The sequence below is a fragment of the Leptotrichia hongkongensis genome, assembly GCF_041538065.1.
Classification (GTDB): domain Bacteria; phylum Fusobacteriota; class Fusobacteriia; order Fusobacteriales; family Leptotrichiaceae; genus Leptotrichia; species Leptotrichia hongkongensis.
On sequence record NZ_JBGORW010000005.1, the window covers coordinates 115,344 to 173,014 of the forward strand.

The 57,671-nt window shown below is 28.3% G+C and carries 57 protein-coding genes, 1 pseudogene and 1 riboswitch (2 of these 59 cut by a window edge); of the genes and pseudogenes, 44 read left to right on the plus strand and 14 right to left on the minus strand.

The window, feature by feature from the left end; all coding sequences use genetic code 11:
- On the minus strand, nt 1–85 hold the start of the coding sequence (locus ACEG17_RS05215; protein ID WP_372582838.1) for a proline--tRNA ligase. The gene continues 1,628 nt to the left of window position 1, outside the view; only the first 85 of its 1,713 coding nucleotides appear in the window; the start codon lies at nt 83–85; its stop codon lies beyond the left edge, outside the window.
- Between the two features lie 457 nt (nt 86–542).
- Here ACEG17_RS05215 and ACEG17_RS05220 point away from each other — a divergent pair, with 457 nt between their 5' ends.
- The 4 genes from ACEG17_RS05220 (at nt 543) to ACEG17_RS05235 (ending at nt 2,917) form a co-directional block, all read left to right on the plus strand.
- Complete coding sequence (locus ACEG17_RS05220; protein WP_147005168.1) at nt 543–974, plus strand: hypothetical protein; 432 nt, start codon at nt 543–545, stop codon at nt 972–974.
- A 170-nt stretch (nt 975–1,144) separates the two neighbouring features.
- Nucleotides 1,145–1,645 (plus strand): Cys-tRNA(Pro) deacylase, encoded by a 501-nt coding sequence (gene ybaK, locus ACEG17_RS05225; RefSeq protein ID WP_372582839.1) that lies wholly within the window; start codon nt 1,145–1,147, stop codon nt 1,643–1,645.
- A gap of 49 nt (nt 1,646–1,694) precedes the next feature.
- Nucleotides 1,695–2,492 carry an enhanced serine sensitivity protein SseB gene (locus tag ACEG17_RS05230; RefSeq protein ID WP_372582840.1) on the plus strand — a complete coding sequence of 266 codons (798 nt, stop codon included), beginning with the start codon at nt 1,695–1,697 and terminating at the stop codon, nt 2,490–2,492.
- 29 nt (nt 2,493–2,521) lie between these two features.
- The gene (locus ACEG17_RS05235; protein WP_372582841.1) at nt 2,522–2,917 is read left to right on the plus strand and encodes a hypothetical protein; all 396 of its coding nucleotides are present in this window, start codon (nt 2,522–2,524) and stop codon (nt 2,915–2,917) included.
- Here ACEG17_RS05235 and ACEG17_RS05240 read toward each other — a convergent pair.
- From ACEG17_RS05240 to ACEG17_RS05275, 8 genes and pseudogenes are all read right to left on the minus strand, one after another.
- The gene (locus tag ACEG17_RS05240) at nt 2,894–3,217 is read right to left on the minus strand and encodes a hypothetical protein (protein ID WP_372582842.1); all 324 of its coding nucleotides are present in this window, start codon (nt 3,215–3,217) and stop codon (nt 2,894–2,896) included. The two genes, ACEG17_RS05235 and ACEG17_RS05240, sit on opposite strands and share 24 nt — an antisense overlap.
- Before the next feature lie 73 nt (nt 3,218–3,290).
- A complete protein-coding gene (locus tag ACEG17_RS05245; RefSeq protein ID WP_372582843.1) occupies nt 3,291–4,403 on the minus strand; it encodes an NADH-dependent flavin oxidoreductase in 1,113 nt (370 codons plus the stop codon).
- Nucleotides 4,404–4,539: 136 nt separating this feature from the next.
- Nucleotides 4,540–4,815, minus strand: coding sequence for an Abi family protein (locus ACEG17_RS05250; RefSeq protein ID WP_372582892.1), 276 nt, complete (start codon nt 4,813–4,815; stop codon nt 4,540–4,542).
- A pseudogene (locus ACEG17_RS05255) lies at nt 4,816–5,409 on the minus strand (Abi family protein); the annotation flags it as partial.
- Nucleotides 5,410–5,536: 127 nt separating this feature from the next.
- Nucleotides 5,537–6,124, minus strand: a complete 588-nt coding sequence (locus tag ACEG17_RS05260) for a YcjF family protein (protein ID WP_372582844.1) — start codon at nt 6,122–6,124, stop codon at nt 5,537–5,539.
- Nucleotides 6,125–6,154: 30 nt separating this feature from the next.
- Entirely contained in the window at nt 6,155–7,495 is a 1,341-nt protein-coding gene (locus tag ACEG17_RS05265; RefSeq protein ID WP_372582845.1) for a hypothetical protein, read from the minus strand.
- A complete protein-coding gene (locus ACEG17_RS05270; RefSeq protein WP_372582846.1) occupies nt 7,488–8,186 on the minus strand; it encodes a hypothetical protein in 699 nt (232 codons plus the stop codon). Before ACEG17_RS05270 ends, ACEG17_RS05265 begins: the two co-directional genes overlap by 8 nt.
- Nucleotides 8,187–8,198: 12 nt before the next feature.
- Nucleotides 8,199–9,116: a metallophosphoesterase family protein gene (locus ACEG17_RS05275; protein WP_372582847.1), complete on the minus strand. Its 918-nt coding sequence runs from the start codon at nt 9,114–9,116 to the stop codon at nt 8,199–8,201.
- 415 nt (nt 9,117–9,531) lie between these two features.
- On the opposite strand from ACEG17_RS05275, the gene ACEG17_RS05280 reads away from it, so the two are divergent.
- The gene (locus tag ACEG17_RS05280) at nt 9,532–10,248 is read left to right on the plus strand and encodes a YjjG family noncanonical pyrimidine nucleotidase (RefSeq protein ID WP_372582848.1); all 717 of its coding nucleotides are present in this window, start codon (nt 9,532–9,534) and stop codon (nt 10,246–10,248) included.
- 478 nt (nt 10,249–10,726) lie between these two features.
- On the opposite strand, the gene ACEG17_RS05285 is transcribed toward ACEG17_RS05280, so the two are convergent.
- On the minus strand, nt 10,727–11,509 hold the full coding sequence (locus ACEG17_RS05285) for an MBL fold metallo-hydrolase (RefSeq protein WP_372582849.1): 783 nt from the start codon (nt 11,507–11,509) through the stop codon (nt 10,727–10,729).
- Between the two features lie 137 nt (nt 11,510–11,646).
- Between ACEG17_RS05285 and ACEG17_RS05290 the strand changes: the two genes are divergently transcribed.
- The 37 genes from ACEG17_RS05290 to ACEG17_RS05470 all read left to right on the plus strand — a co-directional run bounded on the left by ACEG17_RS05290 (nt 11,647) and on the right by ACEG17_RS05470 (nt 48,154).
- The gene (locus ACEG17_RS05290; RefSeq protein ID WP_372582850.1) at nt 11,647–12,060 is read left to right on the plus strand and encodes an Lrp/AsnC family transcriptional regulator; all 414 of its coding nucleotides are present in this window, start codon (nt 11,647–11,649) and stop codon (nt 12,058–12,060) included.
- A 269-nt stretch (nt 12,061–12,329) separates the two neighbouring features.
- Nucleotides 12,330–14,645 (plus strand): patatin-like phospholipase family protein, encoded by a 2,316-nt coding sequence (locus ACEG17_RS05295; protein ID WP_372582851.1) that lies wholly within the window; start codon nt 12,330–12,332, stop codon nt 14,643–14,645.
- Between the two features lie 109 nt (nt 14,646–14,754).
- Nucleotides 14,755–15,120: a Rid family detoxifying hydrolase gene (locus tag ACEG17_RS05300; protein ID WP_372582852.1), complete on the plus strand. Its 366-nt coding sequence runs from the start codon at nt 14,755–14,757 to the stop codon at nt 15,118–15,120.
- 467 nt (nt 15,121–15,587) lie between these two features.
- Nucleotides 15,588–16,475, plus strand: coding sequence for an Imm49 family immunity protein (locus ACEG17_RS05305; RefSeq protein WP_372582853.1), 888 nt, complete (start codon nt 15,588–15,590; stop codon nt 16,473–16,475).
- A gap of 202 nt (nt 16,476–16,677) precedes the next feature.
- Nucleotides 16,678–18,288 (plus strand): cardiolipin synthase, encoded by a 1,611-nt coding sequence (gene cls / locus ACEG17_RS05310; RefSeq protein WP_372582854.1) that lies wholly within the window; start codon nt 16,678–16,680, stop codon nt 18,286–18,288.
- A gap of 29 nt (nt 18,289–18,317) precedes the next feature.
- Nucleotides 18,318–19,391 (plus strand): tRNA pseudouridine(55) synthase TruB, encoded by a 1,074-nt coding sequence (gene truB, locus ACEG17_RS05315; protein WP_372582855.1) that lies wholly within the window; start codon nt 18,318–18,320, stop codon nt 19,389–19,391.
- 32 nt (nt 19,392–19,423) lie between these two features.
- On the plus strand, nt 19,424–21,022 hold the full coding sequence (locus ACEG17_RS05320) for a hypothetical protein (RefSeq protein ID WP_372582856.1): 1,599 nt from the start codon (nt 19,424–19,426) through the stop codon (nt 21,020–21,022).
- 118 nt (nt 21,023–21,140) lie between these two features.
- Entirely contained in the window at nt 21,141–21,710 is a 570-nt protein-coding gene (gene ruvC, locus ACEG17_RS05325) for a crossover junction endodeoxyribonuclease RuvC (protein WP_372582857.1), read from the plus strand.
- Between the two features lie 49 nt (nt 21,711–21,759).
- The gene (locus tag ACEG17_RS05330) at nt 21,760–22,221 is read left to right on the plus strand and encodes a tRNA (cytidine(34)-2'-O)-methyltransferase (protein WP_372582858.1); all 462 of its coding nucleotides are present in this window, start codon (nt 21,760–21,762) and stop codon (nt 22,219–22,221) included.
- A 23-nt stretch (nt 22,222–22,244) separates the two neighbouring features.
- Complete coding sequence (thyA, locus tag ACEG17_RS05335; protein ID WP_372582859.1) at nt 22,245–23,114, plus strand: thymidylate synthase; 870 nt, start codon at nt 22,245–22,247, stop codon at nt 23,112–23,114.
- Nucleotides 23,115–23,230: 116 nt separating this feature from the next.
- The gene (locus tag ACEG17_RS05340; RefSeq protein ID WP_372582860.1) at nt 23,231–23,752 is read left to right on the plus strand and encodes a dihydrofolate reductase; all 522 of its coding nucleotides are present in this window, start codon (nt 23,231–23,233) and stop codon (nt 23,750–23,752) included.
- A 30-nt stretch (nt 23,753–23,782) separates the two neighbouring features.
- Entirely contained in the window at nt 23,783–24,343 is a 561-nt protein-coding gene (locus tag ACEG17_RS05345) for a TetR/AcrR family transcriptional regulator (RefSeq protein ID WP_372582861.1), read from the plus strand.
- Nucleotides 24,344–24,458: 115 nt separating this feature from the next.
- Nucleotides 24,459–25,133: a lysophospholipid acyltransferase family protein gene (locus ACEG17_RS05350; RefSeq protein WP_147005193.1), complete on the plus strand. Its 675-nt coding sequence runs from the start codon at nt 24,459–24,461 to the stop codon at nt 25,131–25,133.
- A gap of 52 nt (nt 25,134–25,185) precedes the next feature.
- Nucleotides 25,186–27,087: a methionine--tRNA ligase gene (gene metG, locus ACEG17_RS05355; protein WP_372582862.1), complete on the plus strand. Its 1,902-nt coding sequence runs from the start codon at nt 25,186–25,188 to the stop codon at nt 27,085–27,087.
- Between the two features lie 90 nt (nt 27,088–27,177).
- Nucleotides 27,178–28,566, plus strand: a complete 1,389-nt coding sequence (locus ACEG17_RS05360) for an SEL1-like repeat protein (RefSeq protein ID WP_372582863.1) — start codon at nt 27,178–27,180, stop codon at nt 28,564–28,566.
- A 24-nt stretch (nt 28,567–28,590) separates the two neighbouring features.
- Complete coding sequence (locus ACEG17_RS05365) at nt 28,591–29,118, plus strand: DUF5105 domain-containing protein (RefSeq protein WP_372582864.1); 528 nt, start codon at nt 28,591–28,593, stop codon at nt 29,116–29,118.
- A gap of 97 nt (nt 29,119–29,215) precedes the next feature.
- Complete coding sequence (locus tag ACEG17_RS05370; RefSeq protein WP_299573195.1) at nt 29,216–29,710, plus strand: TlpA family protein disulfide reductase; 495 nt, start codon at nt 29,216–29,218, stop codon at nt 29,708–29,710.
- Between the two features lie 135 nt (nt 29,711–29,845).
- Complete coding sequence (rpsO, locus tag ACEG17_RS05375; RefSeq protein WP_021743041.1) at nt 29,846–30,109, plus strand: 30S ribosomal protein S15; 264 nt, start codon at nt 29,846–29,848, stop codon at nt 30,107–30,109.
- A 75-nt stretch (nt 30,110–30,184) separates the two neighbouring features.
- Nucleotides 30,185–31,048: a lysophospholipid acyltransferase family protein gene (locus ACEG17_RS05380; protein WP_372582865.1), complete on the plus strand. Its 864-nt coding sequence runs from the start codon at nt 30,185–30,187 to the stop codon at nt 31,046–31,048.
- Nucleotides 31,049–31,137: 89 nt separating this feature from the next.
- Nucleotides 31,138–31,539: a hypothetical protein gene (locus ACEG17_RS05385; protein ID WP_299573197.1), complete on the plus strand. Its 402-nt coding sequence runs from the start codon at nt 31,138–31,140 to the stop codon at nt 31,537–31,539.
- A 12-nt stretch (nt 31,540–31,551) separates the two neighbouring features.
- Nucleotides 31,552–33,126, plus strand: a complete 1,575-nt coding sequence (gene rny / locus ACEG17_RS05390; RefSeq protein ID WP_372582866.1) for a ribonuclease Y — start codon at nt 31,552–31,554, stop codon at nt 33,124–33,126.
- A 202-nt stretch (nt 33,127–33,328) separates the two neighbouring features.
- Nucleotides 33,329–34,108 (plus strand): TIGR00282 family metallophosphoesterase, encoded by a 780-nt coding sequence (locus ACEG17_RS05395; protein WP_372582867.1) that lies wholly within the window; start codon nt 33,329–33,331, stop codon nt 34,106–34,108.
- A 17-nt stretch (nt 34,109–34,125) separates the two neighbouring features.
- The gene (prmA, locus tag ACEG17_RS05400) at nt 34,126–35,049 is read left to right on the plus strand and encodes a 50S ribosomal protein L11 methyltransferase (protein WP_372582868.1); all 924 of its coding nucleotides are present in this window, start codon (nt 34,126–34,128) and stop codon (nt 35,047–35,049) included.
- Between the two features lie 139 nt (nt 35,050–35,188).
- On the plus strand, nt 35,189–35,839 hold the full coding sequence (gene cmk / locus ACEG17_RS05405; RefSeq protein WP_372582869.1) for a (d)CMP kinase: 651 nt from the start codon (nt 35,189–35,191) through the stop codon (nt 35,837–35,839).
- 203 nt (nt 35,840–36,042) lie between these two features.
- Nucleotides 36,043–36,324 carry an HU family DNA-binding protein gene (locus tag ACEG17_RS05410; protein WP_299573202.1) on the plus strand — a complete coding sequence of 94 codons (282 nt, stop codon included), beginning with the start codon at nt 36,043–36,045 and terminating at the stop codon, nt 36,322–36,324.
- A gap of 96 nt (nt 36,325–36,420) precedes the next feature.
- Entirely contained in the window at nt 36,421–37,659 is a 1,239-nt protein-coding gene (locus ACEG17_RS05415) for a 3-deoxy-D-manno-octulosonic acid transferase (protein WP_372582870.1), read from the plus strand.
- A gap of 69 nt (nt 37,660–37,728) precedes the next feature.
- On the plus strand, nt 37,729–38,559 hold the full coding sequence (gene trmB / locus ACEG17_RS05420; RefSeq protein WP_372582871.1) for a tRNA (guanosine(46)-N7)-methyltransferase TrmB: 831 nt from the start codon (nt 37,729–37,731) through the stop codon (nt 38,557–38,559).
- 82 nt (nt 38,560–38,641) lie between these two features.
- The gene (locus ACEG17_RS05425) at nt 38,642–40,186 is read left to right on the plus strand and encodes a methyltransferase regulatory domain-containing protein (RefSeq protein ID WP_372582872.1); all 1,545 of its coding nucleotides are present in this window, start codon (nt 38,642–38,644) and stop codon (nt 40,184–40,186) included.
- A 446-nt stretch (nt 40,187–40,632) separates the two neighbouring features.
- Complete coding sequence (locus ACEG17_RS05430; RefSeq protein ID WP_372582873.1) at nt 40,633–41,697, plus strand: mechanosensitive ion channel family protein; 1,065 nt, start codon at nt 40,633–40,635, stop codon at nt 41,695–41,697.
- Between the two features lie 84 nt (nt 41,698–41,781).
- Entirely contained in the window at nt 41,782–42,426 is a 645-nt protein-coding gene (locus ACEG17_RS05435) for an MBL fold metallo-hydrolase (RefSeq protein ID WP_372582874.1), read from the plus strand.
- Nucleotides 42,427–42,454: 28 nt separating this feature from the next.
- Complete coding sequence (dtd, locus tag ACEG17_RS05440; protein WP_372582875.1) at nt 42,455–42,895, plus strand: D-aminoacyl-tRNA deacylase; 441 nt, start codon at nt 42,455–42,457, stop codon at nt 42,893–42,895.
- An 18-nt stretch (nt 42,896–42,913) separates the two neighbouring features.
- Nucleotides 42,914–43,735: a C40 family peptidase gene (locus tag ACEG17_RS05445; protein ID WP_147005206.1), complete on the plus strand. Its 822-nt coding sequence runs from the start codon at nt 42,914–42,916 to the stop codon at nt 43,733–43,735.
- Between the two features lie 179 nt (nt 43,736–43,914).
- On the plus strand, nt 43,915–44,913 hold the full coding sequence (locus ACEG17_RS05450; RefSeq protein WP_372582876.1) for an aspartate-semialdehyde dehydrogenase: 999 nt from the start codon (nt 43,915–43,917) through the stop codon (nt 44,911–44,913).
- A 6-nt stretch (nt 44,914–44,919) separates the two neighbouring features.
- Complete coding sequence (locus ACEG17_RS05455; protein WP_372582877.1) at nt 44,920–45,072, plus strand: hypothetical protein; 153 nt, start codon at nt 44,920–44,922, stop codon at nt 45,070–45,072.
- Nucleotides 45,012–46,484: an ABC transporter substrate-binding protein/permease gene (locus ACEG17_RS05460; RefSeq protein ID WP_372582878.1), complete on the plus strand. Its 1,473-nt coding sequence runs from the start codon at nt 45,012–45,014 to the stop codon at nt 46,482–46,484. The genes ACEG17_RS05455 and ACEG17_RS05460 overlap by 61 nt, the downstream gene beginning before the upstream one ends.
- Nucleotides 46,484–47,224: an amino acid ABC transporter ATP-binding protein gene (locus ACEG17_RS05465; RefSeq protein ID WP_299573557.1), complete on the plus strand. Its 741-nt coding sequence runs from the start codon at nt 46,484–46,486 to the stop codon at nt 47,222–47,224. Before ACEG17_RS05460 ends, ACEG17_RS05465 begins: the two co-directional genes overlap by 1 nt.
- A gap of 135 nt (nt 47,225–47,359) precedes the next feature.
- The gene (locus ACEG17_RS05470; protein ID WP_372582879.1) at nt 47,360–48,154 is read left to right on the plus strand and encodes a viral A-type inclusion protein; all 795 of its coding nucleotides are present in this window, start codon (nt 47,360–47,362) and stop codon (nt 48,152–48,154) included.
- 431 nt (nt 48,155–48,585) lie between these two features.
- Here the strand turns inward: ACEG17_RS05470 and ACEG17_RS05475 are convergent, their stop codons facing one another.
- The 4 genes from ACEG17_RS05475 to ribH form a co-directional block, all read right to left on the minus strand.
- Nucleotides 48,586–49,806 carry a bifunctional 3,4-dihydroxy-2-butanone-4-phosphate synthase/GTP cyclohydrolase II gene (locus ACEG17_RS05475; protein ID WP_372582880.1) on the minus strand — a complete coding sequence of 407 codons (1,221 nt, stop codon included), beginning with the start codon at nt 49,804–49,806 and terminating at the stop codon, nt 48,586–48,588.
- Nucleotides 49,807–49,840: 34 nt separating this feature from the next.
- Nucleotides 49,841–50,518 (minus strand): riboflavin synthase, encoded by a 678-nt coding sequence (locus ACEG17_RS05480; RefSeq protein WP_372582881.1) that lies wholly within the window; start codon nt 50,516–50,518, stop codon nt 49,841–49,843.
- Nucleotides 50,519–50,613: 95 nt separating this feature from the next.
- Entirely contained in the window at nt 50,614–51,729 is a 1,116-nt protein-coding gene (gene ribD / locus ACEG17_RS05485) for a bifunctional diaminohydroxyphosphoribosylaminopyrimidine deaminase/5-amino-6-(5-phosphoribosylamino)uracil reductase RibD (protein WP_372582882.1), read from the minus strand.
- Between the two features lie 87 nt (nt 51,730–51,816).
- Complete coding sequence (gene ribH / locus ACEG17_RS05490) at nt 51,817–52,281, minus strand: 6,7-dimethyl-8-ribityllumazine synthase (protein WP_372582883.1); 465 nt, start codon at nt 52,279–52,281, stop codon at nt 51,817–51,819.
- A gap of 190 nt (nt 52,282–52,471) precedes the next feature.
- Nucleotides 52,472–52,609, minus strand: a riboswitch (FMN riboswitch).
- A gap of 219 nt (nt 52,610–52,828) precedes the next feature.
- On the opposite strand from ribH, the gene ACEG17_RS05495 reads away from it, so the two are divergent.
- Both ACEG17_RS05495 and ACEG17_RS05500 read left to right on the plus strand, forming a co-directional pair.
- Nucleotides 52,829–54,136: a leucine-rich repeat domain-containing protein gene (locus ACEG17_RS05495; RefSeq protein WP_372582884.1), complete on the plus strand. Its 1,308-nt coding sequence runs from the start codon at nt 52,829–52,831 to the stop codon at nt 54,134–54,136.
- 128 nt (nt 54,137–54,264) lie between these two features.
- Nucleotides 54,265–57,671 carry the 5' portion of a DUF4280 domain-containing protein gene (locus tag ACEG17_RS05500; RefSeq protein ID WP_372582885.1) on the plus strand. 706 nt of this gene lie beyond the right edge of the window, so only the first 3,407 of its 4,113 coding nucleotides appear in the window; it begins with the start codon at nt 54,265–54,267; its stop codon lies beyond the right edge, outside the window.

Below are 57,671 nucleotides of genomic sequence, written 5' to 3' on the forward strand. Positions count from 1 at the left end.
ATCTAAGCATAAGCTGGTGGCTCACAATTTGAGCCTCTTTTGGTGCTTCCTTATATGTTTTTAAAAATGCTCTTGATAATCTCATATTTTCTCCTTCTATATTTAATTTTTATTGTATTGTAATGCTTATATTGTATATTTTTTTTGAATTTTTAGCAATAGTTTTTTAAAAAATAATATTATGAAAAAATAAATTTATAATTTAAAATGAATTTACTATAAAAAGATTTGTAATTCGATATGCTAAAGCGAGTTTGAAACAAAAAATTTCTAACGATTTGAAATTAGTAATATATAATTTTTTAGTTAATATGAAGAATAATACGGAAATAGAGCAGATATTTATTGATTATATAGTTTATAAAGAAGATAGGGATGACCCTGTTTTGGAATTAATTAATTCTTATTGGAAATAGAAAAATTATTAATAAAATATAAGTTTGAATATTTGGAAATTTATATAATATGTGGTATAATTATCTTAGAAGAGCAGTAGAATTATTTTAAATTTATAAAAAATTAGAAAAAAGGAGAGATTTACAATGAAAAAACTAATTTTGTTGGGATTATTGGCATTTTCAGCTTTTGGAATAGCAGAACCTTATAGAGATGAAAGAGGAGTGCTTTTTATGAGCGAGAAGGAATGGACAGAATTTTACAATAAAGATGGACAGGAAGTAGCTGCTTGTGTGCCAATAGGATCTATAATTATGGAAGAAAGCTACATAAAAGATGGTAAGAAAATGACACATACTTTAGCAGAAGTTCAGCAAGGAATTAAACAATTTAATGAAATGCTAGGTGAAGCTGGACTTCGTGATATTAATGGTGGAAAAGATAAAATTCACGAGTTCTACTACGCAGCAGTATGTAAAAGACCTACACAAAAACAATATGATTTGGTAGGTTCTCCAACATTCAAAAAAACAATGGAGAGAATTTTTGAAACTCACAAAGTTATAGAAGACAAATAAAAATTTTTAAATCTAATTAACATAAAAGGGCAATAGTTTATATTTTTGCTCTTTTATTTTTGTTTAAATTTTTCTCTTTTTATCATAAGGATAGATTTTTTTTAATTGACTGAAAAAAATTAATTTGATATACTAAAAATAACAAAAATCGAGTATGGGGGCAATGAAATATGAAACATAAGAAAGAAAAAATTGCAAAAACAAATGCATTAAGACAGCTTGATAAACAGAAGATTCCATATATTATTCACACTTATGAGTGGAGCGAGGATAAAAGTGGAGGGCTTGGTGTTGCTGAAAAGTTGCCTGAACTAGCGGATAGAGTTTTTAAGACAATTGTTTTGAAGGGGAAAAGTAAAAATTTGTATGTGTGTGTAATTCATGGAGAGGCACATTTGGATTTGAAAAAGGTGGCAAAGGCCTGCAAAGAGAAAAATATTGATTTATTGCCACTTTTAGAACTGGAGAAAGAAACAGGATATATTCGTGGAGGATGTTCTCCTGTGGGAATGAAGAAACTGTTTAGGACTTTTTTTGACAAGGAAGTTGAAAAATTTGATAAAATAATGGTTTCGGCTGGAAGAAGAGGACTGCAGATGGAAGTAGAAACAGAAAAACTGATTGAAGTTGTGAAGGGGAATGTTGTGGATTTGACGATGGAAGAGATTTAAGCTATAATGGGTATAATATAAAATATTGAAACGAAGGAGTTGAAAAATTATGGTTGATGTAAATAAGCCATTGGAAAATCCTGTGTTAAAAGAATTGTTTAGTAGAATAGGAAAAAATCAGAAAAGTGATTTAGAATTACAAAATAAAATTTTAGATGAAATTATAATGAGAGCTTATTTTTTAAGTTATGTATTTTTGGATAAACCTATTGAAACTGATGAAACTGGAAAAGGAACTGTTAAAGAAGATTCAAATATATCTTTCTATATGATTTCTTCATCTGATGGAAAACAATTTTATCCAGCATTTACTGACTGGGAAGAATTGAATAAGTGGAATATTGGCATTGATAAAATACAGACACTTATTTTGTCTTTTGATGATTATGCAGAAATGGTATTATTAAATCCAGATATAGAAGGTTTTGTTATTAATCCATTTACTACATCATTTACCTTTACAAGAGAACAACTTAAAATTTTGAAAAAGGAAAAGGAAGAAAGACTTAAGGTCGTTGAAACAAAAGTAGAAAAGGACACGCCTGTAATGATTGGAGAAGCGAAAGAATATCCTGAAGATATGCTTGAAGCATTAAAAAGTGCTTGTAAATTAGATAAAAATATTAAAAGAACATGGTTAATGCTCATGTATAAAGAGGGACAGGAGAGTTATCTATTAGTTGTTGACAGTACGGGAAATGAAAAAGAAAGTATAGAATTTATAGGAAGAAAAGTAACTCCATACTTGAATGGAAAATATATTGATATGTTTTCATATAAAGATAGTTTTGCAAAAGATGTTGTTAAAGATAAAAAGCCATTTTATGAAAAGAGAAATTCGATATAATAAAAAATAGGAAAAAGAAGAAAATAACTATGCCAAAGCAGTTTCAGGATTTTTTAAAGAGTATTGGATTATCAATTGAAAATATTCTTGAACAAACGGGAATACCAAATATATCATCGAAAGAGGAAATTCAGCTTTCTAATGAGGAATATTATTTATTTTTGAAAAAAATTGATGAAGTTATTACTGATGAGCAAATTTCAGCAATTAGCAATATTGATAACTTGAACGTATTTATTCCGTCGTTTTTTGGGGCACTTTCTTCAAAAAATGGACAGGAAAAACAGTATCGCAGTATCAAAAAGAAAAAGAAAAAGAATAAATATAAAATACGCCATAAATTTGGCGTATTTTTTTGCAAAATTATAAATTGTATTGATTTTTTTCAAAAAGATTATGCTCTAATTTTTATCAATCCATTCTAGTTCAAATTCATAATCATATAGCTCCATTTGTAAATCTGCTGCTTGATCACATAGATCTTTAAAATAAGGACTTTCTACTTCTAATTCTTCATCATACATTTCTTTTTCGATTTCATGGATTTCTTTTTTTAATTTTCGTATTTTCTCTTTTAATTGGTGTTTCTTTATCTGTTTTTCTTTTTCCTGCTCGTTTTCATTTAAATCTTCAAGTTTTCTATTTAATTTTGAAATATTAGCATTTTTTTTGTTAATATTCCCAAAGAGAATATATAAAATTATGATTATAGCTATTAAAATCATTACTACTCCTAATAAAGTAGCATTTTTTATTTCAGTTCACTTATTATAAATAATTTTACATAAAACTGTATTGTTATTTTTTATTTTTTATTGGAGGAAGCAAAGGGCTTTTGTCTTTTGCACGTTCCCATAAAAATTCACCTAAATCGTATTTATCTTCTCTTTCCAGATTCAGTTCAGTTTCAATTTCATTTTCTCTTTTTTCAAGTATAAGAGTTCCTATATTATGATTTAAAATGACAGTTTTTCCTAAAGCAGTAAATTCTGCCCATCCTGTATCAAGAGCTTTAGCTATCTGTTCTCCTGTGTATAGATTACCCACTCCAATTAACGGAAGTTTTCCGTTTATTCTGTCATGAATCTGCTGTATTGCAGGTTTTTTAGTATCTCCTCCACGATAAGCATTTATATAAAAATCTGGAAGTGAAACGTGTAGATATTGTAATGGTTTTTTTACAAGTTCATCAATCAATGCAAAAGTTTCAACCATTGTCAAACCATTTTCTCCTGGCTCTTCAGGTGAAAAACGGTATCCTATGATGAATTTGTCAGCGTTATGTTTATTTTTAACTTTATTTACTTCATCTATAACAGCTAAAGGGAATTTCATTCTTTTTTCTATATTTCCTCCCCATTCGTCAGTTCTTCTATTAGTTATTTCTGAATAAAACTGCTGGATAAGATATCTGTTTGCACCATGAATTTCCACTCCGTCAAATCCAGCCTGAATAGCTAAATCAGTAGCATTTCCAAACGCCTGTATAAGTTTATCTATTTCATCAGTAGTTATTTCTCTTGCTTTTGTTTCGTTATCATAGCTAGGAGCAATTATGTCATTTTTATTTACATTTGGAAGGGCAAGTCTTCCGCCGTGATGTATTTGTAAAATTGCTTTTGTACCTTGATTACGTAGAATTTCAGCTACTTTTCTTAAAGATGGCAAATGTGTTTCATTGATAGCTTCGGGCTGTCTTGTGAAAGCTTTTCCCCCATCAGCAACTAAAGTAGCTTCTACTATGAACATTCCTATATTTTCTCCACGTTTACTCATAAATTTAAGATCTTCTTCTGAGAAAGTTCCGTCTTCATTGGCAACAAATAGAGTCATAGGAGTCACCACAAGTCTATTTTTAATCTCTACTCCATTATTTAATGTATATTTTTCAAAAATTTTATTTGAATTCATTATGTCACTCTCCTATTTTAAATTATATATAATCTTATCATATTTGTATATCTAAGTAAAGTAGAAAATAATAATACAAAATTTTCAAAAATTTTTTATATTTTCAAGTTTTCAACAGTTTCAAAATCCTTAAAACCTAACTTTTGGGCCTCTTTATCCGTCCTATTATGGCATATTTTTTCAAAGTTTTCCTAATAGCTCCACCTGTATATTTTGGATTAATTACATAAACTAAATATTCTAATATTAAGATTGCTATTGCTATTCTGTCAGAGGCTTTGCCATTAACAACATACGGTTTGCTTTTAAATTCTTCTAATATTTTAGGTTTTGTCATAAATTTCATATCTGTAATATTTGAATTGTGAGCTGACAGATTTCTAATCAGATTAATAGTTCCCAACCAAGACAAATACACTTCTCTTTTCAAATTATGATCTTTAGCTATTTGATTTTGATATTTTTTGTATAATATTTTGTAGAGATTTAAAACTTCTCCAAATGTTAAAATATCTATTACAAGCTATATAGGTATATTAATTATTTTATCATCACTCTTCTTGTAAACATCTAGCAGCTTGTTATTACTTCTTTCTAAATTTCTCTCTATTCTTTTTCTTAAATCTTTTTCTCTAAAAATTCGTTCTTTTTTATTACATTCTACTTTGTCAACCCATTCAAAAAAATCAAGATACCCATATTCTCCTAACTTTTTCCCCATCAAATGAGAAAATTTTGTTTTTAAAGACAGTTCAATTTTTTCAGTTAACCTTAACAAATATAATCTCAAATTTTTATTCTCATAAAATCTATTTAAAACTTGATTAAAAGTAATTCCTTGAGCATATTTCCCATCTTTTAAAAAAGGCAACGAACATTCCTTCAATTTATAGTAATTTATAAAATTCAATATTCTCTCTGAATCTTTGTCATCCTCGATAATCATTCCTCTATTTTTAAAAACCATTACTTGTTCTTTGCATGTCGAAAATTTATATTTCGTCATTATAATAATTTCTCCTAAAAAAAAAGCCCTGCGTAGGCATACTAACCTTGTATTATTTAAAATACTGCAGGGGGTTTGATATATTTTATTTTATATTATTTTTTTGAAAATGTCAATTGGGAATTTTTTATTTCTTAGGTGGTTTAAAATTATTTTTAAATTCCTCAACAATATCATCCATGTCAAGATAGTTAGTTGGTCTTCCTTCTTTAATATATCTGATACACAAATTTTTCAATGTTATTATGTAAGCTTCTCCCATAGCTTTTGTTATAGCAGCAGCTGTTCCGATTGAAGCCACTGAACCAACAATAGGAATAAATTTTAATAGATTAGAAGCTACTGTTCTTCCAATCATAGAAGCACCAATAACAGTTCCTAGTCCACTAACAATCATTTTAGCTTCTGTTTCAACATTAAATTTTTCATTTATTTGATAGATCATATTTAACTGTATTCCTGAAATAGGAATCGCATCTGCAAAAGGTATTGGTATAACTCCTACTCCACCTGCTGCTACAGAACTCATATCAACAATTTCTCTTGCTTTCTTTTCTTGACGCTCTACTTCTTCAATTTCTTCTTCTTGCTTTCTTTTTTTCTCTATTATTTTATTCTCTTGATCTATTTCTTCATCTTTTCCTGCTTCCTTCTTTAAATTGTTTAACTCTTCTTTTAGTTTTTCAAATTCGTCATCATAATAATTTTCACTCATTTTTATTATCTCCTTCACTTTTATTTAATATTATTTTTTTAATAACTCATCTAATTCTTCTACAGAATAAATTATTTTTTCTTTTGAAACTCCCATTATTTTAGCATATTCAACACTATAAATCATTTGTTGAGTCGCATTATTTTTTTTTGAAAAAGATTCAATTAATAATTTTTGTCTTTGTTTATATTCTTCTTGTACCTGTTGAATAAATTCATACAAAGTCCTTGTTATATCTCTATCGATTTTTTGTATTCTTTCGTAGAATTCCTTTATTAATTCTTGTTCATTTAAATTTTTAATTGTATTAAATATAGAATATAAAAACTTATCTAAATATTTCTTTATGTAAGGACCATAACGTATAATTAATTCTTTAAATACTAACATTATTAATCTTACCCAAGCGACATAATTTAAATGGAGAATAAATTGTACCATATTGCCACCTGAACGAAATCCTGCATCAATACCATCTATTAAACAAAAAGTTGTATATCCTATAAGTAACATTAATCTCAGATCTCCGTGTTTTTCAGTTGGAATACATTCTTTCCAATCTTTCTTTTCAAAATATCTTTTTTTAATCACCCATAAACTTCTAATCATTAATTCTTGTATTAAAACAGGAATTGACATTGTTACTCCAAAACGGGCATCGTATCCTTCTTGAAAAACTCTTGTCATTGTTACAGCTAATGTTTGTCTATCATTTCCATTTTGAAATTTACCAAAATCACACATCAAAAATAATTCCATGAAAGGAATCGGTATTCCTGAACCTCTTCCAGCATTTATTTTTCCTCTTCCACCTGAACTTCCAGATAGATCAGACATTATATGTCCAATCCAATTACAGAATCCGCAAAATAATTTTTCAATAAAATTATTCCCTTTCAATTCAAATTTTCCATCTGATGTATCAATATTAAATATTTTCCCTTCGCTAACAAATGTTGCAGTAGATGTAAATTGATTTAATATTGAAAAAAATAATCCAATAATATCAGGTGAATGGCTTAGTGATTTTATATGATGATTTTTAGTTCCCATTTTAAATAATTTGTTTACATCAGTTGTATTTCTTTGATCATAGTTCACTCTAAATTTACCTTCAAGAAATCCTATCGCAGAAGCTACATTATTCTCATTATCTATTTTAGGTTTCCAACCACTCACTTTAGCAAATTTTTTTACTAATTCATCTGCTCCAGCATCTGTCAAACTTCCTAATTTACTTAAACTAGGATTTCCAACAAAAAATACATCAATAATTCCTGCAATAGCTCCACTAAAACTAGCAATCATGAAATCATATCTATCACAGGTCGACAACTTCCATTCTTTTTCTTTCAATTCATATTTATTCATTTGACACAAATTCTCCTATTTTAGTCGATAACGATTCAGAAATATTTATTAATGTTGCTAATCGTTCTTTATTTTCTATCGAAAATTGATTATAATCATTATCGTACTTTATTAATTCAAATCCATTTTCAATATTATCAGAAATTTCTTTTATTTCTTTTTCAGACATTAAAACTTTAATATCTAATTTCATTATTTTCATAATTTCTTTTTTTATTTCTAATATTTGTTCTTCAATTTTATCAGCAGCCTCTTTATTTTTATTATTTAAGATTAAACCAGCACCTAATAATGCACTTCCTCCTATGGCCCAACCTATCGGTCCAGCTAATGCTAGAAGTGCTTCCCCACCTACAATTCCACCTCCTCCTGCACCAGCTAATGCCCCAGCACCAGCCATAGCTGTTGGAACTACTTCTGCTTGATTAATCTCTTTTGTTACTTCTTCAATTTTATTGTCAAATTTTTTTATATTCATTTCTATTTTACCTAAACTAGTTTCAAATTCTATCGGTTTATTTGACAATTTTTGAATATAAGTACTAAAATTTTTAAGTATTTCAACAGCATGTAATTTTTTTTCATACAATGATTCAGAGTGATTTATAGTATTGGATAATGTTCTTTTATAATCTCCATACACTTCCTCTAAAACTTTTTTTGCTTTTTCTTTTAATTCTGAGTTAAACATATTTTTATCCTCCTATTTTTCTAATATTCTTCTTAAATCAATCAATTTTTTAAGATTTTCTTTAACTTCTAACAAATTTTTTTTATCTTTTTTTGTCTTATCTAGTTTATTTTCTAAATCCATTATATATTCTTTATAATCCTTAATCAATTTTTTGTATTCTTTTTTTCTTTCTTCAGTTACTTTCTTTTTTATTAATTTTATATCAAATTTTTCTATTTTAACATTATTATTTTTTAAAACAAATAATTTATTTCCCTTCACCTCAACACATCTTAAAACGTCAGTAAAAAAACATCCTGAATCCAAATTTATACAATTATTTTTAATGCTAATATTTTTTTGTGGAGTATGACCGTAATATACGATTTTTCCAGTATTATTTTTCTTATACCAATTATCTCGAGTCCATAACAAATATTTAATTTCTTGATCTTCCAAATTTTTAGAAAAATCAATTCCTGCATGAACAAATAAATGATTTTCACTTTCAACGATATGTGGCATTTTTTCAATAAAATTAAATAACCATTTTTCTTCATAGAATTTATTATTTTTCCAATATTCATCTGTTGTTTTTTCTTCTGTTTGATGTTCAAAAAAAGATTTTACAGTAACATTTCCACCATTATATAACCAATTTAAACGAGAGTTTTCATCACTTATTGATTCAAAAAGCATATTTTCGTGATTTCCCATTAAGTGAATAATATTATATCCTCTATGAATCATATCTTTATACCAATTATATAACTCAAAAGAAAATTTCCCTCTATCACAACTATCTCCAAGAATCAATAGTAAATCTTCTTTTTTCAAGTCTATTTTCGCTATTAGTTTTTCAAACAAATCAAATCTTCCATGAATATCCGTCAAAACAAAAATTTTTTGATAATCATTTTCTTTAATTCTTTTTATATTCAGTTCCATTTTTTCATCAACTTCCAAATTATTCAAATTAATTTTTATTTATAATTTAAGTTTTGTTAGTATTATACTTCAAATAAAAGATTTTTACAATTTATTTTATAAAAATAAATTGTGAGATATTAAAAAAATTAGGATTTACAAGACTATACAGTAAAAATTTTTTAAAAAAAAGTTTTGATTAAAATTAAATTTTTAAAGTAGCTAGTTCTATTTTTTATGCACTAATCAATTAATTTTAAATGTTGCCCTTTTCTTTTTTTTGTTGTATACTTTATAAATCATATTAGTTATTTACTTTGATTTTTCTGAGTTAATTAATCGTATTTTAAAATTTTTAAGTATTTATCACAAATAAAAAATAACAAATTTTCTAAAATTTAAATAGTTTGAGAAAATTCTAAATAAAGGAGTAAAAATGAACTACAAACTTGTATTAATAGATTTAGATGACACACTTTTTGATTATCCAAAAACTGAAGAGGTGGCATTTAGGAACACTTTCGAAGAATTGGGATTTTTTATGGAAAGTGAATTAGGTAATGAGAAAAAAGAAGAAATTTATGAGAAGATAAAAGATAGATATAAAGATGTGAATTTGCAGTTGTGGAAGGATTTGGAAAAAGGGGCTGTGGATAAGGATAGATTAAAGGTTGTAAGATTTGAAAAAATAATTGAGGAGTTTGATTTGAAATATGATCCGCATGAAATGAGCGAGCTTTATTTGAAAAAACTGGGAGAAGGGATTTTTCCATTTGAAGCAACTGAAAAACTATGTGAATACTTACATTCAAAATACAAAGTTGGAATTGTAACTAATGGAATAAAGGAAGTACAGCATTCACGAATAGAAAATTCAACAATTGCAAAATACATTGATAAAATTATCATTTCTGATGAAGTTGGTGTAAATAAGCCTGATAAACGAATATTTGAATATGCAATGAATTATTTTGAAATAATGGATAAATCTGAAGTTATAATGATAGGTGATTCATTAGGAGCAGATATAAAAGGTGGACAAAACGCTGGAATTGACACTTGCTGGGTAAATTTACGAAATAATGTGAATGATACTGGAATAGTTCCAAAGTATGAAGTGAGAAAGTTGGAAGAGCTGTTTGAAATATTATAAATTTTATATTGGAGTTATAGTTAATGCGAAACTCCTTTTAAATAACGAAATTATTTCAATTTTTTTCAGAGGTGAATAAAAATTTAGTATTTTTAAATAATTAAAGTATAATTTTTTTATGTTAGTAGACTAACGAAACTTTCATTTATTCGACTACGACTGTTTGACGATTGAAAGCAGAAGTTTTGGAATTAAGTGAATAAAAGGTCGTAGTCTAGCCATAGGTATTACGTAGTAATCTTTTCACAATTTTAATTATCAGGATAGCTCTTCACTACAAGATAAGGATTTGTGGCAACGAGCAATCCTGTAAAAAATATAATAAAAATAGTAAAAACTGTTATTAAACAAAATAATTTAATACTAAAATTCTATAAAAAAATAGAACTATGCTAAGGACAGAAAGTTTTAATTTTTTGCTAATCTGGCATATAATTCAAAATTTATTAAATATTTGCTATTTAAATCAAGAATAGTATTAGTATTTTAAAGTTTCTCCGTCTTCAGGAATATTTAATTTTTCATAAAAATTATGCTTAATGGCAAATTTTTTTAATTCTTTACGTGTCAGATATGCATGGTTTACAGCTTCCATATGTGTTGCCATAAGTTGTGCTTCAGGTAAAGTTTTATGTACTTTTAAAACATCATCAGCTCCCATAATTAATGGACCGCCTTCTATAAATTGATTGTTTCCTGCATTAATAATGACAACTTCAGGTTTATGTTGTTTTAATGTTTTTTCAACTCCACTAAACCACACAGTATCGCCTGATAGATAAAGAGTTTTTTCATTTTTATTCTGAAATATAACCCCACAGGATTTTCCAGCTCTTTCAAGCAATTCAGGGGTACTCCCATGTTGCCCTTCAACATAAGTCATTGTAATTTCACCAAATTTTATGTTTTCTCCTAAGATAAAGACATTTTTAAATCTTTGTTCACGTAATTTTTTTTCATCGCTCTCATTTTGAGAAAACAAAGTTATATTTTTATCAATAGTTTGAATAGCTGCTAAATCCCAATGATCAGCATGTAAATGTGTTACAATCACTGCATCAACTCCTTTTAAAATTTCATTTACTGACATTGGTAATTCCACTAGTGGATTTTTTGCAGTATTTCCAGACATTGGCATAGGTGCTATTGGTGGTGCGAATGATGGTAATTCACCTTTCTTTGATAACATTGGATCAATTAGAAAAGTTTTTCCTCCATAATTTAATTTTAAAGTTGCATTTCTTATTTGTGTTACTTCCATAAATCCCTCCAATAATATTTAAAATTAATTTTTTAATTAAATTATGATATAATTGTATCACTATTTTTTTTGTTCGTGAATAATTTAAAAAAAGCAAAAATGAAAAATTACTTTATTTTCAGAAGAAGGAGAAAAAATTGGATAGTGTAGATAAGACAATAGTTGATTTATTAAAGAAAAATAGCCGTATAAAAGTCAAAGAAATAGCACAAATTGTGAATATGTCAGCACCTGCTATTTCACAGCGGATTATAAAACTTGAAGAATCAGGAGTTATAGATGTATTTACAATAAAGATTAATTATAATGCTTTAGGAATGTCTATACATCAGTTTATACATGTTAAAATGATTCAGATGTCTCACAAAAATTATTTGAATTTTATTGAAAAATATTCTAAAAATGTTATAAATCATTATAGAATTTCAGGCGATACTTGTTATATGCTAGAAACACGCTTTAATACAAACGAGAAATTAACAGATTTTCTTAGAAAATTAAATATTTATGCAAATTATAAAGTAAATACTGTAATAAGTGTTTTAAAATAAATAAATAAATAAATAGAATGAAAAACTAACTTCAAATTTTATGTTGATTTAGATTACCCAAACACAAAATTTGATGTTTGAAATATTATAAATTTATTTAAAAATTTAGTAAATTTATAAGAAAAATAAAAATTTTTTGTAGTAAAATGACTAGAGGGTCAATTATCTGATATAAAATTAATTAAAAAGTGAGCTGTATTAATGAATTATAGATAAATTTTTATAAATTAAGTTTAATAAAAAATAAGTGAAAAAGGAGGATAATGTAGATGACTGAAAAAAGAAAAAGATTTTTATTTTTAATTATTTTTCTTTTGGTAAATAGTTTTGGGATTTCTGAAAATTTAAGAGATGAAAATTATTTTGTGCTAAAAAAAGATGAACAAAATTTGCAGGAAAGCAAAAAAGACAGTAAAAAGGAAGTTTTGGAAAATGAGCCTAAAATAGAATTGGACAGGGATATTTTAAATAAAGAAAAAAAATTAGAAAATAAAAAAGAGATAACTTCTCAGGAGAATAAGAGAATTGGGCTAGTACTTAGCGGGGGAACAGCGAAAGGGCTTGCTCATATTGGAATATTGAAGGTGCTGGAAGAGGAAAAGGTGCCTATAGAATATGCAACTGGAACGAGTATGGGAAGCATTATTGCGGGAATGTATAGTGTAGGATATACGCCGCAGGAAATAGAAGAAATAGCGATTAGTATGGATTGGATGGGGCTTTTTAGCGATAAAATCGAGAGAAAGGACAAGGGGGCTATAAGAAATTCAATTGAAGATAGAAATAGTACGGTAATTCCAATGAAAAATTTTATGCCAAAATTACCTAGTGGAGTCGTTGGAGGAAAAACTGCGAGTCAAAGGCTGAATGAAATTTTTTATGGAGCAATTGGAATACAGGATTTTAGGAAGTTTCCAAGAAAGTTTGCGGCAGTTGCTACTGATTTGGAATCTGGAGAAGGTGTTATGATTGATAAAGGCTCGATTGCAACGGCGATTAGAGAAAGTTTGTCATTGCCATCAATTTTTGCACCAATTCGGGATGGAAAAAGGCTTTATATTGACGGAGGAGTTACACGGAACTTACCTGTGCAGGATGTGAAGGTGCTGGGAGCAGATTATACAATTGGAGTGAATGTAGGAGACGGATTTACAAAAAGAGATGAGAATAAAATGAATTTGGTTGATGTAATTTCAGATTCGACAACAATTGCTGGAAGGCAGGAAGTGGAACGGCAAATTCGTATGCTTGACTTGTATATGAAACCAGATTTGGAAAAATTTGAGTCTTATGATTTTTCAAAGGTAAAAGAACTTATTGCGGCTGGAGAGAAAATTGCAAGAGAAAATATAGATGAAATTAGAAAATTATCAAATCCTGAACTTTTTGAAAAATTGGAAGAAAAAAGGAAAGAGTTTAGACGGACTTGGAAAGATGAGTATAATATTTCTGGAGTTGTAATAGAAGGTAACAAAAAATATAAAAAAGAATATTTTGATAAATTTTTGCCTAAAAAACTTGGTGTTTTAAGCAGGCTGGATATGGAAAAAATTGTTAATAATATTTATCAGAATGGTGATTTTACAACGGTTTATTACGAAGTGAAGAATAATGATCTAGTAATAAATGTTCAAGAAAAACCAAGCGATTATCTGACACTTTCGGGAAATATAAATAACGAGGACTTGGCAACAGTAAATGTTGGTTTTCAGGGAAGTAAAATTATAAATAACACGAATGTAAGATATTCAGTAACTGGAACGGTTGCAAATGAATACGGGGCAAGAGGTAAGGCAACTATGGAACTTGGAAAAGATTCGAAGGCCTTGATTTACAGCGAATTTGAATACAAACGTGACATTATAAAAAATCAAAAATACAATAACGGATATTTCAGCTTTGAAAACAGAAAATTCAAAATTGGAGCAGGAATTGGATTTGAAATGTATAAAAATCTGTTATTCTCAATTGGTGGAGGCTATGAAATTTCAGATGTGACAAAACATCAGAATAATGCTGAAAATGTAAGAAAAGCCTTTCCATATTATGAAGCTAAGCTAAATTATGATACAAGAGACAGCCTTAATTTTGCAACAAAAGGTATTTACTTTTTCTCAAATTATACTTTAGCAAACTCAAAAGAGGCTAAATTTAACTCATTAAATGCAGGTGGAGAAATTAATATTCCGATTGGAGAAAAAATAACAATTACTCCAAGAGTATCTTATTTGACAACAGATGGAAGCAATATTCCAGAAACTTACAGGCCAAAAATGGGAGGAATACGAACAGCTGATAATTCATTGGAATTTGCTGGAATGCCAGCAGATAAAATTCGTGGAAACAGTATTTTTATTGGAAGCCTGAAAGCTCAATATAATTTGTCAAAACTTGTATATTTAGATACAACTTATTCAAGGGCAAACATTTCTCAAAAAGCCTACAGCTTCGGAAATGAAGAAAAGGAAAGCTATAAATTTGGGCTTGGAGTGAAAGCCTTGTCAATTCCGCTTTACTTTGGATTTGCAAAAGTTCCGGGAGAAAGCTGGAGATACATTATAAACTTTGGATATTCGCCAGAATAATAATTTTGGGAATAGTAAGCAAAGTGAAAGAAAAATCTTTTTGATATTGAAAAAATATGATAGAATAAAATTGTAAAATTTAAAAAATACGAAAAATTAGGAGGAATAAATGAAAAAAATACCAGAAGCAGTTGGACCATATTCAGCCTTTAGAAAAGCAGGCGACTTTTTATATATTTCAGGACAAATTGCAATAAATCCTGAAAATCAGCAAATTGAAGCTGTTACAGTAGAAGAGCAGGCAAGACAAGTTCTTGAAAACTTGAAAGCAATCTTAGAAAACAACGGATTAACAACAAAAAACGTTATAAAAACAACTGTATTATTAGACAACATCAATGACTTCGCAGCAGTAAACAACATTTATGCAGAATACTTTACTGAACCATATCCAGCAAGATCAGCCTTTGCAGTAGATAAATTACCAAAAGGAGTTTTGGTGGAAATTGAAGCAATAGCTTATTTTGGAGAATAATTTTTAAATGAAATAGATGACTTTGGGGAAACTTGAAGTTGTCTTTTTTTATAGGATTTTAAGATAATTAAGGTATAATTTTTTTGTTTTAATAAACCGACGGAGCTTTTATTTGTTCAACTACGACTGTTTGACGACTGAAAGGAGGAGTTTCGGAGTTGGGCAAATAAAAGTCGTAGTCTAGCCATAGGTGTTGCGTAGCAATCTTGCCATACATTTTGATTCTCAGGATAAATCTTTATTGCAAGATAAGGATTTGCGGCAATGAGCAATCCTACGAAAAGAAAAAAGAAAAAAACTAATATTAAATAAAATAATCTAATACTAAATCCCGTTATGAAATAGAAACTATACTAAGCACAAAAAGAGTATAGTATGTAATTTAAACATTTGCTATTTAAATGGGTAATAAATAGTATTATACCTGTAGAAATACAAAATAAATAATAATGAGAAAGGAAAAAACTATGAAGAACATATTAGTAGGAGAAAAAAAATACGAAAAAGGAATTAGTTTAATTTCAAGTTTTTTAGGAAAAGAAGAAAATTTTGATAAAGATGAATTGGAGTATATAGAAAATAAAAAAGGAAATCAATTTTCTTGTATGTATTTTCTTTATTCGGATTATTCTAGACTGTCATCAGTAAATTTATTAATAGAAAAAAATATTGAAGAACATAGATTAAATTGCTATATAGCTGGGAAACTAAGAATACTCTCTACAGGTAGATCAAGTATGCTTGTTACTCACCCAACTCAAATGTTTGAAATGTTTATGTCTAATAATCCGGATTTTATAACATTTTTCAAAAATAATATAGAGATGATAATGCCTAATGATTATGATAGTGAAAAAAATAAATATGGATATTTAAAAAATGATTATGGATTATTTTTCTTAATTCGTGTAATTCTTCATGCAATAAGAGGAGATTTTGAAGAAGTGAAAAAAAGATGTGCTGCATATTTGGAAAAACCATTGAAAGACAGTTATTATAAATACGGAGAACTGCATTATGAATTTTTAAGTGCTTTGGCAGATAAAGATATTGATGGAATGAAAAAAGCAATAAATGGAATGATGGAACAGAAGGTGGCAAGAAAATTTTCAAATGATAACAATCCAAATTATGAATTTTACTTGCATGTATATGTCATAATATATGCCAAAATAGCCTTATATCATGGAATAGATTTAGAAATTGATAATGAAGTAGCACCAAAAGAATTAATAGATATAACACCTCTTGAAAAATATGAAGATCCGTATGATTTTATGAAAGATTTTGATTTGGCAACAGTAACTCCGAAAGAATGGAAAGAATGGAAAAACAGCTGGAATTTAAATTTTTAACATAAGGAAATTAACTAATTAAATAAATTATGAACTGTTTTTTTTTACATAATGTATGTACTTTTTAATTTTAATTCGTTATGTCACGTTTTTAGAATTTGTTCAATAAGAATGATTGAAAATCTTTGTTAAAAGTGATAAAATTATAGATATAATGCTAAAAGATAGATTAATTTAACAAATAAAAAATGAGGGAGATAATATGCTGCATGGACTGGCTATAATTATTTCAAGCTGGATAATTCCGTTTGAAAGGCTGCATTATCTGATAATTATTGTTTTGACAGTATCGGTACTGTTGTCGGATAAATCGCCGAATGCGATGCTTGCCTGGATTTTTACAATTTTTACATTTCCACTTGGTGGAGCGGTTTTGTATCTTTTGTTTGGGATTAACTGGAGAAGGAATAAGATAATTTCTAAGAAGATGAAGGGGGAAGAAAAAAAGCTGTATTCAAGGATTTTTAATTTTATGCAGCGGGACGTATCGGATATTTTTAGATCACAGGACTTTTTTTATTATAATCGTCTTGAAAATGTAGATGGAAACACAGATAAAATGACTGAAGCAGAAATAAAAGCTACGATACGGAATCAGATTGATACAATGATAAAAAATATTAATTTAGGCAGTCAGCAAAGTGAACTTGTAAAAATGCTGTATGAGGCTGAAGGGACTTTTTTGACCAATAATGATTCGTATAAATTGTTTTTTCATGGGAAAGAGGCATTTGATTCGATTATTTCTGATATAGAAAATGCAAAAAGTATGATTTATATGGAATATTTTATTTGGAAGGCTGATGAACTTGGGGAAAGAATAAAAAATGCACTTTTGAAAAAGGCTAAGGAAGGAGTTAAAATAAAATTGCTTTTTGACGGAGTGGGAACTTGGAAATTGCCTAGAAAATATAAAAAGGAACTTAGAAACGCTGGAATTGAGATAAGATGGTTTTTAGATGTTAAATTTTTTATTTCCAAGATGAATTATCGTAATCATAGAAAAATAGCGTTAATCGATAATAATATAGTGCATACTGGCGGCATGAATGTAGGGCAGGAATATATAGACGGTGGAAAGAGATTTGATAGCTGGAGGGATACAAATATTCGGATTACAGGAGAAATAATTGGACAGTATCTGGCAATTTTTGTTACAGATTGGCTAAACAGCGGTGGAAAAGACGATTTTATTGAAGATATAAAAAAAGAGGCAGTTCACGAACTGGAAGAGCAAAAACCAATAGATAAGCAAGAAAAACTGGAATATCTGATGCAGGTTTCCTCAAGCGGGCCTGACACAGAATGGACAACTTTGAAATATCTATATTCTAAAATGATTGCAACGGCGAAAGAGGAAGTGCTGATTCAAAGTCCATATTTTGTACCTGATTATGATTTGATTTCACAACTGAAAATGGCGGCTCTTTCTGGAGTGAAGATAAAGATAATGGTTACAGGAGTGCCAGATAAGAAAATGCCTTACTGGATAGCAGAAACTTATTTTGCGGAATTAATTGAAGCAGGCATTGAGATTTACCGTTATACAGCGGGATTTTTACACAGTAAAAATATTATTGTGGATGAAAAAATATCAACTCTTGGAACGTGTAACTTTGATATGCGGAGCTTTGAAATAAATTACGAGGTAAATTCGGTATTTTATAATGAAGAAATTAGTAAGGATTTGAAAGCACAGTTTACAAAGGATTTGGAAGTATGTGAAAAATTTGATGAGGCAAGATTAAAAAAGGTAACTTTTATGAAACGACTAAGAAACTCTGTGTTTAAACTGATTTCACCGATAATGTAAAGAATATGGCGGGTATAGGAAGGAGTAAAATGGAGAAGGATTTTACAAAGGATGGACTGATACTTTTAAATAAAAGCAAAGGGATAAGTTCGTTTGGGGCGATAAATCATCTGAAAAGAATGATAAAGGCCAAAAAAGTAGGACATGCTGGAACCCTTGACCCAATGGCCGAGGGACTTATGATTGTTATGATTAATGATGCTACAAAATTTTCTGACAGTTTGATGAAAAAAGATAAGGAATATTATGTGGAAATGGAACTTGGCTATAAGACAGATACTTATGATTCAGAAGGGACAGTTGTTGAAAAATATACTTCTGAAATTAATATAAGTGATTCTGAAATAATACAGGCTGTAAACAGTTTTAAAGGCAAGATAAAGCAAATTCCTCCAATGTATTCCGCAATAAAAATTGACGGTAAGAAACTTTATGATTTGGCAAGAAAAGGGATTGAAGTGGAAAGAGCCGAAAGGGATGTAGAAATATCAGAAATTAGAGAAATAAAGGTAATGCGTCCAGAGAAAAATTCAGAAAATGCTCAAAATATTAAAATTTCATTTTATGCAAAAGTTAGCAGCGGGACTTATATCCGTTCATTAGTTTATGATATTGGAGAGAAATTAGGAGTTTTTGCCACAATGACAAGACTTGTGAGAACTAAAATTGATAAATATGTTATCGAAGATGCAATTTCATTAGAAAAAGTTGAAGATGAAATTGAAAAATTGAAAGAACTTGTTCGAGGAAAAAAAGAAATTGAGTCTTTTTGGGCTACAAAGGATGATGTTGATATATGGGCTGAAAAAATTAGTGAAATAGCCAGTTTTGTAAAAATAGAGGATGTGCTGGATTATTTTGGAATAAATGTTTCTAACGAGAAGTATGGAAAGTTGAAAAATGGTATGACAGTTATTGATACGTTTAAAAAATTTGAAAACATAGATAAAGAAATCAGTGAAGTAAATGTGAGAGAAAATCAGAAATTTAAGGTATATGTGAGAAATAGGAGTACAAATATAAGAGAGTTCAAGGGAATTGTGAAAATTGTAAATATTAGAGGAGATAAAATCTATTTGAAGAGAGATAAATACTTTTTGTAACTTTCAGAACTGAAAAGTGGTGATAATGATATATGAAAAAATCAAATAAATATGTATTTGATATTGAAGTTTTTCCAAATTACTTCTGCATTGTCTTAAAAAAGTTAAATGATGACAAAATATTAATTATTGATTCGGATAATTTTAATCGTCAGAAAAAACTTTTGTATGACATAATTTCTAAAAATGTTTTAATCTCGTATGCAGGACATGGATTTGATGATATTGTGATTAATAACATTTTGAAATACAGGAATTCAAATGTAAGTAGAAATAAATTAAATAGCGAAATAAAAAAAATAAGAAATATGCCAAAAGATGAATACAAAAACGAAAACCACGAATTTTACTCTTATGATTTGGCTTATGAATATAACTTAAATCTTGGAGTAAAAGGGTTTGAGTTTAATTGTGGAGACAGTATTGAGGAACAGGATTTTGCCAATTTTAATTACGTAATTAAAAAAAATATATATGATGAAATTGTGGACAAAGTAATTGACTATTGTCTACAGGATGTACTGGCAACAGAAAAGATGTATAATTTTATAATAAAAGAAAAAAGCAACTGGGATGAAAAGGAAAATCTTTTAAATATAATTACAAATGGAAGCTACAGTAATAATATGAAGCTTAAAAAGAAAATAAAATATTTAAAGTATAATAATGACAAGCTAATAACTTTACTTTTAGATAATAGCTCTTCTAATTCTAGCCAGCCTGGAATAAACTATTCAAAAAGATTAAAAATGGATAATTATGACAATTATCTGCAAAAAAAAGTGTACAAATTATCAATTCAAAAAGATTACCTATATAAATGGCTACTTGAAAACAAACTTCTTCTTGAAAAGGATAAAAAAATAATAAAAAAAATACCAAGAGATTTGCTGTTAAATTCATCGTTTGCAAAGGAAGTGCTAAATAGATATAGAACAAGCATTGTAAAACGGATGAAAAAAAATTTTGAAAAAGAAAATATAGAAATGGTGGCAGTTTTAGAAAATAATATTTTTATAACAAATATAAATGATAAAATTCTTTATAAAATAAAAAATAAAATAGATACACAATATAAAAATATTTTTTATATAACAGATGTTGATAAATTTCTAAAAAATAAAAGTTCACTTTTATATAAAATAGGCAATGAAATTACAGGAACCAATGAATTTTACTACAGCAAGCTAATTATGCCAAGAAATCATATTTGGATATCAGAAGTTTTGAAACTATATTTTTGGGAAAAAAAAGAAATATCAGTGGCAGTAGAAGAAGTTTTTTCCAAAAATCCAGATATATTTTTCATATATGCTTCTGTTTATGAAGATATCTATGCCTGTGATGAAAACGGAAAGATAGACTTTGAAAGTAATGAAGTGCTGCATAAATTTAGAAAATATAGATTATATTTTTCAAAGACAGGATCACATAAGGCAGTCATGCAAAATCAGGAAAAATACTATGAAAAATATGGTTTTGGAGATATAAATAGCAATTTATATAAAATAAGAAAAGTTGAAACAAATTTAAAAGAGTTCACTAATTATGATGATATTGATTTAAATAGCTATATAGATTATGCTCAAAATTATATACAAAAGAATTTTATTAATAATACCGCTTTATAAAGGATATTTACCTTTATAAAAATTTTTTAGATAGAACGTATGAACAATGTTGCATACAAACTTGAGGTATGATATAATAAAAAATAGAAAAAAATAATAGTGGAAAAATAGGAGAAATATGCGGATTTTAGGGATAGATCCTGGTACAGCAATAGTGGGATACGCCGTTGTAGATTATGAAAATGGTAAATATGTACCACTTGATTATGGCTGTATTTTTACGGATAAAGATGAGGATATGCCAGTAAGGCTGGAAAAAATTTATGATGGACTGGAAAATATTATAAACCTTTGGAAGCCGACAGATATGGCAATTGAAGACTTATTTTTCTTTAAAAATCAGAAGACAGTAATAAAAGTTGGACAGGCTCGTGGAGTTATTACTTTAGCTGGTCAAAAAAATAATCTAAATTTATACAGTTACACTCCGCTTCAAGTAAAAATGGGAATTGCAAGTTATGGTAGAGCTGAAAAAAAGCAAATTCAGGAAATGGTAAAATTAATATTAAAATTAGAAAAAATCCCAAAACCTGACGATGCTGCAGATGCACTTGCTATCGCAATTACTCACATTAATTCCAAAATAGGATTTGGTGGTTTTGATAGAGGAGATAACATTACCAAAAAATTAAATAAAATTACTTCTAATCGAATAAAACTGGAAGATTACAAAAAATTGATGAAATAAATAGATTTGTATGGTAAAATAAACTTAAATAGAAAGAATGGTATATGAAATGAACATAGTTCTATTAAATCCAGAAATTCACGTAAATACAGGAAATATAGGAAGAACTTGTGTCTTAACAAACACAAAATTACATTTAATAAAACCTCTCGGTTTTGAACTGGATGATAAGAAAATAAAGCGTGCAGGACTAGACTACTGGAAAGATGTACAGCTTTTCGTATGGGAAAACTTGGAACACTTTTGGCAGGAAAACATCGAAAACAGCAATGCAAAAATCTATTTTGCAACAACAAAAACAAAACAGAGATACACAGATGTAAAATTTAATGACAACGATTATATAATGTTTGGGCCTGAATCACGTGGGATACCTGAAGAAATATTAAATAAATACAAGGAAAACAATATCACGATTCCAATGCTTCCGCTTGGACGTTCGCTGAATTTGTCAAATGCTGTGGCGATTGTGCTGTTTGAAGCTTTGAGACAGAATAATTTTGAATATTAATTTAAATAAATTTAGGAGATAAAATGAAACAATATCTGGATATGGTTAAGTATGTACTTGACAATGGAATAAAAAAAGAAAATAGGACAGGAGTTGATACAATTTCTACTTTTGCGTATTCATATAAAGTAGATTTGAGCAAAGGTTATCCACTTTTGACAACAAAAAAAATGTATTTTAACTCGATGTTGCATGAACTTTTCTGGTATTTATCAGGAGAAGAGCATATTAAGAACTTACGAAAAAAAACAAAAATATGGGATGCCTGGGCAGATGGGGAAGGAAGGCTGGAAACGGCTTATGGAAGATTCTGGAGAAGATATCCTGTACCTGAAATTCCATTAGATGGAGAAGTTTTTGCTGATGAGAATAATCCTTGGGTAACTAGAGAAGAAAATGGACAGCTTGTATTTGACCAGATTCAGTATATCATTGACACTCTAAAGGAAATGAAAACAAATCCTAATCATAAAAATGGAAGAAGAATGATAGTTTTAGCTTGGAATCCAGGAAATGCAACAATCAGTAAATTGCCGCCATGCCATTATACTTTTGCATTTAATGTTCTTGGTAATAAACTTAACTGTCATTTGACTCAAAGAAGCGGAGATATTGCACTTGGGATACCATTTAATCTAGCTTGTTATTCATTGCTTACAATGATGATTGCAAAAGAATGCGGATATGAAGTCGGAGAATTTGCTCACACAATAATTGATGCTCACATTTATGAAAATCATATTGAAGGGCTAAAGGAGCAACTGACAAGAGAACCGTTAAAACTTGCTAGAATAAATATAGCAGACAAGCCATTTAATGAATTGACATTCGAGGATATTACGTTAGAAGATTATGAAAGCCATCCTGTAATTAAATTTGAAGTTGCGGTTTAATCAAAAATTTATACTAAAACTTCTTTAAAACCTAAGTGAAAGTCAAATTAAATTTTTACTTGGATTTTAGAGTAGTTTTAGTATAAAAAATAAGATACAGCAGAAAGGTGATGTTGATGTTTAGCTTAATAGTCGCTGTTGGGAAAAATAATGAAATTGGAAAAAATAATCAGCTTTTGTGGCATATTCCTGAAGATTTGAAAAACTTTAAGAAAATAACGACAGGAAAGACGGTTATTATGGGAAGAAATACTTATAAAAGTATAGGTAGAGCTTTACCGAACCGAACGAATATAGTTTTATCTAGGAATTTTTTGGAAACAGATGAGAAAGTTAAAGAAGATAAAAAAAAATATGAAAATGAAACTACAAAGCTGGAGTTTTATGATGATTTTCAAAAAGTTATCGAAAAGTATAAAGATTTGAAAGAAGAAATTTTTATTATTGGTGGAGGTGAGATTTACAAAAAATCTCTTGAAATGGGAATTATAAAAAGGATTTATATGAGTCATGTTGATTTTTCTGATAATGAAGCGGATGCTTATTTTCCAAAGATAGATTTGGATAAATGGATAACTTTGACAGAAGAAAATCATGATGGCTGGAAATTTTGTATTTATGAAAAATTTAATGGATAGAATAAATATAAATTTAAAAAGGAGAAAATAATGCCTAGACTTAAATTTACAAAAGAAGTGGTGGTTGAGGCTGGATATGAGTTAATGAAAAAAGAAGGTTTTCAAAATGTAAGTGTCAGAAAAATAGCAAATTATCTGAAGTGTTCTACGGCGCCTATTTACTTTAACTTTAATACAGTAGATGAATTAAAGGAAGAAATTATAGACAAGTGTAAGGAAAAATTAAAAAAATACTTATATGGAAATTATGCTGAAAGAAAAATATTGAGTGGAGCAATTGGTTTTGTGATATTCGCTAGAGAAGAAAAGGAATTATTTAGGACAATTTTTCTTGATACAACAGAAAGATTTGAAAAACTTTATGAAGTAACACTTCGAGAGTTCTTGACAAAAGAAAATCTGCTGGAAAGTTTTCCTGCATTAGAGGAAGAAGAGGCTAAAAACGTCATAAATAAAATATGGTATTTTCTATTTGGTTATGCAACTATGCTTTGTACAAGACTTGATGATAATTATAGAAAAAATGAGACTAATGAAGTTATAGAAAATAAGATTTCCGATATAGTAAAACATTTTAAAATGCAAATATAACAAAAATTCAAATATCTGTTAATTTAATGTGGAAATTATAAATTAAGATTTAGTCAATTTTGGTTAATTTGATTTGATAAAGATTGGGTGTGATTTAAAAATAGTGGGAGAGAAAATGAATAAATATAAACTTTTAGGTTCTATTCTTCATCTTGTATACAGGATATTAAGTTTTATGACTAGAAAAGAATATTTTTATGCAGATGGCGTTAAAATAAACGAACCTAATATCATTGTTTTTTGGCACAGAAAAATTTTTACAGTATGTAATGCTACACGAATTATTGACAAAAAGGCTTCCATCGTAAGTGCCTCAAAGGATGGAGAAATCTTAGCAGAATTACTTAGAAGAGAAGGAAATGAATTAATACGAGGTTCGTCGAATAGGGACAATATAAAAAGTTTGAAAGAAGCTATGAAATATGCCAAAAAAGATTATACTCTTGGAATTGCGATTGATGGTCCGAGCGGTCCTATTTTTGAGCCAAAAGCGGGTGCAATTTTTATAGCACAAAAAACAGGAATGCCGATTGTTCCGGTCAGTTCTTACTGCAGTAAAAAATGGATTTTTAAAAATATGTGGGACAAACTTGAAATACCTGTTCCATTTTCTAAATGTGTTCATTATGTTGCAGAGCCATTTTACTTAACAAAGGAAACAACTTTAGAAGAGTCGATAAAATTAGTAAAAGAAAAAATACATCAGGCTGGAAATAAGGCATTCGAAATTTACAATGAAAAATATAACAAAAATAAGAATGTTGAATTTAATGAAGAAAGTTTTAAATAAAAAGATAAATTTTTAGATATTGATAAATTATAAAATTAGAGGGAGGAAAAATATGTCAAAAGCATTTTACATAACAACGCCAATTTACTATCCTAATGCGGCACCACACGTGGGAACAGCATATACAACAATAATTTGTGATGTTGTTTCTAGATACAAAAGATTAACTGGTGAAGAAGTTGGCTTTATGACTGGAGTCGATGAGCATGGGCAGAAAATTCAGGAAGCAGCTGAAAAAAATGGATTTACGCCACAGCAATGGGTAGATAAAATGTCTCTTAATTTCACAACTTTATGGGAAAAGTTAAATATTTCAAATACAGATTTTATGAGAACAACACAAGAAAAACATTTGAAAACTGTAAAAGAAATAATAAAGAGGGTGCATGACAAGGGAGATATTTATAGAGGAGAATATGTTGGTAAATATAGCGTTTCAGAGGAAACTTTTGTACCTGAAAATCAGCTTGTTGATGGAAAATATATGGGAAAAGAAGTCATTGATGTAAAAGAAACTTCGTATTTCTTTAAATTATCTAAGTATGAAAATGCACTGTTAGAACATATTGAAAAAAAACCTGATTTTATAAAGCCTGAAGGTAAGAAAAATGAAGTAATTGCCTTTATAAAACAAGGGCTTCAAGATTTATCAATTTCAAGAACTACATTTGACTGGGGAATACCATTAGAACTGGAAGAAGGGCATATAATTTATGTGTGGTTTGACGCTTTGAATATTTATCTGACAGGAGCAGGATTTTCGACTGATACAGAACAGTTTGATAAATTCTGGACTAATGGAACTGTAAATCATGTAGTAGGAAAAGATATTCTGAGATTTCACGCTATTATCTGGCCTGCGATGCTAATGTCGGCTGGGATAAAGTTGCCTGATACGATTGCAGCACATGGATGGTGGACTGTAGAAGGTGAAAAAATGTCAAAATCACTTGGAAATGTTGTTAATCCAGAGGAAGAAGTTGAAAAATATGGACTTGACGCTTTTAGATACTATCTGATGAGAGAGGCGACTTTTGGTCAGGATGCTGATTATTCTAAAAAGGCAATGGTTCAGAGAATAAATGCTGACTTGGCAAACGATTTAGGAAATTTGCTTAATAGAACGATTGGAATGCAAAAAAAATATTTTAATTCAGAAGTTGTATTAAATGAAGTTGAAGAAAGTTTTGATATTGAAATTAAGGAATTATGGAAAAATACATTGATTGATTTGGATAAGCATATAAATAATTATCAATTTTCTGAGGCATTAAAGGATATTTGGAAATTTATTTCAAGAATGAATAAATACATTGATGAATGTGAGCCTTGGAAACTTTCAAAGGATGAAAGCCAAAAAGATAGATTGTCAACAGTTATGTATAATTTAGTGGATTCACTTTACAAAATTGCAGTGCTTATTTCACCATTTATGCCAGAAACTGCACAAAAAATGATAAATCAGTTAGGACTTGAAAAAGATGTTACAAAATTACATTTAGATGATATAAAAGAATGGAAAAGTTATCCTGTTGGAAATCGGTTAAATGAAGCAGTTCCGCTGTTCCCAAGAATTGAATTGGAAGAGGAGCCAAAAAAAGAATACAATGAGGACTTGAAAATTGAAAATCCAATTACAATAGATGATTTTAATAAAATTGAAATAAAAGTTGTTCAAATTGAAAAAGTAGAGAAAATTGAAAATGCGGATAAATTGTTAAAATTCATTGTAAATACTGGAAAAGAGAAAAGGCAGATAATTTCTGGAATTGCAAAATGGTATCCAAATGAACAAGAACTAGTTGGGAAAAAAGTACAGGCTATACTGAATTTAAAACCAGTAGAATTAAAAGGAGAATTATCACAAGGAATGCTACTGACAGCAACTGAAAAGAAAAAAACGAAACTTATAATTATTGACGATGAAATAAAGATTGGAACTACTGTAAAATAATAGTATCAAAAATCAATATATTCTAGGTTTGTTATGTTCTAAGTAAAAGTGGGGGAAAATTTTTTTACGAATAGGAAATGTGATAAAAATATGAAAAAATGGATATATATAATGATTGCATCATTATTTTTAGTAGCTTGTTCAAAAACAGATAATGGTTATGATGCACTTGAAAGAGGACTTATTGGAATCCTTGAAAAAAAGGATTATGAATATATTATGAAAAATATAAATGAATCAGCAAAAGCTGGAAATGAATATGTTTACGGACTTGCCTATACCTATCTTGCTGAAAATGGAACTATGTTCTTTAACAGATACATGAAAAAAAGTAAAGGGCTTGCTGAATACTATCAAGCGCTTTTATTGCAGCAGACAAACGGAGACGAAAGCCAAATCATAGATCTTTTGGAAAGTTCTGCAAAACAGGGAAATGTAAAAGCTTATTATGTAATAGGGACTATATATGAAAATAAGCTTGAATTTACAAAAGCACAGGAATATTTGAAAAAAGGAAGAGATGCTAATGAAATTTATGCACTTTATTCTTATGAATACAACAAAAATTTGATGAATTTTTATAAAAGAATAGAGGAATTAAATAAAAAATTAAATGATGGAAGCATTTCAGTAGAAGAAAAAAAGGAACTCGGAACTTTAGTTTTGGAAAAAGTTTCTAATACTGAAAAAGCTTACGATATTTTAAAAGACTTTTTGTCTGAAAATTACTCGCCTGCACTTTACGCAAAAGCAAAATTGCTGGAAAATGATGATAAAGAAGAGGAAGCAGTACAAATTTACAACCAGATATTTTCACAAAATAAATATTATCTTGCAGCATTTGAACTTGCTTCACGGCTTGTAAAAGGAGAAAAAAATTATAATCTTGCATTAAAAATGCTGGAAGATACAAACTCAGATGAAGTCTTAATTTTAGGATACAAAGGGTTTATCTATGAAAATTTAAAAGATTTTGCAAAAGCTGAAGAATTTTATCAAAAAGCGGCTAATAAAAATGATATTGATGCAATGAATTATCTAGGTCGTCTATATGAGACTCAAAAGGAAATAAAAAAAGCAAAAAATATCTATAATAAAGCATATTTGCTAGGATCAATATCGGCTGGATATAAACTTGCTTATATTCTAGAAGATATGGAAAAAGAGAAAAATCCATCAAAAGCTGAAGAAAATCAAGTAAAACAAAGCAAAGAAGCAAAAAAAATACTAGAAAGACTTGCAAGTAGTGGAGATGATTATTCAATGGTTGATTTGAGCCTTTACTATCCTGAAACTGATAAAATGGTACGGACTCTAAATCTACAGGCTGCCGCAAAACTTAATACAACAGCTTTCTACAACTTAGGAGTTTATTACTATAATAAAAAAAATAAACAAAAATCAAAATTTTATTTTAAAGTAGCTAAAGAAAATGGTTATGATATTGGAGAAATTTTTGATGCTTACTTAGGAAACTAAATGAAATATTAGAAAGAGAGAATTATGAAAAAATATATCTTATTGTTGTTAAGTATTATTCTAATGACTATAAGCTGTGGAAGGGATGCTGTCGCTAAAAGAATGTTTGAACAGCATATGAAAATTATTCAATCTGGAGATATGAATAAGATAAAAAAATGGGATTCATCAATGAATGCTCCTGAAATTGGAATTGTACTTGAAGGATTTAAAAAAATTACCTACAAAATAAATAAAGTTGAGACAAAAGATAAAACAGCCACAGTAAATGTTACTATAAAGTACCCTGATTATAGCACTTTTGAAAATGAATTTCATAGTATGATTACTGAAAAATATAAATCTTCAAATATAGCTTCAAAATCAGAGAGTGATAAGATATTTATTCAAGAAGCAACTAAATTCTTTAATGAGAAAATAAAAGAAAACAAATTATCTTATAATGAAAAAACAATAAATATAATTTTGGAAAAACAAGGAAATAACTGGGTTTTAGATGGAGAAAAAAATTTAGAGTTTGTTTCTATTTTAACACTTGGATTAGATAAATAAAAATAATTTTTTTGACAGAAAATTCTAATAATTATGGTGTATAATTACGAAATTATATAAATAACAAAAATTTAAGAAAGAGGAGAAAGAGTACAAAATGAAAAAAATAATTTTAATGATGTCATTACTTTTATTATTTGTGGCATCTTGTGGAAAAGAATTTAGTGTTGATGTAGATGGGAAAGGAAAAGTTCCAAAATTTGAATTGAAGGAGTTAAATAGCAATAAAACTGTTGATAGTGAAAAAATTATGAACAATGGTAAAAAAACATTAATGATTGTTGCTGCTGAATGGTGTCCACATTGTAAGGAAGAGTTGCCTGAAGTTCAAAAATTTTATGATGCAAATAAAGATAAAGTTAATGTAGTAGTCGTATTTACAAATTCTCAGACTAATCTTGGAAAAACACAGACTTATGTGAAGGACAATGGATATACATTCCCTGCTTACTTTGATGAAAATGGTGCAATTACTCGTGGATTTGCAGTTGATGGATTTCCATACAATTTAAAAATAAATAATGGTAAAGTTGAAGAAAAACTTGAATTGCCAGTTGATTTTGATTCATTAACAGCTTCGTTTGCAAAATAGTCAATTTTTGAAAAATTGAAAGCGGAAGTCTTTACAAATAATAGAATATATGATAAAATATTTCTGAATTTATACTATGAATATAAGTTTGCCGCTATATTCTTGGTTTAAATAATAATTATTAGGAGGAAAACAATGGCATTAAAACCAAAAAAAGAAATTATTGAAGCATATGGAAAAAATGCTCAAGATACAGGATCTGCTGAAGTACAAGTTGCACTTCTTACAGACAGAATCAGTCATTTGACAGCTCACTTAAAAACACATCCTAAAGATGTGCATTCAAGAGTAGGATTACTAAAAATGGTTGGTAAAAGAAGAAGATTATTAAACTACATCAAAAATAGAAACGTTGATGATTATAGATCATTAATCGAAAAATTAGGAATCAGAAAATAGTAATTAAGATAAAAGAGCGTATTTTATGTATGCTCTTTTTTTAAAAAATAAATTTTTAAGGAGTTTAAGAATAAGATGAAATATAAAATAAGTGAAGAAATAACAGGATTTTTTGTTATTTTGATAAAAAAGATTTTGTCAATTTTTTCTCTTAAAACAAGATATAGAATTTTTGAAAGTTTCGGAATAGCAGCATATTATCTTATAAAAAAAAGACGTCTACTTACGATAGATAATATAAAAAATGCTTTTCCTGAAAAAAATGATAAAGACATTGAGAGAATTGCAAAAGAATCATATAAGACAATGGGAAAGATGATTATGACTTCTATTTTTTTGGAAGAGATTACACGAGATGGGAATACTGTTGTAGAAAATGAGGAGCTAATGAGACAGGCTTGTGAAAATAATGAAAAGGCTGTTTTAATTGTTTCGCTTCATCTTGGCGGATTTGAAGCTGGAAGTAAAATGAGGGATATAAGAAAGTTTTATGCTGTTTTTAGAAATCAGAAAAATAAAAAAATTAATGACTTGATGACAAAATGGCGTGAAGAGGGAGGACTTAATTCCTTGCCGTTACATGACAGCGATAATTTGAGAAAAGCAATAAATGAAAAATCAATAATTGCTCTTGCTTCAGATCATTATGGAAAAGATGTGGATGTAAAATTTTTTGGACGTGAAACAACAGGAGTTGCAGGACCTGTTTTGCTTTCTATGAAACATAAAATACCAATAGTCCTTGCGTATGCCGTGTTTGATGGAGATGTAATACGAGTTAAAAATAAGAAAATTATTGAAATAGAAAAGCAGGAAAAATTAAAGGAAACAATGCGATATAATATGCAAAAAATTTATCACGAATTTGAGGAAATTATCAGAGAATATCCAGAGCAGTATATGTGGCAGCATAAAAGATGGAGAAATAAGAAAAAATAGTGGAAAAAAAACGAAAAAATTATTTTTTCTAACTTGAATATGTGAAAAAATTATGTTAAAATTAAATGACGAAGTGTTTGGAGGAAAATATGAAAAAATATTTATGTCTATTTATTTTGTTGATTCTTATGAGCTGTACCAGCCTTACTGCCTCTGAAAAAAAAGTAACTCAAATTGAAGCTAAGACAATTAGTTCTCAAATAATGCAAGTTACAGAAGAGTTAAAGGATGCTGCCAGTTCAAATGAATATAATAAATTAAAAGAAGTTTTTTTACCTACATTTAAAAATAATATTATTGTAAAAAAAATGCAAGAATACGATCTTTCGGGATTGACATTTGTTTTTTCTGATGTTAATGTCGTATCTAAAAATAAGGCAAATAGTGTTATGGTAGTTAATTTTGCCACAGCAAGCAATTATTATAAACTAACTTGGAAAAAAACAAATGATAATACTTGGAAGATTTCAAATGTAGCTGAAAAAAAATAAGAAGGGAGAAAAATGAGCATATCAATAGCGATTTTGTTGATTGTTATTTTTTCTTTTTTAACTTTTTTTATAGCTTATTTTTTTGGGAGTTCAATTTTTAAGAAAAAATACGGAGATTTGAACGAACTGGAATTAAAAATCGTTGATGCTAAAAGAAGACTTGAAACATCAAAAAAAGAAGTTGAAAGAGAAATTGAATCGTTTAGAAAAGAAGAAACACTAAAAGTAAAAGAAGAATTGTTAAATGAGAAAAAAATAGCAGATGACGAAATAAAGAAAATGAAATCAGAACTTGCTACAAAAGAAGAAAGAATTGCCAAAAAAGAAGAAACTTTAGAAACAAAAATGGAACGTTTAGAAGAAAGAGAATCTAAAAATGAGAAATATCGTGAAAAATTGTTCCGAAGAGAAAAAGAACTAGAAGAAATGATTGCAAATGAAGAAAAAGAATTGGAAAGAATTTCAGAACTGACACAGGAAGATGCAAAAAAAATTATTTTAACTAAGCTGGAAAATGAACTAGATCACGATAAAGCAGTATTAATAAGAGATTATGAACATAATTTAGACAGGGAAAAAGATAGAATTTCAAAAAGAATTATTTCAACAGCAATTGGAAAAGCTGCTTCAGATTATGTTGTTGATTCTACAATTTCAGTTATTCAGTTGCCAAGTGAAGAAATGAAAGGTAGAATTATTGGACGTGAAGGAAGAAATATAAGAGCCATTGAAGCTGCAACAGGAGTTGATTTAATAATAGATGATACTCCTGAAGCAGTAGTACTGTCTTCTTTTGATGGAGTAAGAAGAGAAGTTGCCAAAATTGCACTTGAAAAATTGATTTCAGATGGACGTATTCATCCAACAAAAATAGAGGAAGTTGTAGCAAAAGCACAGCATGAAGTAGATGAAAGCATATTAGATGCTGCAGAACAGGCTATTTTAGAAGTGGGAATTCCAACATTGCCACGTGAAGTATTAAAAGTGTTTGGACGTTTGAAATTCAGAACATCTTTTGGGCAAAATATTTTACAGCACTCAATAGAAGTTGCACATATAGCTTCAGCTTTGGCAGCAGAAATTGGTGCAAATGTTGACATTGCTAAAAGAGCGGCATTATTGCATGATATAGGAAAAGCATTTTCACATGAGCAAGAAGGATCACATGCTATAAATGGTGGAGAATTTTTAAGAAAATTCTCAAAAGAAAGTGAAATTGTAATAAATGCTGTAGAATCACATCATAATGAAGTAGAGCAATTAAGCATAGAAGCTGTATTAGTACAAGCAGCAGATTCAATTTCAGCCTCAAGACCAGGAGCAAGACGTGAGACATTATCAAATTACTTGAAACGCCTTGAGCAATTAGAAGAAATTGCTAATAGTCATGAAGGAATTGAAAGTTCGTATGCAATTCAAGCCGGAAGGGAATTAAGGTTAATTGTTCATCCTGATAATATTGATGATGATAAAGCTACAATACTGGCTAGAGATGTAGCAAAAGAAATAGAAGAGAAAATGCAATATCCAGGACAGATAAAAGTTACTGTTATTAGAGAAACTAGGGCTGTGGAATATGCAAAATAAATAAAAATGAACTAAAAGAGAGCTTATCCATTAAAAATATCTTTTTTAAGATAATTTTTATTCAGGAGGCTCTTTTTTATAGTAAAGTAAACCTAAAAAGATTAAAATATCAAAAAAATAAATTAAGAAAAACTATAAAAAAATTATAATATGTAGTATAATAAATATTAGATAAATTTGAGATGCAAAGGGATGATTTTACATGAAATTTTTAATAATTGGTGATATTGTCGGTAGACCAGGTAGAACCACATTGTTTAAATATTTGGAAAAAAGAAAACAGAATTATGACTTTATTATTGTAAATGGAGAGAATTCAGCTGGTGGTTTTGGGATAAATGTAAAGATTGCAAAGGAAATGTTTGAGCGAGGAGCAGATGTTATCACTCTTGGAAATCATAGCTGGGATAAAAGAGAAATTTACGCTTATATCAATGAGCAAAAAAATTTGATTAGGCCAATAAATTATACGAAGGAAGCACCAGGAAACGGTTATACAATTGTTGAAAAAAATGGAGTGAAAGTAGCGGTTATAAATGCACAATGCAAAGTGTTCATGCCTCCAATTGCTTGTCCATTTTTGGCAGTAGAGGAAGTTTTACCAAAGATTAAGGAAGAAACGGATATCATTATTCTTGATTTTCATGGCGAAGCTACTTCAGAAAAGCAGGCAATGGGATGGAACTTATCTGGAAAAGTATCAGCAGTTTATGGAACTCATACACATACACAAACGGCAGATGAAAGAATTTTACCTGGAGGAACTGCCTATATTTCAGATATAGGTATGACTGGAGGACATGACGGTATTCTAGGAATGAATAGAAAAGAAAGTATACAAAGATTTAAGGACGGAATGCCAACAAGATATTCTGTATGTGAGGAAAACTTGAGAATCAATGGAATTGAGCTGGAAGTGAATGAAAAGACCGGTAGGGCAGTATCAATTAAACGTGTGAACATGGGATATGATGAAATATAAAAAAGGAAAATGAAAAAATGAAATGGATAAAAGTAAAAGTAGATTATTTTTCGGATAACTTAAAAGAAACTAAGACAAAATTAGTAAATATGTTTGATGAAATTGGAATTAAACAGATAGAAGTTATTGATTACTTTTCTGAAAATATACTGGATTATAATGCTAATTTTGCAATAAAAAATGATGTTTGGAGTATAATAGGATATGTTGTTGATAACAGATTTGCAAATACAAAATTAAATATTATTTTTAATAATTTAAAAGAATTTCAGAATTCAGATGCGGAGTTTATGTATGAAATTTATACAGCTAAATGTAATGACGAAGACTGGCAAGATGAATGGAAAAAATATTTTCATACTGTAAATATAACTGACAATATTGTTATAAAGCCAAGTTGGGATAAGTACGAAACAGAAAATAATGAAATTGTAATTGAAATTGATCCAGGGCTTGCCTTTGGAACAGGAACGCATGAAACGACTTCATTATGTGTAGAATTTTTAGAGAAATATTCTAAAAATAAAAAGAAATTACTGGATATAGGTTGTGGCTCCGGTATTTTGATGTTAATTGGGAAAAAATTAGGTGTGAAAAAGGTTGTTGGAATTGATATTGATGAAAAAGTTCGAGATGTTGTTTTGGAAAATTTTTCTAAAAATGATATAAATGATAATTTTGAAGTGATAATTGGAAATTTGGTAGATGATGTCAGTGAAAAATATGATTTAGTTGTGTCAAATATTTTGGTAGATGTTCTGGAAAAATTGCTTGAAGATATAGAAAAGATTTTGGAAAAGAGTGCAACTATTATTTTTTCTGGAATTTTGAGTGAAAAAGAAGAGATATTTGTAAATAAAGCTGAAAATTATAACTTAGAACAAATCGACAGAAAAGAAAAAAACAACTGGGTATCGCTTGTTTTCAAATATAGAAAGTAATTAATTTAAAAGTTTAAAAATCTTGTTATGTTTATACAAAGTAATCTAAGTGGAATAGTCGAAATTTTTAATCTTGAATTTTAGAATAATTTAAAAAGGAAAAATAGAATAAAATTAATAAATAGAAAGTAGGAAGAATATGATAATTGCTATTGATGGTCCTGCTGGAAGCGGAAAAAGTACCATTGCAAAATTGATTGCAGAGGATTTGGGACTTGTTTATCTTGATACAGGAGCAATGTATAGGCTTGTTACGTTAAAGGCTTTAAATGAAGGAATTTTGGGTAATTTAGATAAAATCGTAAAAATGCTGGATGATTTGAGAATTGATATTAAAAAAAATGGATTTTATCTAGATGATACAAATGTGAGTGAGGAGATTAGAAAACCTATTGTTTCGGAAAATGTATCCGATATTGCAGCGATACGTGAGGTTCGTGAAAAAATGGTCGATTTACAGAGAAAATTTTCAGAATCGAAAAATGTTATTCTGGATGGGCGTGATATTGGGACAGTTGTTTTTCCAAATGCGGATGTAAAAATATTTTTGATTGCAGATGCTAAAGAAAGAGCGAATAGACGTTATAAGGAACTTGTTTCAAAAGTGGAAAATGTTAAAATTGAAGAAATTTATGAAAATATTTTGAAAAGGGATAAAATTGATTCAACAAGAAAAGAAAGTCCGCTAAAAAAAGCTGATGATGCAATTGAAGTAGATACAACTTCTAAAAATATTGAGGAAGTAAAAAATGAAATTTTATATATAATTAAGCAAAAAAATAAAATCTAAAATCTTATTTTAAGTATATATATAATAACATGAAGTTTAATAATTGTTGTGAATTTGATTTCTTTAAAATTATAAAATCCATAGAATAATAAAAAAATGAAAAAAAATCAAAAAATTTAAAAAAAACACTAGACAAATACTGAAAATAGTGTATAATAGTCTAGTACTTTAAAAAAAAAGAATAATTTGGAGGATTGATTAATATGTCAAAAAAAGAATTTGTAGATGCTTATGCAAAAGCTACAGGAGAAACTAAAAAAAGAGCAGAAGAATTGGTAAACCAATTTTTAGAAACTGTTGAAGAAACATTATTAAAAGGAGATTCTGTTCAATTTGTTGGATGGGGAACATTTGAAGTAAAAGAAAGAGCAGCAAGAACAGGGATTAACCCTCAAACTAAAAAAGAAATTAAAATACCTGCAAAAAATGTTGTTAAATTTAAAGTAGGTAAAAAATTGGCTGATAACGTAGCAAAAAGAAAATAATTTTTGTTTTTTAAATTAATGAAAGGCTATTTCTAAATGTAAAATCATTAAGAGATAGTCTTTTTACTTAAAGAAAAATTAAAAAATGAGGAAAATATGATTTTATATAATTTATTAAGAATTTTACTATATTTCATAATATCTATTCTAGCAATATTCAATAAAAAGTTGTTAAAATTTTTTAAATCACGTCTATTTCAAAAAATCGGAAATGATAATTTTCTTAATGACAATGAAGAGGCAATACTTATCCATTTCTCGTCAGTAGGAGAATTTAATCTAACACAGGAATTAATTGAAAAAATGCTGAAAGATAGTAATCGGAAACTAATTCTTTCTGTTATGACCGATACTGGATTTTCAACAGTTAATAAAAAATATTCTGCAAATGGAAATGTTAAAATAATTTATTTTCCACTTGATGATTTTTTTACAGTTCATAAAATTTATCAAAAATATAAAATAGAGAAAACGATAATCATAGAAACTGAAATATGGCCAAATTTATATTATTTTGCCTCAACAAATGGAGAACTGATTATTGTCAATGGAAGACTTACTGAAAAGAAATTGAAGTCATATTTAAAATTTGGATGGCTTATAAGGAAAGCATTAAACCATGCTACAAAAATAATGGTACAAAGTACTTCAGATAAGGAAAGATACGAAAAAATAGGAATTGACAAGGACAAAATTAAAGTTTATAAAAATCTGAAATATTCGATTAAATATAATAGAATCACAGAAGAAGAGATAAAAAAATATAACGATACAGTTATAGATAAAAATAAAAAAGTGATTGTATGTGGAAGTACACGTCCGAAAGAAGAAAAAATTTGGTTAGAAGTATTTAAACAGATAAATGTTGATAACGAGTATCAATTAGTACTTGTACCAAGACATTTGGAAAGAATAGGTGAAATTGAAAATATTATTTTGGAAAATTTTTCAAAAGATGAATATTTATTAATTACACAAATTGAAAAAGATAACAAAAATAAAGATTATAAAAAAATAATTTTAGTTGATAAAATGGGAATTTTAACAGATTTATATCAGATGGCAGATTTTGTATTTGTTGGAGGAACTCTCGTCGATATTGGTGGACATTCGATTTTAGAGCCACTGTATTATGGTAAAAAGCCAATTATTGGAAAATATTTTCAGAATATAGAAGAGATAGTGAAAGATGCTAAGGAATTAGGTTTTATTGAAATTGTACAAAATAAGGATGAGATTATTGAGTACTTGAAAAAATCTGAAAATGTTGACACAGGAGAATTTTTTGAAAAAAATAATGAAATTGATAAAATTTGGAAAGAAATTTTTGATTAATTATTATTTAGAATTCCAATTTTTGTTGGAAAATAATTGAATAAATAAAAAAATAAGGAAAGTAATAAAATGAAAGATACGAATAAAATTAAAATTATAGGAAAAAATGGTCAAAAAATAGAGATTACAGAAGCTGAACAAGAGCAACGAAAAAAAATAAAAAAAGTAAATGATGAATTTAAAAAAATTAATGCTGAAAAAAGTAAAATGATAAATGAAAAGGAAATTTGGAAATATTTCTTTGAAAAACCTAAAAAAAATTACAATAAATATATGTGTGAAATGCTTGAATTTCCTGAGTATCTAATGTATAATAATGAAAGTGTAGATAGTTATCGTGGAAAATGGAGTGAATTTTTTCAGAATGATAACAATATATATCTAGAAATCGGTTGTGGAAGTGGAAATTTTACTGTAAAAAATGCACAGAAATTTAAAGATAGAAACTACATTGCTTTGGAATTAAGATTTAAGAGGCTTGTTTTAGCAGCTAAAAAATCTAAAAAAAGAAATTTGAATAATATTCTCTTTATAAGAAAAAGAGCAGAAACAATATTGGATTTTATTGGAAAAAACGAAATAACAGGAGTTTATGTTAATTTTCCAGATCCTTGGGAAGGTGAAGAGAGAAAAAGAGTTGTAAGTGAGGATTTATTTTCGAGGCTAGACATAATTTTAAAAACAGGTGGAAAATTATTTTTTAAAACAGATCACGAACAATATTATGAGGATGTTCTAGAATTAGTAAACAGTATTGATAATTATAAAGTAATTTATAGAACAAGAGATTTACACAATTCAGAAAAGGCTGAAGAAAATATCAGGACAGAATTTGAAGAAATGTTTTTAAGTAAGCATAATATGAATATTAAGTATATTGAAATTGAAAAAGTTAAATAAATTTTAGTTTTAAAATAAAATATTGAGAGGAGAGAGTAAGAATATTTTTTAGAAATATATGTCTAAAATTCTTATGAAAATTATGGAAAATAAAAATACTTATAGTGAATTGCTGTACAAATCGAATCCATTTAATTATACTATACCATCTCTGTTAGAAGCACATGGGAAATTATACGGATTGAATCCTAAAGACTCAAGAAAGGCAAGAGTACTAGAATTAGGTTCATCTTTTGGAGGGAATATTATTACTCAAGCGCTTTATAATCCTGAAGCTGAATTTATTGGTATTGATTTAACAGCAGAACAAGTAAAAAAAGGAAATGAAGTTATTGAAAAAATTGGATTACAAAATATTAAACTTATTGAAAAAAATATTTTGGATATAAACGAGGATTTTGGAAAATTTGATTATATTATTGTTCATGGTGTATTTTCATGGGTTCCTGAAATTGTAAAGGAAAAAATTCTTAAAATATGTAATGAAAATCTTACAGAAGAAGGAATTGCATACATTTCTTACAATACATATCCAGGATGGAAAGAACCTGATAAAATTAGAGAAATGATGCTTTATGCTAATAAATATTTTCCAGAAATTTCACTTGGGGACAAAAATCAACGTGGAAAAGCCTTTATATCAATTGTAGCTGAAGAAATGAAAAGTTATACAGATATTTTTGAGAAAAAAGGAGATTTTATTAGACAAATTGAAGAAATTTTGAATATGCAAGATTATTATGTAGGTCATGAATATCTTGAGCATTATAATAATCCAATGTATTTACATGAATTTGTAGATTTATTAAAAGATCAAAATTTACAATATGTCTCTGATGTAGCATTAAGATTGTCAATTGGAAGTATATACAATCAAAGTACAGTTGAAAAATTACAGCAATTATCTCAAGGAGATCCTGTTATAAAAGAACAGTGTATTGATTTTATACTTGATACAAAATTTAGACGTTCAATAATATGCAAAAAAAGTCAAGCAGAGAAATTGAACTTTACAGAAAGTTTTCCGAATGAAATAATAGACTCCTTTTTATTAACATTGAAATTTACAGAAGAAGAGCTAAATACATTAAATGAAGAAAATATAAAATTAATTATGCTTGAACTTGTAAAGAAACCAAATCAAAGTTTTATGATTAAAGATGCTATGGAAATTTGGAAAAATTTAGTAAATTCTCAAGATAAAAGTGAAGAAAAAACTAATGAGGTTCTTGGTAATTTGAGAAAATTTGTTTTAAATGGGATGATTAATGGTAAAATTAAATTTTATTGTTCTGAAATCGAAACTGTAATGTATGAGGAAAATAAAGTTTATATACCAGAAAAATTTAGAAAATATTTAAAGACACTTATTATAGGAGAAGGTGCAAATATAATAGGAATCTCAAATTCAAGAAATGAAATTATTAACGATTTGAATGATGTGGATGTTATTGTGTCAGATATTTTGTCAGAGCCTAAGACAGAAAAGGAAATTATTGAAGAATTAGCAAAAACGACTATTTATAGAGCAATGCCAGATGGTGAACCAATAGAAGTAGAAGCTTCGGAATATTTGCCTGAGAGTTTAAAAAAATTTGAATTTTTAGGATACTTTGCAGAAAAATAAGTATATAGAAAAATGTGGTAGGTAACAAAAGTTTATCACATTTTTTTATTTCAATATACTGATTTGATTATTATAGTAAAACTAGTTTAAAACAGAACTCAAAAATTATGACTATTTTACTCAAACCCTAAATTATATAATTTCTATCAGTTCAATTTTAAATGGGTTCGAGTATAATTTGTCTCAGACTAAAGATTGAATTTATTTGAATTTTATAAAAAAAAATTAAAAAAAATTAAGAATATTTTTAAATAAAAAATTTTCATAGACAGAATAAAAAAAACATGTTATAATAAAAAGTCTAAGGATAATTAAGTAAATTCAAAGTAATCTGATGCTTAATAAAATAAGATGTAATATATGTAGTTATATTGTTTTAATAGCAGATTACAGGTTAATAAGGTATAAGTTTGATTTTTTCAATATAATAATGAGGAGGGGAAATTATGAAGGAATTACAAAGATTTTTAGAATTGGATAATATAATTAAATTTTTGAAAACTAATTTATTTAAATTGTTAATAATTTTTCTAATTATAAAAATTGGAAAAATATTTAAGACTAGAATTGAAAAAATTTTGAAAATTATAATGGAAAAGTCAAATGTTGATAGAAGTTTAGCTTCATTTTTACTTTCAATTTATTCTATTTTATATTATTTTATTATAGTTTATTCTTCTATTGGAATTCTTGGAATTAACACATCTTCCATCACAACTTTTCTAGGAGCGGCTGGGATAATTTTTGGGATTGCTTTTAAGGAAACTCTGGGTAACTTTTGCGGTGGACTTATAATTCTTACTTTTAAGCCATTTCGAGTTGGTGATACAATTGAGTATAATAATTATATTGGTACGGTTAAAAAGATTGAGCTTTTTTATACAAAAATGTTAAATCCACAAAATGAGCTTGTAATAATTCCAAATGGAATAGTTACAAATACAGAAATTCGGAACATTAAGCAAGATGGCGAACGTAGGCTTGATTTAGAAATTGGCGTTTCGTATAAGAGTGATATTCAGAAAGTAAAGAAGATCTTAGAAAGAATAGTGAAAGAAGAAACGATGGATGAAGTAGAAGAAACTAAAATAAAAAATAACTTGCTTGCAAAAATTCAGAATACAATTCTAGAAAAAAAAGAAAAAAGTAAAGTTAATTTGTTTTTTGCAATTTTTTCTAGGAAAAAAATGAAAGAAGCTGAAGATAATGCAAATAATGGAATTACAGAAGAAGTTGATGAAATTAATGAAAGTGTACAAAATAGCACATTATCAAAAAAAGATAGAAACAAAAAGATGATTTTAGCTTCAAAGGGTTCTGTTATTGGGGTTGGAAAATTAGCTGAATCTGCGATAATTTTCTATATTTATGTTTATACTCGTTCAGAAAATTATTTGAATCTTAAGCTAAAATTAAATGAAAAAATTAAGATTGAGTTTGATAAAGCTGGAATTGAGATACCTTATCCACAAATGGATGTACACATAAAAGAATTTGAAAATAAGATGTAAAAAATATTTAATCTAAATATTTTTAATTTTATTAATTTAATATAAAGTAGTTAAAAATAATAGAAAAATATAAAAGGAGAAGTTATGGAAATAAGGAGATTTTTGAATGACAATGCGGTACAAAGTAACTGTTATGTGATTTCTTATGGCAACGATTGTTACATTGTTGATCCTGGTCAGGAAAAGATGAATGAAGTTGTTAGTTATATTAGTGAAAATAAATTAAATTTATTAGCAATACTTCTTACTCACGGGCATTGGGATCATATTTTAGGAATACCATCTATATTAGAATATAAAAAAGTTCCAATTTATATAAGTGAAGGCGGATATGAATTTTTATTTAATCCTGAATTGTCACTTTTTGTTTGGAGAGAAGGAAAATTTGAATTAGATAAGGAAAATATTCAAATTATAACATTGAAGGAAAATGATAAAGTTGGAAAAGAAGGAAAAGTCCTTGAAAGCTGTTCAGAATTTAATTTTGAAATAATTGAAACGCCAGGACATAGTAGAGGGGATATTTGTTATTACGATAAGGTTAACAAGATATTGATTTCTGGAGATACAATGTTTCAAGGGACTTATGGAAGAGTAGATTTGCCAACTAGTAATCCTATTGAAATGGGAAAATCGCTAAAGAAATTATTGGCATTGGATGAAGATATCAAGGTTTATCCAGGGCATGGTTTTGATACTACCATTGGTCAAGAAAGAAGATATTACTAAAGTTATGATTTAAATAGTAAGGAAAAAAATGAAAATAATAGTTCAAAGAGTAAATTTTGCAGAAATATTTGTAAATAATAAATTTAAAGGGAAAATTCAAAAAGGAATAGTTGCATATATTGGAATTACTAATGGAGATTCTGTAAAGGATATTGATTTTTGCATTGACAAATTGATTAATCTGAGAATTTTTGATGATGAAAGTGGTAAACTAAATTTATCAGTAAAAGATATAAATGGAAATCTTCTAATTGTAAGTAATTTTACAATTTATGGAAACACGAAAAAAGGAAGAAGACCAAGTTATACTGATTCGGCACCAGCTAGTGAAGCTTATGAAATTTATAATCTTTTTGTAAAAAAACTGGAGCAGACAGGAATTAGATTTGAAACTGGGGAATTTGGACAATATATGAGAATTGTTTCTGAAAATGACGGACCTGTAAATTTGATAATTGATTCAAAATAATTTTAGAGAGGAGAAAAAATGATAAAAAAATCAACATTTACTATGGCATGTATGCTGATGACAGTAGGATGTGCTAACTTACAGACAAATGAAGCAAATAAGGGGAAAATTGGAGAAAGAAGTAATGATGACCTTTCATCAAGAAATAATTCAGAAAGTGAAGATATTACTATTGAAATTGTAGGAGGGAAGAAAGAAAAAGTAGAAAATAACTATTCTGCTCCAAACAATAGGTCAGAACAAAAAAGAAGCGCATATAAAAGTACAGATACAACTAAAAAGACTGAAAAGTATAGCGAGTTAAACGAGAAAATAGATGACCTGAAAGTAACAAAGTTATTTGATGAAAATAAGCTGGTAGATCGTTCAATGCCAAATTCGCAGCTTGTATTACAAAAATTATCTGAATTAAAGAGAAAACATCAAGAAATATTGTTAAATGGTACTTTCAGTCAAAAAAAGACAGTAGAGCTTCAAAACCAACTATTAAAGACATATAGTAATTGGAAAGGAACAAAATATTCGCTTGGTGGAGATTCAGAAAACGGAATAGATTGCTCAGCATTAACACGTAGAGTTTATCGGGAAGTATATGGATATGAGCTGCCAAGAAGAACTGTGCAGCAGGTAAAAGTAGGAGCTCATGTCTCAAAAGAAGATTTGAAACCTGGAGATATTGTATTTTTCAGGCCAGAAGAAAAAAATAACCATACAGCAGTTTATCTAGGAGATACACTTTTCATAAACGCTTCGTCATCTAAAGGAGTTGTAATTTCTACTTTGGAAAACACTTACTGGAATAAGTATTTTAAATATGGAGTAAGAGTAAGAACTGTTTAATAAATTTTAGAAAATATGTATTAAGTTTTGAGTTTGATACATATTTTTTATTATTATTTTTATATTGAAAAAGAGATGAGAATAGTGTATTATATATGTATTAGAATTAGGGTAATTTGAAAAATAATAAAAATTTAGATACAGAGCCTTAATCAAAAAAGTTTTTAGGAGGAAAAATAATGAAAAATTACAAAGTAGCAATTGTTGGGGCAACAGGGCTTGTTGGAAGAACATTTCTAAAAGTTTTAAAGGAAAGAAACTTTCCAGTAGAAAAATTATACCTTTATGCTTCGAAAAATTCAGCTGGTAAAAAAATTGAATTTAATGGAGCAGAATATACTGTTATTGAACTAAAAGATGACACAATAGCTGATGATATTGATGTGGCTTTATTTTCGGCTGGTGGAGGAGTATCACTTGAATATGCTCCAAAATTTAAGGCAAAAGGTGCAGTTGTTATTGATAACAGCAGCGCTTGGAGAATGGATAAGAATATTCCGTTAATAGTTCCTGAAGCAAATCCAGAAGCACTGGAAAATCATCAAGGAATCATTGCAAATCCAAATTGCTCAACAATTCAGGTAATGCCTGTATTAAAAGTTTTACAAGAAAAATATGGATTAAAAAGAGTAATCTATTCAACTTATCAGGCTGTGGCAGGTTCTGGACAGAGAGGACTTGATGATTTGGAAGCTAATCTAAGAGGGGAGCCTTCAAAAGGATATCCGCATCAAATTGCATTTAATACATTGCCACATATTGATGTTTTTTTAGATAATGGATATACAAAAGAAGAAGAAAAAATGATTAACGAAACTAGAAAAATATTAAACTTGCCAGATTTAAAAGCAACTGCGACTTGTGTGAGAGTACCAGTTAGATATGGACATGCAGTATCTGTAAATGTCGAATTAGAAAGACCATTTGAATTAGAAGATGTAATTCGTGCGTTTGAGGAAAAAGAAGGAGTTATAGTACAAAATGATGGTAAGAATAATGTTTATCCAATGCCTATAAATGCTCAAGATACTGATGAAGTTTATGTTGGAAGAATCAGAAGAGATTTTTCAGCAGATAATGCCTTGAATTTATGGGTTGTAGCAGATAATATAAGAAAAGGTGCTGCTACAAACACAATTCAAATAGCTGAAACTTTAATAAAAAAAGGAGCATTATAATAAAATATGAAATTTAGTACAATAAGAAATAAAATATTAATATTATTAGTTTTTGTTGCAACTTTCATAACAGGCTATAGTGATGACATAAAGTTGGGATGGAGTGTGGATATGCTCCTTTCAACTGGTTTCAAAATGACGCTAAAAATGGTGCTATAAAAGTTGATGGAGGTTATTGTGGGGGATATGACGTTGAAATAGCCAAAGTTATTGCAAAAAAATTAAATAAAAATCTGGTAATTGTAAAAACGAAATGGGAAGCATTGCTTGGTCCTGCACTGACTTCTGGAAAAGTTGATTTAGTTATAGCGGGAATGTCTGCAACGCCTGAAAGACGTCAAAGTCTAACATTTTCAAAACCATATTATGAATCAGATTTAGTAGTAGTTGTGAAAAAGAATGGAAAATATGCAAACGCCAAGTCGATTAATGATTTTGTGGGAGCGAAAATTACAGGGCAATTAAACACACTTCACTATGATGTTATTGATCAGATGAAAGGTGTACAGAAGCAAACTGCAATGGAAAGTTTTCCAGCTATGATAGTAGCATTAAATTCAGGGAAAATAGATGGATACATATCAGAAAGACCGGGAGCTATGGCGGCTCAGTTTTCAAATCCTAATTTAAAATTCATTTCATTTGATAAAAATACAGGATTTAAATACGATACAGAAGAAGTGAATGTAGCTATTGGAATGAAATTAGGAAATACAGAGCTGGAGGGAAAAATCAATAAAATATTAGATGAAAATTTAACTCCTAAAGTACGTCAACGTATCATGGAAAAGTCTATACAAAATCAGCCAAATGAAGCCTCACGTTCATTTTTTGGATGGGTAATATTTTTTATTAAAAACGACTGGATGACTTTTTTGAAAGGTACACTTTCAACACTGTATATTTCAATTACGGGTACAGTAGTTGGATTTTTCATTGGATTACTGGTTGCATTATTAAGGTATTCAGAAGCAGAAATTGATGGACAGTCTCATAAGTATAAAAAAACTGGCTTAAAATTCTTAAACTGGCTTTCTTCAATCTATATTGCTGTATTTAGAGGAACCCCAATGATAGTGCAGTCAATGGTAATTTATTATGGATTATCACAAGTATTTCATATTAATCTGTCACCAATGGTAGCGGCACTGTTTATTGTATCAATAAATACAGGTGCATATATGAGTGAAATTATACGTGGAGGGATTGATTCCATTGATAACGGACAGTTTGAAGCGGCAAAAGCTATTGGAATGACGAATTTTCAGTTGATGCAAAGTATCATTTTTCCACAGATGTTTAGAAATATTTTACCAATGATTGGAAATGAGCTTATTGTAAATATTAAAGATACATCTGTATTAAATGTAATAAGTGTTACTGAACTGTTCTTTATTTCAAATTCTGTTGTGGGAACTTACTCACGTTATTATGAAGTATTTATTATAACAAGTGTGATTTACTTCTTCTTAACATTTACATTATCATTAATTTTAAAACAAATCGAAAAACGAATTGACGGGCCTCAACATTTTGAAATTTTGGATGATTCTAATGGGGAGGAGAAATAATGAGTAAAAAAGTTATTGAAATAAAAAATATTAGAAAAGATTTTGGAAAGAGAACAGTTTTAAAGGATGTAAACTTTGATGTTTATGAAAAGGAAGTTGTAAGTATAATTGGTTCATCTGGAAGTGGAAAATCAACACTTTTAAGATGTATAAACTTACTTGAAAAGCCTACTAGCGGACAAGTCTTAATTCATGGAAAAGATGCAATGGCAGGAGATGTGTCGCTTGTTACATTGCGGGAAAAAGTAGGAATGGTATTTCAGCAGTTTAATTTGTTTAATAATTTAAGTGTTTTAGAAAACTGTGTAATTGGACAAATGAAAGTTTTGAAAAAGTCAAGAGATGAGGCTGAAAAAACAGCAAGAGAATTTTTGGCAAAAGTAGGAATGGAACGTTTTGTTCATGCAAAGCCAAATCAAATTTCGGGTGGTCAGAAGCAGCGGGTAGCAATAGCAAGAGCATTGGCAATGCAGCCAGAAGTTTTATTATTTGATGAGCCGACATCAGCGTTAGATCCTGAAATGGTTGGAGAGGTTCTGAAAGTAATGAAAGATTTGGCAAAAAGTGGACTTACGATGATAGTTGTAACACATGAAATGGATTTTGCCCATGATGTTTCAAGTCGAGTTGTATTTATGGATCAAGGTGTGATTGTGGAAGATGACAAGCCTGAAAATATATTTGAAAATCCTAAACATGAAAGAACTAAAGAATTTTTAAGTAGAATGTTAAGTAAATAAAATGAGATTATTTATAAATTAAGACTAAAAAACAATTAAAGCTAGAAATATTCCTTGAATTTTTTTAAAAAATAGTGTAAAATAGTAAAAGTAAAATAACTAAAAATAAAAAAATATTATAATTAAGGAGAAAAAATGGCAAAAAAGAAAGCTGAAGATATTAAATTAACTTTGACTGATGAAGAAAGAGAAGGATTGGATAACGACGGAATAAAAAGAGTTTTGACTAATAAAGCTATATTAGATGTAGCAAAAGGATATGAATTTTCAGAAGAAGAAAAAGAAGAATTTGATTATTTCTTTACAAATGAAAAACACAAATTTTTTGTTGCTAAAATGATTGAAGATAAAATTTCTGTAAATGAAAATGATGTTACAAAATTATATACAGATAATAAAGCTAATTTTGATGCACAAAATATTCCTTTCTCACAAGCTAGGGAAATTATCCAAAGAGATTTGTTAAATCAACAAATAGCTACTTTAGAAGCTGAAGAGTTGAACAAATTAGTCGAAGAGATGCAAGATAAAATAGAGATTACTAAAAAAGAAATTCTTTTCTCAAAAGGAGATGCAGAAGTTCTAAAAACTTTAATCGTTGGTAAAATAATTTCTAAAAAAATGGCTGATGAAAAATTTGAAGAACAAAATAAAAAAGATTTAGAAATTATAAAAGATAACGTATACGTTAATTACTACTTAGATTTACAAGTAAGAAAAAATGTAAAAGTTACTCAAGAAGAAATTGCTGAAATCTACGAAAATGAAAAAGCAAAATTAGGAAACGTAACTCCAAATAGTGCTTATCAGCAAATAGCAAACGGATTATTAAACACTAGAGCAATTGAAGAAAGAAATAACCTAGTAAATAAAATTATAGAAGACTATAAAGTTGATGAAGTTGCAAAGAAATATACAGAAGGTGAATAATTAAAAATATTAATTTAAAAAACTGAAAAGTAGTAATTTTTATGAAATTCAGTTTTTTTATTTGTTTTGTAGAGTTATTCGTTATAATAAATTTAAAGTATACGTTTTATATAATTAACTCCAAAACTTTCCTTTCCATTTTTCATAAATTCCACTCGAATAAAATTTATTAGTATGTTAAAACTAAAAAATTTATTCTATATAAAGAAAAATATTATTATGAATTTTTAAGATTTTAACTTTTAAGTAAGGTATAGTAAAACTAGTTTAAAACAGGACTCAAAAATTTTACTCAAGTCCTAAATTATATAATTTCTATCAGTTCAATTTTAAATGGGTTCGAGTATAATATTTAATTTAATCATATTTTCTATAAAATAAAACTCAGATATTTTAGCAAAATAACTATGATATCTGAGTTAAAATAATTTTTATAATTTTTGTTTCAATAAATGTCCCATTTTTTCCTTTTTCACTTTTAAATAATTTTTATCCACATCATTTGCAGTAATTTCGATTTCTGCACGTCCAGCAACTTTAATCCCATATTTCTCGAGTCCTTCAATTTTTTTTGGATTATTAGTTTTTAAAATAATGGATTTTATTCCTAAATCCTTTATAATCTGTGCTGCTACAGCATAATCCCTTAAATCATCAGAAAATCCTAATTTATGATTAGCTTCCACAGTGTCATAACCTTCATCTTGAAGTTTATATGCTTTTAATTTATTTAAAATACCAATTCCACGCCCTTCTTGACGTAGATAAATTATAAGTCCTTCTCCGCTTTCTTCCAGTTCATGTAAAGCCCTGTGAAGTTGTTCCTGACAATCACAACGTTTTGATCCAAAAACATCACCAGTTAGGCATTCAGAATGAAGTCTGACTACGGTATTCTCTTTATTCTTTATTTCCCCTTTCATAACGGCAATATATTCTTTATGTTCAATTTTGTCACTATAACCTGCAAAAGTAAAGTTTCCAAATTGTGTTGGAATATCAACAATTGCTTCATTTTTAACTAATTTTTCGTTTTTTTTTATGTAAACAATTAAATCATCAATTGTAATTAATTTTAAATTATGTTTTTGGCAAAATTCAAATAAATCATTTCGACGAGCCATTTCTCCATCTTCTCTTAAAATTTCCATAATTACGCCTACATCAGAAAATCCTGCAAGTCTAGATAAATCAACTGCTGCTTCAGTGTGTCCTTTTCTTTCTAAAACACCACCTTCACGTGCGATTAATGGAAATATGTGTCCTGGTTTTCTAAAGTCTCTTGCAGTTTTTGTAGAATCAGCCAAATCTTTTATCGTTTTTAATCTGTCTCCTGTGGAAATTCCAGTAGTTGTACCTTCTAGAGAGTCAACTGAAATAGTGAAAGCTGTTCCAAAATAGTCAGTGTTATGTTGAACCATCGGATTTAATTCAAGTTCTTCGGCTCTCTTTTTAGACATTGGTACACACATAAGTCCACGTGCTTCGTTAATTATAAAGTTTAAAGTTTCATAAGTTACAATATCAGCAGGAATTATTAAATCACCTTCATTTTCTCTGTCTTCATCATCGACAACTACTACAGGAATTCCTTTTTTCAAGTCCTTAATGGCAGCTTCAATGCTGTCAAACTTTATTTTACTTTCTGACATTTAAAATCACTTCTTTCTTTTATTATATTTTCAATTAGAATCCATTTTTTTGTAAAAATTCCATTGTTAAATTTGATTTTTTTTCTTTATTTTCTATATTTTCAAAATTGTCAAACTTTAATATTTTTTCAACATATTTTCCAAACAAATCTGTTTCAATATTCACAAAATCTCCAGTTTTTTTCATTCCAACGGTAATATTTTCAATCGTATGTGGGATAAGCGAAACTGAGAAAATTCCATCATTATCATTTACATCAATTACTGTAAGGCTTGCTCCATCAATCGTTACACGTCCTTTTTCAACAATGTATTTCATATTATTTTTATAATTTTTATCCAGCTGGAATTCATACACTTTTGCAATTCCTTTGTCTGTAATTGATACGATTTTAGCCTCACAGTCAACATCTCCCATTACAAGATGTCCGCCTAAAAAAGTCATAAGTGTAAGTGACTTTTCAAGATTTACAATATCTCCAGCCTTGGCACGTTTTAAACCGCTTCTTTCAATAGTTTCAAACATTACATCGGCAGTAAAGTCGTTTCCATTTAGTTTTGTAACAGTCAGACACACGCCATTTACAGCGATACTATCCCCAATCTGTGCTTTTTCAGCGACTTTCTTCCCTCTTATTGTAATCTCGATACTTGCAGATTTTTTTGCAATATCAATAATTTTTCCAGTTTCTTCAACTAAACCAGTAAACATAATTTTCTCCTGATTTTTAATTTTTTTATTTTAAATTATAATAGTTCCAGTTTAAAATGATAACAGAAAATTAGTCTGTATTTATAGTCAATCTGTTAACTATAATTTTTTTGTAAAAATTCCATTCCAACATTTTCACCATAAACATTATATTTTACATTTTTTAAAACAATAGCTTCATTCATATTTTTCTTATCAAATCCAGCAATAAAAGATTTTCCTTCAATATCGCCTAAAATTTTATTAGCAATGAAAATTTCTCCAGCATCTACAATATCTTCTTCAAATGCCTGTGAAATAAGAGATTGACCACCTTCTAATAAAATTGAGTCAATCTCAAAGGTTCCAATTTTTTCAAGAATTTCTTTAAAGCTGAATTTTGTACCATTTAAAAATACAAATTTAACCTTGCTATTTTCAGAAAAATCTAACTGCTTTTCAGAATTTTTATTTTTTTCTGATGTAATAATTATTGTTTTCTCATCAATATTTTCTTTAATGATGTTATGAAATTTTTCAGTTTTTAAATGCGGATCAATAATTATTCTGTATGGATTTACACCGTTTTCAATTCTCGCAGTAAGACTTGGATTATCGGCTAGGACAGTATTTATCCCAACCATTATTCCCATAAATTTATTTCGATAAAATTGCACTTTTTCACGTGCCGCTTCGTTTGTAATCCATTTGGAATTGTCTGTTTTTGTAGCAATTTTTCCATCTAGAGTAATCGCACATTTTAAGAATAAATATGGTAATTTTGTCATAATATATTTGAAAAACACTTGGTTTATTTTGTCGCATTCTTCTTTCAAAATATTTTCAGTAACTTCAATTCCAGCATTTCTCAATATTTGTATACCTTTTCCAGCTACTTTTGGATTTGGGTCAGACGAGCCGATAACACATCTTTTTAGTCCCAATTTTACAATTTTTTCTGCACAAGGCGGTGTTTTTCCATAATGCGAGCAAGGTTCCAATGTAACATAAATTGTTGCATCTGACAAATCTTTAGAGTTTTTTGAAGCTTCATCCAAGGCGTAAACTTCGGCGTGAGGTCCTCCAAAATACTTGTGATAGCCAGTTCCAATAATTTTTCCGTTTTGAACGACAACAGCTCCAACCATTGGATTGGGATTTACTGATCCAGCACCTTTTTTTGCTAGTTCAATTGCTATTTTCATATATTTTTCATCAATATTTTCACTCATTTTATTTTTTCCTTTTTATGATGCTATCAATTAAATTTATAATTTTATTTTTATCAATATTTTCTGAAAATTTTACAAAAATATTTTTTATCCAATTTCTTTTATTAAATTAATCATTTCGATTGCAGAAAATGCAGCATCTGCCCCTTTATTTCCAGCTTTTGTTCCAGCTCTTTCAATAGCTTCTTCAATATTGTTTGTAGTTAAAACTCCAAAAATTACAGGTAATTCACTTTGCAATGAAATTTGGGCAACTCCTTTTGAAACTTCTGCACAAACATAGTCAAAATGTGGTGTAGAACCTTTTATAACAGCTCCAAGAGTAATTATTGCATCATATTTTTGTGTATTTGCTAATTTTTTTGCAATTAGCGGTATTTCAAAAGCTCCTGGAACCCAAGCAATATCAATATTTTTTTCAGAAACATCATTTCTTTTTAATACATCCAAAGCCCCTCCAATCAATTTTGAAGTAATGAATTCATTAAATCTTCCAGCTACAATAGCTATTTTTACATTTCTTCCATCAAATTTTCCTTCAAAAGTTCTCATTTTTAAATCATCCTCTCATTATTTAATTTTTATTTTCATTTAAAACTAAAAAAGCCAAGAATACTAAATTCAAGGCTTTTATATAAAGGTAGGTAATTTTAATTTGTAATTATTATAATTCTGAATTTTACATAAATAACTGAGTCATATACAACAAAATTATTTAATAAATTCATATTAAAAATTAATCATTTCACTTCTACCATCTAGACTGTAACTATCGGTACTGGAATTGCACCAGTTCATGTCGTTTTAATTTTATTTAAAATAAAAACAACTCGTGGACTTTACCACCGGTCGGGAATTTCGCCCTGCCCTGAAGTTTTAAATTTATTTTCTAAACTAATAATATCACTTTTTTATTATAATTACAAGCATTTTTTCAAAATAATATAAAATTTTTAGGAAAAAATCATTTTTTTGTTGACAAAATTTAAAACATAAGGTATCATTATATAAATTAAAATAAAATGAATAAATATAAAAATATTTATATAAAATAAACTTTTTATTAACTAAAATAATAATATAAATAATAGGAGGAAAAATGAAAAAAATACTAAAAATTTCAATTTTTATAGTATTTATAGCCTGTAGTAACAGTAAAAGTGATGAGTTGAAAGAAAATAGAAATACAAATGAACAAATGGCACAAATTCATACAATTTCCAAAAAAGATAAAAGTTGTACTGAATTAGAAAAATATAATATTAATGCTGAAAAAATAGACTTGAGAAATAAAGGGTTGGAAGAGATAAATTGTGTTGCAAATTACAAAAATGTAAAAATTCTTGATTTACGTTGGAATAGAATAAAGGACATAAAGCCTCTAGAAAATCTAAAAAGAATGGAAGTATTGAAAATAAATTTTAATCAGATAGAAGATGTAAAGCCGTTATTAAATTTGCCGAATTTAAGGGAATTATGGATACATAACAATAAAATAAGTGATATTAGAGGGATTGGAAAATTAACAAAGCTCGAACACTTGGATGTAAGTTTTAATCCATTAAAAAATGGAGTTGAAGAAATTTCTAGATTAAAAAACTTAAAAAGGCTGGAATTACGTGAAGTTCCAAAAAAAATTGTGGATTATGTATATGAAAATTATCGTGATTTCATGATTCCTAAAAAAATATTTATAGAAGAAAGATACCCGGAACTTACTGCAAAGAGAGAAAATGTGGTAAAATATCCTAATTTTTCAGAATTTGAGAGCAAAATAAATGGTTTTGAAACAGTAAAGATTATAAAAGAGCTTTCTACAAAGGAAATTGCACTAGATAAACTTCCGAAAGAGATTTACAAGATAGTTGATGAATATAATAGAAATTCTAAAGAAGCAGATGATAAAGTGGAAGGGGCAGCTTTTTTTACAAATAATATTTACTCAATATACACTCTTACATATCCTTATGCTTATGCAGGACAATCAAATAGTGAAACTTTTTTTACAAAAAATGGAAAAGTAATTGCAAAAGATATAGTAAATTTAGATTCACAATTGGAAAGCATTGATGAAAATAATCTGTTTTTATCAATAGTTGCAGCAAGTGGAGGGACAAATTATGTGATAACGGATATGAAAAGTGAACATTTGTGGCGTGAAGAATTTAGAGATTTTGGGCTAGTATCACCTAAGAGAACAGGTAAAATTTTTATAACGACTTCAAAGGAAAATGTTGTTAATGTAAGAGAAAACCATGGTTCAGATAGCTCAATAATTCATAAATTAGCGAATAATGTTACAGTTGAGGAAATTTCAAATGAAGGTGCCTGGAAATATGTGTATTTTTATAATAAAGATGGGGGATATTATATGAAAGGATATATACATAAAAGCCAGTTAAAATAGTTTATGATAAAATTAATTATAAATAGGAATAATAGGAATATAGTAAACAAAAAAGGGGTATAATAATTTTATTTGAATTGCTAAAATAATTTTGTGAAAGTTTTAAGATTTAAAGGGGGAAATTGATTGTGGTAAATAGAAAATTTAATGGGGTAGATATTGGGGATAGTGCGGTTGCATTTTTTGAAAAATTAGCTAAGCTGGAAAGTGGAGGAAAATATGATTTAGCAGACCAAAAATACTATATTGGAAAATATCAAATAGGAACAGATGTTTTGATGGATATGGGATGGCTTCCAAAAGGATCAACTTGGGCAAATGCCAGATTTATTGGTGAAGGTGCCACAAAATGGAAGTTAACAGGAAAACAAAGTTTTTTGAATACTCCAGCAGCACAAGATGAAGTAATTATGCGTTCTGTAAAAATGAGATGGGCAACTTTGAAAAAACATAAGGACAAAATTTGTAAAAATATAGCAGTTCCTAAAAATGCAGTTTATAAAGCGCCAGGAAAAGTAACTGCTTCTGAAACAAAAGTAAAAACAATAATAATGAAAAAAAGAAATCAAGGCTATAAAGCGGAAGATTTGAGAGGGAAAAGTTTTTTGCTTACATCATCTGGAATGCTTGCTGCCTCACATTTATGTGGACAAGGTGCAATGTCTAATGCTTTGGAAAATAATTTTAAAGGAGTATGGGGAATACCAGTAGATGGAAATTCCATGCCTTCACTGCTTTATGCTGAAAATTTAGCAGGACATGACTTATCAGTAATTATTGGATTCAAGGATAATTGTGAAGTTGGATATAAAGTTGTGGAGAAAAATCATACTCAGACTGATAATAAAAATATAAATAAACAGGCTGCAGTTCAGCAGAAACCTAAAAATAATATTTCAAATAATTCTCAATCAAAACCAGTACAAATGCAAAAACCTGTTTCAACCTCAAATACTACAAAAATAGAAAATGTTGAAAATACCAGCAAAATCGGAGTATTCACATTTAATGGGCAGAAATTTGAGGAAGTCTGGGATAGCGAAGAGTATAAAAGAGACAGAGCTGAAAACGGGAAAGCTCCTGAATTAGCTTTTGTAAATCCTGAAGAGTCTATTTTAAAGAGGCTGCAAGCTAAATTTCAAGATGAAAATCTTTATAATCAGAATTATGTAAAATATTTGGAAACTAAGACTGGGAAAAAGGTGCTGGAAGAAAATAAGGAAGATATAAATATTATTTTGAAAATGTATGATGAGGCAACAAAAGACAATGAAAACATTGGGAATGTAATAAGACAGCATGGGTTTGATGTCTTGAGGGGAAGAGAAGAGAATAATGAAGTTTTGCGGATACAGGATATAGTTTATTATATTTATTCGTACCCTATTCAAAATAAAACTAGCATAGAGTCGCTGGAATACGTGCTTAGTCAATATTCAGCAAAATATGTTAAATTTCCTGATAAAAAGCCTGTAAATAAATTTAAGAAACAAAATGACTATGTTGATAAAATACAAGGTGTGATTCAGATACATGTGAAAGATGAGGAAGTTAAGATTGAAAAAAATCAATTACCTGAAAAATATGACAAATACATGCAAGGAATAAAGGATATTGATGAAATTATTATAAAAGTTGCAAAAAGACAGTCTTCAGAATTGCAAAAATCAAGATGTGAAAATTTGATAAGAGAACTTGGAGAAAATGTATTAGAATATGAAAAAACTTATTCTATAGATGAAAATGGAGTCAGACAGTTTCCTTTATCAAGAAGGCTGATTGACAATATAATAATTGAATTTTTGAAGGTTCAGACTGGATTTAAGGAAGAAAATGAAATTAAGTATTTTGATAATCATAAATATAGAGATAGTAATATAGTGAGAAATTATTTATTATGGTATATAAAAAAACACAAAGGAATAGATTTACCTTCAAAAAGTGAAATGGGACTATTTGACAGGCTTCAAAAAATTGGAAAAGATATAAGGGTAACTACTGTTCTTAATGACTGGATAACTTCAAAATCAGCAATAAAAGTACGGAATATCAGACAAATAAGTAATTTGATAGATAAAGTTTATGAAAATTATAGGGATGATTCAGATTTTGAGAAAGATAAAAGTATTATTCAGGCTTTATTTAAGGACAGTAAGGAATTAAGAGATTATGCAGCAAATGTTGATTCTATGGACTTGTATTCGTTTTATAAATCATTTTATGATTTGCAGAATATTATAAATCCTACTGGAGAGTTGTTTGTAAATACTAACTGCATGTTAAAGTGTACGCTTGGAAAGGATATAAGCAGGCTAATAATAAATGAAGATAGAGTAATGCTTGGAGGAGCAAAGCAGGCAAATATAAATGACACAAATATTCAGCCTTTTAAATCATGTAGTGCTATCGGGATTTGTCAGCCAGCATTAATAGGGACATGGGAGAAAAATACAGATGTAAAAGTAAGAGACAAGCCAGCATTGCTGGATATTTCGACTATACAATGTATGCACGGTGGAATAATAAGTATTGATGATGCTGGACAAAAAGAAGTAGGAACGGCAGCTACTAAAACAGAAGAAGTTAAGGAAGCTGAGAGAGATGCAGATTGTCAATATAAGCTGTTAATAAATATTTGTAGCGATATAAATAATAATTTTATGCAGATACAGCTGAAAAAAGAGGCACAAAAATATGCTAAATGGAAAAAATATAAAACTGAGGTAATGGACAATATGCGTTCTTACTTTGCGAAAGATGTAAAAAATATGCTTGGAATAAGAAAATTAAGTGAGTCTGAAAAGAAAAATAAAGAAAATTTTATAAAGATAAACAAAGCAAAAATGCAAATTGCAAATCAGGAAGTTACCCCAGAAAAAGAAAAATATCTAAGAAAAAAAATCTATGCCGTATTCAAAGAAGCCTATAAAAGTATAAAACAAAAATCAGGGCCTAAATTTGATACAAAAGGAGTAATAAAAAATCATGGATTAAGCCTATGTGATTATGAGAGGAAAAATTTCTATTCTGCAAAAATGCTTCCAGTAATAACTTATGGTTATTTAATGCAAGCTGGAAATCTAACTATAACAGAAAATACAAAAAAATTGATTGAATCAGAATTAAATAGTGATATAAACACTTCAAATACAGGACAAATAAAATTACAAAACTACAAAATACAAAATAATGTAAGACAGGCAAAAGCAGTTCCAAAACAAAGAATAAAATCATCAGATGTATCAAACTGGATTGGAATAGGGAAAATGCTTTATACATCTATAAAACACGCTCCAACTGCAAATGATATTTTAAATGGAATAAGAAAAAATGGGAGAAGTGTAGCAGTGTGTCCGTTTAGTCAAGGAGTGTGGGATGAGACTCATAGTTCATCGAATAGGATAAATGTAAATTCTAATAATGTTGCACAAAAAAATATACAAAAAAAAGCTGATAATAGTTCTGAAAAGGAGGTTAAGGTAGATACAAAGAGAAATAATTCGGTAATTCAAAATGAAAATAATAAAAATACAAC

What these genes read in the sequence shown, in the direction of transcription:
- ACEG17_RS05345 (WP_372582861.1), top strand. Translation starts at nt 23,783, where the DNA reads ATGCCTAGACTTAAATTTACAAAAGAAGTGGTGGTTGAGGCTGGATAT.
- ACEG17_RS05295 (WP_372582851.1), top strand. Translation starts at nt 12,330, where the DNA reads ATGACTGAAAAAAGAAAAAGATTTTTATTTTTAATTATTTTTCTTTTG.
- prmA (WP_372582868.1), top strand. Translation starts at nt 34,126, where the DNA reads ATGAAATGGATAAAAGTAAAAGTAGATTATTTTTCGGATAACTTAAAA.
- ACEG17_RS05350 (WP_147005193.1), top strand. Translation starts at nt 24,459, where the DNA reads ATGAATAAATATAAACTTTTAGGTTCTATTCTTCATCTTGTATACAGG.
- ACEG17_RS05365 (WP_372582864.1), top strand. Translation starts at nt 28,591, where the DNA reads ATGAAAAAATATATCTTATTGTTGTTAAGTATTATTCTAATGACTATA.
- thyA (WP_372582859.1), top strand. Translation starts at nt 22,245, where the DNA reads ATGAAACAATATCTGGATATGGTTAAGTATGTACTTGACAATGGAATA.
- ACEG17_RS05245 (WP_372582843.1), bottom strand. Translation starts at nt 4,403, where the DNA reads ATGAATTCAAATAAAATTTTTGAAAAATATACATTAAATAATGGAGTA.
- ACEG17_RS05480 (WP_372582881.1), bottom strand. Translation starts at nt 50,518, where the DNA reads ATGTTTACTGGTTTAGTTGAAGAAACTGGAAAAATTATTGATATTGCA.
- ACEG17_RS05360 (WP_372582863.1), top strand. Translation starts at nt 27,178, where the DNA reads ATGAAAAAATGGATATATATAATGATTGCATCATTATTTTTAGTAGCT.
- ACEG17_RS05385 (WP_299573197.1), top strand. Translation starts at nt 31,138, where the DNA reads ATGAAAAAATATTTATGTCTATTTATTTTGTTGATTCTTATGAGCTGT.
- ACEG17_RS05465 (WP_299573557.1), top strand. Translation starts at nt 46,484, where the DNA reads ATGAGTAAAAAAGTTATTGAAATAAAAAATATTAGAAAAGATTTTGGA.
- metG (WP_372582862.1), top strand. Translation starts at nt 25,186, where the DNA reads ATGTCAAAAGCATTTTACATAACAACGCCAATTTACTATCCTAATGCG.
- trmB (WP_372582871.1), top strand. Translation starts at nt 37,729, where the DNA reads ATGAAAGATACGAATAAAATTAAAATTATAGGAAAAAATGGTCAAAAA.
- ACEG17_RS05410 (WP_299573202.1), top strand. Translation starts at nt 36,043, where the DNA reads ATGTCAAAAAAAGAATTTGTAGATGCTTATGCAAAAGCTACAGGAGAA.
- ACEG17_RS05450 (WP_372582876.1), top strand. Translation starts at nt 43,915, where the DNA reads ATGAAAAATTACAAAGTAGCAATTGTTGGGGCAACAGGGCTTGTTGGA.
- ACEG17_RS05220 (WP_147005168.1), top strand. Translation starts at nt 543, where the DNA reads ATGAAAAAACTAATTTTGTTGGGATTATTGGCATTTTCAGCTTTTGGA.
- ACEG17_RS05275 (WP_372582847.1), bottom strand. Translation starts at nt 9,116, where the DNA reads ATGGAACTGAATATAAAAAGAATTAAAGAAAATGATTATCAAAAAATT.
- ACEG17_RS05380 (WP_372582865.1), top strand. Translation starts at nt 30,185, where the DNA reads ATGAAATATAAAATAAGTGAAGAAATAACAGGATTTTTTGTTATTTTG.
- cls (WP_372582854.1), top strand. Translation starts at nt 16,678, where the DNA reads ATGCTGCATGGACTGGCTATAATTATTTCAAGCTGGATAATTCCGTTT.
- ACEG17_RS05330 (WP_372582858.1), top strand. Translation starts at nt 21,760, where the DNA reads ATGAACATAGTTCTATTAAATCCAGAAATTCACGTAAATACAGGAAAT.
- ACEG17_RS05445 (WP_147005206.1), top strand. Translation starts at nt 42,914, where the DNA reads ATGATAAAAAAATCAACATTTACTATGGCATGTATGCTGATGACAGTA.
- ACEG17_RS05300 (WP_372582852.1), top strand. Translation starts at nt 14,755, where the DNA reads ATGAAAAAAATACCAGAAGCAGTTGGACCATATTCAGCCTTTAGAAAA.
- ACEG17_RS05340 (WP_372582860.1), top strand. Translation starts at nt 23,231, where the DNA reads ATGTTTAGCTTAATAGTCGCTGTTGGGAAAAATAATGAAATTGGAAAA.
- cmk (WP_372582869.1), top strand. Translation starts at nt 35,189, where the DNA reads ATGATAATTGCTATTGATGGTCCTGCTGGAAGCGGAAAAAGTACCATT.
- rny (WP_372582866.1), top strand. Translation starts at nt 31,552, where the DNA reads ATGAGCATATCAATAGCGATTTTGTTGATTGTTATTTTTTCTTTTTTA.
- ACEG17_RS05430 (WP_372582873.1), top strand. Translation starts at nt 40,633, where the DNA reads ATGAAGGAATTACAAAGATTTTTAGAATTGGATAATATAATTAAATTT.
- ACEG17_RS05455 (WP_372582877.1), top strand. Translation starts at nt 44,920, where the DNA reads ATGAAATTTAGTACAATAAGAAATAAAATATTAATATTATTAGTTTTT.
- rpsO (WP_021743041.1), top strand. Translation starts at nt 29,846, where the DNA reads ATGGCATTAAAACCAAAAAAAGAAATTATTGAAGCATATGGAAAAAAT.
- truB (WP_372582855.1), top strand. Translation starts at nt 18,318, where the DNA reads ATGGAGAAGGATTTTACAAAGGATGGACTGATACTTTTAAATAAAAGC.
- ribD (WP_372582882.1), bottom strand. Translation starts at nt 51,729, where the DNA reads ATGAGTGAAAATATTGATGAAAAATATATGAAAATAGCAATTGAACTA.
- dtd (WP_372582875.1), top strand. Translation starts at nt 42,455, where the DNA reads ATGAAAATAATAGTTCAAAGAGTAAATTTTGCAGAAATATTTGTAAAT.
- ACEG17_RS05460 (WP_372582878.1), top strand. Translation starts at nt 45,012, where the DNA reads ATGGAGTGTGGATATGCTCCTTTCAACTGGTTTCAAAATGACGCTAAA.
- ACEG17_RS05370 (WP_299573195.1), top strand. Translation starts at nt 29,216, where the DNA reads ATGAAAAAAATAATTTTAATGATGTCATTACTTTTATTATTTGTGGCA.
- ACEG17_RS05230 (WP_372582840.1), top strand. Translation starts at nt 1,695, where the DNA reads ATGGTTGATGTAAATAAGCCATTGGAAAATCCTGTGTTAAAAGAATTG.
- ACEG17_RS05235 (WP_372582841.1), top strand. Translation starts at nt 2,522, where the DNA reads ATGCCAAAGCAGTTTCAGGATTTTTTAAAGAGTATTGGATTATCAATT.
- ACEG17_RS05260 (WP_372582844.1), bottom strand. Translation starts at nt 6,124, where the DNA reads ATGAGTGAAAATTATTATGATGACGAATTTGAAAAACTAAAAGAAGAG.
- ruvC (WP_372582857.1), top strand. Translation starts at nt 21,141, where the DNA reads ATGCGGATTTTAGGGATAGATCCTGGTACAGCAATAGTGGGATACGCC.
- ACEG17_RS05320 (WP_372582856.1), top strand. Translation starts at nt 19,424, where the DNA reads ATGAAAAAATCAAATAAATATGTATTTGATATTGAAGTTTTTCCAAAT.
- ACEG17_RS05395 (WP_372582867.1), top strand. Translation starts at nt 33,329, where the DNA reads ATGAAATTTTTAATAATTGGTGATATTGTCGGTAGACCAGGTAGAACC.
- ACEG17_RS05305 (WP_372582853.1), top strand. Translation starts at nt 15,588, where the DNA reads ATGAAGAACATATTAGTAGGAGAAAAAAAATACGAAAAAGGAATTAGT.
- ACEG17_RS05240 (WP_372582842.1), bottom strand. Translation starts at nt 3,217, where the DNA reads ATGATTTTAATAGCTATAATCATAATTTTATATATTCTCTTTGGGAAT.
- ybaK (WP_372582839.1), top strand. Translation starts at nt 1,145, where the DNA reads ATGAAACATAAGAAAGAAAAAATTGCAAAAACAAATGCATTAAGACAG.
- ACEG17_RS05270 (WP_372582846.1), bottom strand. Translation starts at nt 8,186, where the DNA reads ATGTTTAACTCAGAATTAAAAGAAAAAGCAAAAAAAGTTTTAGAGGAA.
- ACEG17_RS05280 (WP_372582848.1), top strand. Translation starts at nt 9,532, where the DNA reads ATGAACTACAAACTTGTATTAATAGATTTAGATGACACACTTTTTGAT.
- ACEG17_RS05470 (WP_372582879.1), top strand. Translation starts at nt 47,360, where the DNA reads ATGGCAAAAAAGAAAGCTGAAGATATTAAATTAACTTTGACTGATGAA.
- ACEG17_RS05425 (WP_372582872.1), top strand. Translation starts at nt 38,642, where the DNA reads ATGGAAAATAAAAATACTTATAGTGAATTGCTGTACAAATCGAATCCA.
- ACEG17_RS05265 (WP_372582845.1), bottom strand. Translation starts at nt 7,495, where the DNA reads ATGAATAAATATGAATTGAAAGAAAAAGAATGGAAGTTGTCGACCTGT.
- ACEG17_RS05495 (WP_372582884.1), top strand. Translation starts at nt 52,829, where the DNA reads ATGAAAAAAATACTAAAAATTTCAATTTTTATAGTATTTATAGCCTGT.
- ACEG17_RS05475 (WP_372582880.1), bottom strand. Translation starts at nt 49,806, where the DNA reads ATGTCAGAAAGTAAAATAAAGTTTGACAGCATTGAAGCTGCCATTAAG.
- ribH (WP_372582883.1), bottom strand. Translation starts at nt 52,281, where the DNA reads ATGAGAACTTTTGAAGGAAAATTTGATGGAAGAAATGTAAAAATAGCT.
- ACEG17_RS05415 (WP_372582870.1), top strand. Translation starts at nt 36,421, where the DNA reads ATGATTTTATATAATTTATTAAGAATTTTACTATATTTCATAATATCT.
- ACEG17_RS05435 (WP_372582874.1), top strand. Translation starts at nt 41,782, where the DNA reads ATGGAAATAAGGAGATTTTTGAATGACAATGCGGTACAAAGTAACTGT.
- ACEG17_RS05285 (WP_372582849.1), bottom strand. Translation starts at nt 11,509, where the DNA reads ATGGAAGTAACACAAATAAGAAATGCAACTTTAAAATTAAATTATGGA.